This window comes from Burkholderia sp. IMCC1007 (genome assembly GCF_027257875.1).
Taxonomy (GTDB): Bacteria; Pseudomonadota; Gammaproteobacteria; order Burkholderiales; family Burkholderiaceae; genus Burkholderia.
The window spans coordinates 1-55522 of the sequence record NZ_JAPVQY010000027.1; the positions used below are offsets into that span (position 1 = coordinate 1).

Annotated in this window: 54 protein-coding genes and 2 pseudogenes; 26 read left to right on the plus strand and 30 right to left on the minus strand. The window is 68.0% G+C overall.

The annotated features are described in order from the left end of the window. Nucleotides 1-172 precede the first annotated feature (172 nt). Nucleotides 173-1351 carry a glycosyltransferase family 9 protein gene (locus O1Q03_RS22025; RefSeq protein ID WP_269506095.1) on the plus strand — a complete coding sequence of 393 codons (1179 nt, stop codon included), beginning with the start codon at nucleotides 173-175 and terminating at the stop codon, nucleotides 1349-1351. Nucleotides 1352-1394: 43 nt separating this feature from the next. On the opposite strand, the gene O1Q03_RS22030 is transcribed toward O1Q03_RS22025, so the two are convergent. The 3 genes from O1Q03_RS22030 to O1Q03_RS22040 form a co-directional block, all read right to left on the minus strand. Continuing rightward, complete coding sequence (locus tag O1Q03_RS22030; RefSeq protein ID WP_269506096.1) at nucleotides 1395-2675, minus strand: O-antigen ligase family protein; 1281 nt, start codon at nucleotides 2673-2675, stop codon at nucleotides 1395-1397. A gap of 131 nt (nucleotides 2676-2806) precedes the next feature. Further along, nucleotides 2807-3649, minus strand: coding sequence for a glycosyltransferase family 2 protein (locus O1Q03_RS22035; protein WP_269506097.1), 843 nt, complete (start codon nucleotides 3647-3649; stop codon nucleotides 2807-2809). 134 nt (nucleotides 3650-3783) lie between these two features. Further along, nucleotides 3784-4536 (minus strand): glycosyltransferase family 2 protein, encoded by a 753-nt coding sequence (locus O1Q03_RS22040; RefSeq protein WP_269506098.1) that lies wholly within the window; start codon nucleotides 4534-4536, stop codon nucleotides 3784-3786. 233 nt (nucleotides 4537-4769) lie between these two features. Here O1Q03_RS22040 and msbA point away from each other — a divergent pair, with 233 nt between their 5' ends. Next, nucleotides 4770-6521, plus strand: a complete 1752-nt coding sequence (gene msbA, locus O1Q03_RS22045) for a lipid A export permease/ATP-binding protein MsbA (RefSeq protein ID WP_269506100.1) — start codon at nucleotides 4770-4772, stop codon at nucleotides 6519-6521. A gap of 83 nt (nucleotides 6522-6604) precedes the next feature. Continuing rightward, the gene (locus O1Q03_RS22050; RefSeq protein ID WP_269506101.1) at nucleotides 6605-6997 is read left to right on the plus strand and encodes an RcnB family protein; all 393 of its coding nucleotides are present in this window, start codon (nucleotides 6605-6607) and stop codon (nucleotides 6995-6997) included. 51 nt (nucleotides 6998-7048) lie between these two features. On the opposite strand, the gene O1Q03_RS22055 is transcribed toward O1Q03_RS22050, so the two are convergent. From O1Q03_RS22055 to O1Q03_RS22075, 5 genes and pseudogenes are all read right to left on the minus strand, one after another. Next, nucleotides 7049-7615 (minus strand): FUSC family protein, encoded by a 567-nt coding sequence (locus tag O1Q03_RS22055; protein WP_269506102.1) that lies wholly within the window; start codon nucleotides 7613-7615, stop codon nucleotides 7049-7051. A 38-nt stretch (nucleotides 7616-7653) separates the two neighbouring features. Further along, a complete protein-coding gene (locus tag O1Q03_RS22060) occupies nucleotides 7654-8922 on the minus strand; it encodes an MFS transporter (protein WP_269506104.1) in 1269 nt (422 codons plus the stop codon). Beyond that, nucleotides 8919-9878: a PRC-barrel domain containing protein gene (locus O1Q03_RS22065; RefSeq protein ID WP_269506105.1), complete on the minus strand. Its 960-nt coding sequence runs from the start codon at nucleotides 9876-9878 to the stop codon at nucleotides 8919-8921. Before O1Q03_RS22065 ends, O1Q03_RS22060 begins: the two co-directional genes overlap by 4 nt. 277 nt (nucleotides 9879-10155) lie before the next feature. Continuing rightward, nucleotides 10156-11285, minus strand: a pseudogene (locus O1Q03_RS22070) (collagen-like triple helix repeat-containing protein). A 464-nt stretch (nucleotides 11286-11749) separates the two neighbouring features. Next, nucleotides 11750-12085, minus strand: a complete 336-nt coding sequence (locus O1Q03_RS22075) for a YggL family protein (protein WP_269506107.1) — start codon at nucleotides 12083-12085, stop codon at nucleotides 11750-11752. Between the two features lie 210 nt (nucleotides 12086-12295). On the opposite strand from O1Q03_RS22075, the gene O1Q03_RS22080 reads away from it, so the two are divergent. Together O1Q03_RS22080 and O1Q03_RS22085 are read left to right on the plus strand one after the other, a co-directional pair. After that, nucleotides 12296-12481 carry a hypothetical protein gene (locus O1Q03_RS22080; protein ID WP_269506108.1) on the plus strand — a complete coding sequence of 62 codons (186 nt, stop codon included), beginning with the start codon at nucleotides 12296-12298 and terminating at the stop codon, nucleotides 12479-12481. Nucleotides 12482-12553: 72 nt separating this feature from the next. Beyond that, on the plus strand, nucleotides 12554-12886 hold the full coding sequence (locus tag O1Q03_RS22085; protein ID WP_269506216.1) for a DUF1493 family protein: 333 nt from the start codon (nucleotides 12554-12556) through the stop codon (nucleotides 12884-12886). Nucleotides 12887-12965: 79 nt separating this feature from the next. Here the strand turns inward: O1Q03_RS22085 and rng are convergent, their stop codons facing one another. From rng to upp, 9 genes are all read right to left on the minus strand, one after another. Next, nucleotides 12966-14435, minus strand: a complete 1470-nt coding sequence (rng, locus tag O1Q03_RS22090; RefSeq protein WP_269506110.1) for a ribonuclease G — start codon at nucleotides 14433-14435, stop codon at nucleotides 12966-12968. An 8-nt stretch (nucleotides 14436-14443) separates the two neighbouring features. Continuing rightward, nucleotides 14444-15091 (minus strand): Maf family protein, encoded by a 648-nt coding sequence (locus tag O1Q03_RS22095; RefSeq protein ID WP_269506112.1) that lies wholly within the window; start codon nucleotides 15089-15091, stop codon nucleotides 14444-14446. A gap of 51 nt (nucleotides 15092-15142) precedes the next feature. Then, nucleotides 15143-15613 carry a 23S rRNA (pseudouridine(1915)-N(3))-methyltransferase RlmH gene (gene rlmH / locus O1Q03_RS22100; protein WP_059468149.1) on the minus strand — a complete coding sequence of 157 codons (471 nt, stop codon included), beginning with the start codon at nucleotides 15611-15613 and terminating at the stop codon, nucleotides 15143-15145. Nucleotides 15614-15630: 17 nt separating this feature from the next. Next, nucleotides 15631-16080, minus strand: coding sequence for a ribosome silencing factor (rsfS, locus tag O1Q03_RS22105; protein ID WP_269506114.1), 450 nt, complete (start codon nucleotides 16078-16080; stop codon nucleotides 15631-15633). Nucleotides 16081-16084: 4 nt separating this feature from the next. After that, nucleotides 16085-16798 carry a nicotinate-nucleotide adenylyltransferase gene (locus O1Q03_RS22110; protein WP_269506218.1) on the minus strand — a complete coding sequence of 238 codons (714 nt, stop codon included), beginning with the start codon at nucleotides 16796-16798 and terminating at the stop codon, nucleotides 16085-16087. A 41-nt stretch (nucleotides 16799-16839) separates the two neighbouring features. Continuing rightward, entirely contained in the window at nucleotides 16840-17760 is a 921-nt protein-coding gene (gene hemF / locus O1Q03_RS22115; RefSeq protein WP_269506115.1) for an oxygen-dependent coproporphyrinogen oxidase, read from the minus strand. A 128-nt stretch (nucleotides 17761-17888) separates the two neighbouring features. Next, nucleotides 17889-19169 (minus strand): phosphoribosylamine--glycine ligase, encoded by a 1281-nt coding sequence (purD, locus tag O1Q03_RS22120; RefSeq protein WP_269506116.1) that lies wholly within the window; start codon nucleotides 19167-19169, stop codon nucleotides 17889-17891. A 105-nt stretch (nucleotides 19170-19274) separates the two neighbouring features. Beyond that, a complete protein-coding gene (locus O1Q03_RS22125) occupies nucleotides 19275-20003 on the minus strand; it encodes a YebC/PmpR family DNA-binding transcriptional regulator (protein ID WP_044844700.1) in 729 nt (242 codons plus the stop codon). Nucleotides 20004-20222: 219 nt separating this feature from the next. Continuing rightward, complete coding sequence (upp, locus tag O1Q03_RS22130) at nucleotides 20223-20873, minus strand: uracil phosphoribosyltransferase (protein ID WP_269506117.1); 651 nt, start codon at nucleotides 20871-20873, stop codon at nucleotides 20223-20225. Nucleotides 20874-21082: 209 nt separating this feature from the next. On the opposite strand from upp, the gene O1Q03_RS22135 reads away from it, so the two are divergent. Together O1Q03_RS22135 and O1Q03_RS22140 are read left to right on the plus strand one after the other, a co-directional pair. Further along, nucleotides 21083-21862, plus strand: a complete 780-nt coding sequence (locus O1Q03_RS22135; protein WP_269506118.1) for an SDR family oxidoreductase — start codon at nucleotides 21083-21085, stop codon at nucleotides 21860-21862. Between the two features lie 58 nt (nucleotides 21863-21920). Next, nucleotides 21921-22313, plus strand: a complete 393-nt coding sequence (locus O1Q03_RS22140) for a methylglyoxal synthase (protein WP_096507658.1) — start codon at nucleotides 21921-21923, stop codon at nucleotides 22311-22313. A 302-nt stretch (nucleotides 22314-22615) separates the two neighbouring features. Here O1Q03_RS22140 and O1Q03_RS22145 read toward each other — a convergent pair whose 3' ends face one another. Further along, the gene (locus tag O1Q03_RS22145; protein WP_442865820.1) at nucleotides 22616-23056 is read right to left on the minus strand and encodes a WapI family immunity protein; all 441 of its coding nucleotides are present in this window, start codon (nucleotides 23054-23056) and stop codon (nucleotides 22616-22618) included. Between the two features lie 258 nt (nucleotides 23057-23314). Then, entirely contained in the window at nucleotides 23315-23566 is a 252-nt protein-coding gene (locus tag O1Q03_RS22150; protein ID WP_442865821.1) for a Rap1a/Tai family immunity protein, read from the minus strand. 628 nt (nucleotides 23567-24194) lie between these two features. On the opposite strand from O1Q03_RS22150, the gene O1Q03_RS22155 reads away from it, so the two are divergent. The 14 genes and pseudogenes from O1Q03_RS22155 (at nucleotide 24195) to O1Q03_RS22220 (ending at nucleotide 40176) form a co-directional block, all read left to right on the plus strand. After that, a complete protein-coding gene (locus O1Q03_RS22155) occupies nucleotides 24195-25169 on the plus strand; it encodes a quinone oxidoreductase family protein (RefSeq protein WP_269506125.1) in 975 nt (324 codons plus the stop codon). Nucleotides 25170-25498: 329 nt separating this feature from the next. Further along, entirely contained in the window at nucleotides 25499-25591 is a 93-nt protein-coding gene (gene kdpF / locus O1Q03_RS22160; protein ID WP_006752209.1) for a K(+)-transporting ATPase subunit F, read from the plus strand. Next, nucleotides 25588-27393, plus strand: coding sequence for a potassium-transporting ATPase subunit KdpA (kdpA, locus tag O1Q03_RS22165; protein WP_269506126.1), 1806 nt, complete (start codon nucleotides 25588-25590; stop codon nucleotides 27391-27393). The genes kdpF and kdpA overlap by 4 nt, the downstream gene beginning before the upstream one ends. A 54-nt stretch (nucleotides 27394-27447) precedes the next feature. After that, nucleotides 27448-29532, plus strand: coding sequence for a potassium-transporting ATPase subunit KdpB (gene kdpB, locus O1Q03_RS22170; protein ID WP_050016412.1), 2085 nt, complete (start codon nucleotides 27448-27450; stop codon nucleotides 29530-29532). 27 nt (nucleotides 29533-29559) lie between these two features. Continuing rightward, nucleotides 29560-30141: a potassium-transporting ATPase subunit KdpC gene (kdpC, locus tag O1Q03_RS22175; RefSeq protein WP_269506129.1), complete on the plus strand. Its 582-nt coding sequence runs from the start codon at nucleotides 29560-29562 to the stop codon at nucleotides 30139-30141. A gap of 163 nt (nucleotides 30142-30304) precedes the next feature. Continuing rightward, nucleotides 30305-33154 carry a sensor histidine kinase gene (locus O1Q03_RS22180; RefSeq protein WP_269506130.1) on the plus strand — a complete coding sequence of 950 codons (2850 nt, stop codon included), beginning with the start codon at nucleotides 30305-30307 and terminating at the stop codon, nucleotides 33152-33154. Continuing rightward, nucleotides 33147-33845, plus strand: a complete 699-nt coding sequence (gene kdpE, locus O1Q03_RS22185) for a two-component system response regulator KdpE (RefSeq protein ID WP_098551030.1) — start codon at nucleotides 33147-33149, stop codon at nucleotides 33843-33845. The genes O1Q03_RS22180 and kdpE overlap by 8 nt, the downstream gene beginning before the upstream one ends. Nucleotides 33846-33985: 140 nt before the next feature. Then, nucleotides 33986-34270 carry a putative hemolysin gene (locus tag O1Q03_RS22190; RefSeq protein ID WP_269506133.1) on the plus strand — a complete coding sequence of 95 codons (285 nt, stop codon included), beginning with the start codon at nucleotides 33986-33988 and terminating at the stop codon, nucleotides 34268-34270. A 233-nt stretch (nucleotides 34271-34503) separates the two neighbouring features. Further along, entirely contained in the window at nucleotides 34504-34824 is a 321-nt protein-coding gene (gene sugE, locus O1Q03_RS22195) for a quaternary ammonium compound efflux SMR transporter SugE (RefSeq protein WP_269506134.1), read from the plus strand. A gap of 221 nt (nucleotides 34825-35045) precedes the next feature. Further along, nucleotides 35046-35663, plus strand: a complete 618-nt coding sequence (locus O1Q03_RS22200; RefSeq protein WP_269506135.1) for a DUF4126 domain-containing protein — start codon at nucleotides 35046-35048, stop codon at nucleotides 35661-35663. A gap of 107 nt (nucleotides 35664-35770) precedes the next feature. Further along, nucleotides 35771-38272: an ABC transporter permease gene (locus O1Q03_RS22205; protein WP_269506219.1), complete on the plus strand. Its 2502-nt coding sequence runs from the start codon at nucleotides 35771-35773 to the stop codon at nucleotides 38270-38272. Nucleotides 38273-38314: 42 nt separating this feature from the next. Beyond that, nucleotides 38315-38725 carry a group II truncated hemoglobin gene (locus tag O1Q03_RS22210; protein ID WP_269506137.1) on the plus strand — a complete coding sequence of 137 codons (411 nt, stop codon included), beginning with the start codon at nucleotides 38315-38317 and terminating at the stop codon, nucleotides 38723-38725. 103 nt (nucleotides 38726-38828) lie between these two features. Continuing rightward, entirely contained in the window at nucleotides 38829-39560 is a 732-nt protein-coding gene (locus O1Q03_RS22215; protein ID WP_269506138.1) for an alanyl-tRNA editing protein, read from the plus strand. Further along, nucleotides 39557-40176: pseudogene (locus O1Q03_RS22220) on the plus strand (DUF924 family protein). The gene O1Q03_RS22215 and the pseudogene O1Q03_RS22220 overlap by 4 nt, the downstream one beginning before the upstream one ends. A gap of 102 nt (nucleotides 40177-40278) precedes the next feature. Here O1Q03_RS22220 and O1Q03_RS22225 read toward each other — a convergent pair. The 11 genes from O1Q03_RS22225 to O1Q03_RS22275 all read right to left on the minus strand — a co-directional run bounded on the left by O1Q03_RS22225 (nucleotide 40279) and on the right by O1Q03_RS22275 (nucleotide 49791). Next, on the minus strand, nucleotides 40279-42162 hold the full coding sequence (locus O1Q03_RS22225; protein ID WP_269506139.1) for an ArnT family glycosyltransferase: 1884 nt from the start codon (nucleotides 42160-42162) through the stop codon (nucleotides 40279-40281). A gap of 226 nt (nucleotides 42163-42388) precedes the next feature. Then, the gene (locus O1Q03_RS22230; RefSeq protein ID WP_269506140.1) at nucleotides 42389-43150 is read right to left on the minus strand and encodes an SDR family oxidoreductase; all 762 of its coding nucleotides are present in this window, start codon (nucleotides 43148-43150) and stop codon (nucleotides 42389-42391) included. 16 nt (nucleotides 43151-43166) lie between these two features. Beyond that, nucleotides 43167-43748: a TIGR00730 family Rossman fold protein gene (locus O1Q03_RS22235; protein WP_269506142.1), complete on the minus strand. Its 582-nt coding sequence runs from the start codon at nucleotides 43746-43748 to the stop codon at nucleotides 43167-43169. Then, entirely contained in the window at nucleotides 43745-44500 is a 756-nt protein-coding gene (locus O1Q03_RS22240; RefSeq protein ID WP_269506143.1) for a TetR/AcrR family transcriptional regulator, read from the minus strand. The genes O1Q03_RS22235 and O1Q03_RS22240 overlap by 4 nt, the downstream gene beginning before the upstream one ends. Before the next feature lie 186 nt (nucleotides 44501-44686). Next, entirely contained in the window at nucleotides 44687-45223 is a 537-nt protein-coding gene (locus O1Q03_RS22245; protein WP_269506144.1) for a diacylglycerol kinase, read from the minus strand. After that, nucleotides 45220-46254, minus strand: coding sequence for a glycosyltransferase family 4 protein (locus tag O1Q03_RS22250; protein ID WP_269506146.1), 1035 nt, complete (start codon nucleotides 46252-46254; stop codon nucleotides 45220-45222). The genes O1Q03_RS22245 and O1Q03_RS22250 overlap by 4 nt, the downstream gene beginning before the upstream one ends. Before the next feature lie 30 nt (nucleotides 46255-46284). After that, nucleotides 46285-47223 (minus strand): UDP-2,3-diacylglucosamine diphosphatase, encoded by a 939-nt coding sequence (locus O1Q03_RS22255; RefSeq protein WP_269506147.1) that lies wholly within the window; start codon nucleotides 47221-47223, stop codon nucleotides 46285-46287. A gap of 266 nt (nucleotides 47224-47489) precedes the next feature. Beyond that, nucleotides 47490-47999, minus strand: coding sequence for an RDD family protein (locus O1Q03_RS22260; protein WP_269506149.1), 510 nt, complete (start codon nucleotides 47997-47999; stop codon nucleotides 47490-47492). 6 nt (nucleotides 48000-48005) lie between these two features. Then, nucleotides 48006-48767, minus strand: coding sequence for a DUF3106 domain-containing protein (locus tag O1Q03_RS22265; RefSeq protein WP_269506151.1), 762 nt, complete (start codon nucleotides 48765-48767; stop codon nucleotides 48006-48008). A gap of 26 nt (nucleotides 48768-48793) precedes the next feature. Further along, nucleotides 48794-49231, minus strand: a complete 438-nt coding sequence (locus O1Q03_RS22270) for a DUF3619 family protein (RefSeq protein ID WP_269506152.1) — start codon at nucleotides 49229-49231, stop codon at nucleotides 48794-48796. After that, on the minus strand, nucleotides 49228-49791 hold the full coding sequence (locus O1Q03_RS22275; RefSeq protein WP_269506154.1) for an RNA polymerase sigma factor: 564 nt from the start codon (nucleotides 49789-49791) through the stop codon (nucleotides 49228-49230). Before O1Q03_RS22275 ends, O1Q03_RS22270 begins: the two co-directional genes overlap by 4 nt. A 354-nt stretch (nucleotides 49792-50145) precedes the next feature. On the opposite strand from O1Q03_RS22275, the gene O1Q03_RS22280 reads away from it, so the two are divergent. The 5 genes from O1Q03_RS22280 (at nucleotide 50146) to pssA (ending at nucleotide 55296) form a co-directional block, all read left to right on the plus strand. Further along, a complete protein-coding gene (locus O1Q03_RS22280; protein WP_269506155.1) occupies nucleotides 50146-51909 on the plus strand; it encodes an acetolactate synthase 3 catalytic subunit in 1764 nt (587 codons plus the stop codon). A gap of 111 nt (nucleotides 51910-52020) precedes the next feature. Further along, the gene (ilvN, locus tag O1Q03_RS22285) at nucleotides 52021-52512 is read left to right on the plus strand and encodes an acetolactate synthase small subunit (protein ID WP_006750445.1); all 492 of its coding nucleotides are present in this window, start codon (nucleotides 52021-52023) and stop codon (nucleotides 52510-52512) included. A gap of 95 nt (nucleotides 52513-52607) precedes the next feature. After that, the gene (ilvC, locus tag O1Q03_RS22290; RefSeq protein ID WP_040144685.1) at nucleotides 52608-53624 is read left to right on the plus strand and encodes a ketol-acid reductoisomerase; all 1017 of its coding nucleotides are present in this window, start codon (nucleotides 52608-52610) and stop codon (nucleotides 53622-53624) included. A gap of 139 nt (nucleotides 53625-53763) precedes the next feature. Then, nucleotides 53764-54408, plus strand: coding sequence for a phosphatidylserine decarboxylase (locus tag O1Q03_RS22295; protein WP_269506157.1), 645 nt, complete (start codon nucleotides 53764-53766; stop codon nucleotides 54406-54408). 15 nt (nucleotides 54409-54423) lie between these two features. Next, the gene (gene pssA / locus O1Q03_RS22300) at nucleotides 54424-55296 is read left to right on the plus strand and encodes a CDP-diacylglycerol--serine O-phosphatidyltransferase (RefSeq protein WP_269506158.1); all 873 of its coding nucleotides are present in this window, start codon (nucleotides 54424-54426) and stop codon (nucleotides 55294-55296) included. Nucleotides 55297-55522: the final 226 nt, after the last annotated feature.

A 55522-nucleotide genomic window follows, 5' to 3' on the forward strand; every position in this document is an offset into this window, starting at 1 on the left:
GGCCGCGCCGGCACGGCGAGCGCACGCGCCGCGGGCCGACGCGGCGGGCCTGCCCGGCGATCCCGTGCCGCCGGCCGGCGAAGCCCGCTAGCAACGTGCCGCTGCCGCGCCGGCCGCCGCAAAATCCTGTACATTGCGAGCCTTGTCCAGCCAGCTAGACGGAACGATTGCCGTGGCCCTGTTTTCTTCCGCCCGCCCGCCCAGAACCATCCTCGTCGCCGCCCCGCGCCGTATCGGCGACGTGCTGCTGACGACGCCGCTCGTGCGTTCGCTGAAGGCGCGCTGGCCCGACGCGCAGATCGACATGCTGGTATTCCGCGGCACCGAAGGCGTGCTGGAGCACAACCCGGACGTGCGGCGCGTGATCGTCGTCGCGCAGCGCGCGGGGTTCGGCGAGCGGCTGCGCGATGCGATGTCGATGTGGCGCCGCTACGATCTCGCGTGCGCGGCGCTGAGCTCCGACCGTCCGCGCTTCTACAGCTGGTTTGCCGGTCGCAAGCGCGTCGGCCTCGTCGATCCGAATCGCGTCACGTGGCTTACGCGGATGATGCTCGACGGAATCGCGATCAATCACCACGAATCCGCGCATACGGTCGTCAGCACGCTGGCGCTCGCGCCCGTGATCGGCATCGAACCGGTGTCGGAGGTCGTCGCGCCGGGCATCGGCAACGATCCCGCGCGACGCGCGCGCTTCGACGCGTGGCTCGCGGAATCGCCGGCGATCCGCGACGGCAAGCCGCTCGTCGTGCTGCACCCGTATCCGATGTTCCGCTACAAGCAATGGCGGCTCGAAGGCTGGGTCGAGATGATCGAATGGTTGCGCGCGCAAGGGTTTGCGATCGCGTTGTCGGGCGGCCCGGCCGATCGCGAGCGCGAGTACGCGGAGCAGGTCGCGACGATGGCGGGCGGCGACGTGCTGAACCTGGTCGGCCGCCTCACGTTCGGCGAAAGCGCGGAGCTCGTGCGGCGCGCGAAGCTGTTCATCGGGCCCGATACGGGCGCGACGCACGTCGCGGCCGCAACCGGCACCGACACGATCGCGCTGTTCGGTCCGTCCGATCCGGTGCGCTGGGGGCCGTGGCCGCAGCACTGGCCGGCGACCGAGAACCCGTGGGCGCTGCGCGGCTCCGGGCGGCATGGCAACGTGTGGCTGCTGCAGGGCGAGGGCGACTGCGTGCCGTGCCGGCACGAGGGCTGCGAGCGTCATGTCGAGAGCCGCAGCGACTGCCTCGTCAATCTCGGTACGCAGCGCGTGAAGGCCGCGGCCGCCGAGATGCTCGGGCTGAATCCGCCGGGCGCGGCCGCCACGGTCGTCGACACGTCGCGGCTGCATCGCGCGCGGCCGGACTGACCGCGCCCGCGCGTCGCATCGTCTTGCGCGGACGCGTGACGCGTTACGCGCTGCGCCGGATCGCCGACGTCTCGCGCGGCAGCGCTTCGCCGCGCTCGCCGCAGCCGAGCAGGATGCCGGTGAGCAGCACCAGCAGATGTCCTTCCGCGAAATCGAGCAGCAGCGAATTCGCGAGACTGCCGATCGCGAAGATCGCGAGCCAGCCGAGCAGCAAATGCCGGGAGCGCGGATCGAGCGCGCGGCTGCCGCGCGCGATCTGCACGATCAGGTTCACGAACAGCACGAGGCCGAGCGCGCCGAGCTGCACGGCCATCAGCAAGTACTCGTTATGCGGATTCGACGTGAGCTGGCCTTCCGCCGCCGTCTTGCCTGCCGCGAGCTTCTGGAACTCGAACTCGAGGCCGCCCGCGCCATAGCCGAACACCGGGCGCGCGCGATACAGCTCGAGCCCCTTCTTGTACCACTCGAGACGCAGCCCGGTCGACGTGGCCGCATCGCTCTGCCGATACTGCTGCACTTCGGAGACGACCTTCACGAGCCGGCCGTCGTGCACCGTGCACGCGGCCGCGACGAGCGCGACGCCGGCCAGCACCAGCGCGCCGGCGGCGAGCCCTGCGCGCAGCGCGGACTGGCGGCGCAGCAGCAGCACGAAACGCACGGCGACGACGAGGATCAGCAGCAGCGCGATGACCTGCCCGGTGCGCCCCTGCAGCATCACGAACACGTTGACCAGCGACCACGCGGCGACGCCGGCATACGCGGCACGCGCGCGCACGGTGCTGGCCGACAGCGCGAGGTCGGCTGCCTGGTAGAACAGCAGCGCGCCGAACATGCCGGCCGCGATGTGGTTCTTGAACACCCACGCGCGTGACAACGGCAGCTCGGTCGAATGCGCGGGCCCGATCGCGGTCAGCCCGAGATAGTTGGTGGTCGACAGCAGCAGGATCACGCACAGCGTGCCGAACCACGCGCGCCGCACGATCGGCGCCCAGTTCGAATGGCGGAACGCGAGGACGGCAAACGGCACCAGCAGCAGCTTGTCGTACTTGGCGACCCAGTTCCATGCCTTCGGGGGCGGTGCGACCGTGTACGCGACGCTCGCGGCCAGCGCCGCGAGGATCAGCAGCGCCGCGAGCGACACCGGTTCGGTGACGAACGTGCGCAGGTTGCGCCAGAATTCGGGGGAAATCACCAGCGCGGCCGCGAACAGCGCGCAGAACACGTTGGTCAGCGCGGTCGAGACGGGCACCATGCAGAGCGCGATGACGGCGAAGGTGCGGGCCGCAGTGAGGCGCCGCGTGGCGTGAGACGAAAACGAAAGCATCGGGACCTGTCGAATGGACGAATGCGGCATGCGGGCACCGTGCCGCGCGCCGCGCGCCCCGGCGGCACCCGGAGCGAAGCGCGCAGTATACGCGAAGCAGCGTGCGTTTCCGTGTCGTTTCCGGGGCCCGATCAGCCGAATGCGCGCTTGATCCGCGAGCGCAGCAGCGCACGCTTGAGCGGCCCTTCGACGGCCGGTGTGTCGAGCGCGATGCGCGAGCCGGCCGGCTCGCCGCGGTGCAGGTAATAGCGGTCGAACGTGGCCTGCGTCATGCCCCATTTGTTGAGAAACTGGCGGCGGCCGTCGTTCTTGACGATCTTGCCCGTGCTCTTCTGCTGGAAGTGGTAGACGAGGCTGTCGCCGACGCCGAGGAAGATCCGGCAGCCGGCATCCCAGAATTTCATCGAGAAATCGTTGTCGCTGCTCATCCCGGGCGACAGCTCGCTGCTATAGCCGCCGATGCGGTTCCACCAGTCGCGATGCACGAGCGTCGGCGGCCAGGTCGAGCCGAGCCAGTCCGCGCGCGCAAGCTTCGGCGTGGCCGCGACGAGGCCCGCGGCGTCGAACTGTTCGGCGTCGCGGCCGAAATTGCTGACGACGACGCACGGGTTGCGCGTGTCGACCGGCTCGACCATCGTGCCGGACAGCATGAAGAGATCGGTCGGCATTTGCTCGATGCGCCGCACGAGCGCCGCGTCCCAGCCGGGGCAGCAGTACATGTCATCGTTCATGTAGACGACGTAGTCGCGCGTCGCGCGCGCGGCGGCCAGGTTCACCGCGTGACAGATGCCGATGTTGGCCGGCGACGCGGTGTGCTCGATGCCTTCGTGGCGCACCCAGTCGAGCGTGCCGTCCGAGCCGTCGTTCACGTGCACGATGATCTGGTGGTCGTATGCGGAATGGCGGCGCAGGCTGTCGACGACGAGCTTGAGGTACGGCAGGTTGTTCCAGGTCGGGATGATGATGGAGAACATGGCGGTCGAATTCGGTGGTCGTCGTGGCGGCGGCGCGTGGCGCGCCGCCTCGGGCGGGCGCGGAGGGTGCGCGGGCAGCTCGGCATTGTAACGCCGGGCCGGGCGCATGCCGGCGGTGCGAGCGCGGCGCGCGCTCAGCGGGCCGGTTGGTGGCCGAGCTTCAGGAACCGGTAGTAGACGGTCTCCGCGTTGAACACGGCGATCATGAAGCCCGCGCGGCCGTCGAGAAACCCGCGCCGCAGCACGTAGGTCCGCACGAACGCCCACGCGCCGCGCGCGAGCGCCTTGCCGAAGCCGCCGCGCTGGCCGGCCGCGCGGCGCTGGCGCGCGCCGGCGGTCGAATACGCATCGAGCTTGCGCACGACCGTTTCGAAATCCTCGTACGAATAGTGCATCAGCTTGCCGGAGAGCCGCTGCGCGGGCGTGTCGAACACGAGGCGTTCGTGCACCAGATCGTCGGAGAAGCGGGCCGCGCCGCGCCGGAACAGGCGCGGGATCCAGTCCGGATACCAGCCGCTGTGGTGGATCCACTGGCCGCAGAAGCTCGACAGCCGGTCGATCGCGTAGACCTGCGCGGCCGGCGCGCGGATCGCGTCGCGGATCGATTGCGCGAGTTCCGGGCTGACCACCTCGTCGGTATCGAGCGACAGGATCCAGTCGGTGTCGAGCGCGTCGAGCGCGCGATTCTTCTGCGGGCCGAAGCCCGGCCAGTCGCGTTCCACGATCACGCGGGCGCCGTGCGCGCGGGCGATCGCGACGGTATCGTCGGTGCTGCCGCCGTCGATCACGACGACGTCGTCGGCGAAGGCCAGCGCATCGAGGCACTGCGCGAGCCGCGCGGCCGCATTGAGGGCGATGAGGGCGACGCCGAGAGTGGGTTCTGCCATGAAAATCGTCGAAAAGGCGGAGAAAACGGTGAGCGGCAGTATACCCGCGCGCCGGCCGGCGGCCGCCGGCCGCTTCGGCGGCGGCCGTGCCGGCGCAGGCGGTACGGCTATAATGTTGGGCCTTTTTCGGCACCCGCCGGACGGGGGCGAACCCCCGGACACCCATGCTCCGGGCGCCGCGTCGCGGCTCAAGAAGGATTGCCTTGGAAACCCAGAACACTCTTCGCAAACCGATGGACGGCACGAGTACGTCGCCCGTCACGGTCCTCAAGCGCCTGTGGCCGTACATCCGGCCGCTCATCGGCATCGTGGTGCTCGCCGTGATGACGATGGGCGTCGTCGCGGCCACGGAAGCCGGGATTCCGGCGCTGCTCAAGCCGCTGCTCGATCACGGGTTCGGCTCGCACGGCAGCGACCGCGCGAAATGGTTCGTGCCGATCGCGGTGATCGGCCTCGCGCTCGTGCGCGGCGTATCGCAGTACGCGTCGAATTACCTGCTCAACTACGTGTCGAACCGCATCCTGCTGCAGCTGCGGCTCGAGATGTTCCAGCGGATGCTCCACACGGGCGCGTCGTTCTTCCAGCGCGAAACCGCGAGCACCGTGATCAACGCGATCGTGTTCGAGGTCAACCAGATCCTGTCGGTGCTGACCGGCGTGATGGTCACGCTCGTGCGCGACTCGCTGACGGTGGTGTTCCTGCTCGGCTACCTGTTCTACCTGAACTGGCGGCTCACGCTGATCGTCGCGGTGATCCTGCCGGGCATCGGCTGGCTCGTCAGCAAGATCAACCGCCGGCTGCGCCGCCTGAACCGCGAGCACCAGACGCTGACCAACGAGCTGTCGTACATCGTCGAGGAGACGGTCGGCGGCTACAAGGTCGTCAAGGTGCACAACGGCGAAGCGTACGAGATGGACCGCTTCACGACGATGAGCAAGCGCCTGCGCGGCTACGCGATGCGCATGACGATCTCGGGCGGGCTCGCGCAGCCGCTCACGCAGTTCCTCGCGTCGATCGCGCTCGCGGTCGTGATCACGATCGCGGTCGTGCAGTCGAGCAACGACCAGACGACGGTCGGCGGCTTCGTCGCGTTCGTCACGTCGATGCTGCTGGTGATTTCTCCGCTCAAGCACCTGATCGACGTGAACCAGCCGCTGCAGCGCGGGATGACGGCCGCCGAGCTGATCTTCGGGCTCATCGACGAGCCGGCCGAGCCGCAGGGCGGCGGCCGCGCGTTGCCGCACGCGCGCGGCGAGATCGAGTTCCGCGACGTGACGTTCGATTACGGCGCGGCCGAGCGGCCGACGCTCGACCGCATTTCGTTCAAGGTCGCGCCCGGCGAGATGATCGCGCTCGCGGGGCCGTCCGGCAGCGGCAAGACGACGCTCGTGAACCTGCTGCCGCGCTTCTTCGACCCGACCGGCGGCGCGATCCTCGTCGACGGCGTGCCGGTGGCCGACTACGACCTCCACGCGCTGCGCGGCCAGATGGCGATGGTCAGCCAGGACGTCGTGCTGTTCAACGACACGATCGCCGCGAACGTCGCGTACGGGCAGACGCCCGACCGCGCGCGCGTGCAGGCCGCGCTCGAGGCCGCGAACCTCGCCGATGCGGTCGCCGCGATGCCCGACGGGCTCGACACGCTGGTCGGCGGCAATGGGATGCGCTTGTCGGGCGGCCAGCGGCAGCGGCTCGCGATTGCGCGTGCGATCTACAAGGACGCGCCGATCCTGATTCTCGACGAGGCAACCTCGGCGCTCGATTCGGAATCGGAGCGCCATGTGCAGGCGGCGCTCGAACGGTTGATGGAAGGCCGTACGACGCTCGTGATCGCGCACCGGCTGTCGACCATCGAGCGCGCGGACCGGATCCTCGTGCTCGAGTCCGGCAAGATCGTCGAGGAGGGCAGCCACGACGAACTGCTGCGCCACGGCGGGCTGTACGCGCACCTGCACCGGATCCAGTACCAGCAGCAGGCCGCGTGACGCCGGTGTGCGCGCGTGTGCTAGTCTTCATCGGGCAGGTGCAGTCGTTTCTGGTTCGACGTGACAACCCGGAGGGACGAACGATGAAGAAGACGCACGCAATGATGCTGGCCGCACTGATCGCTGCGGGCTTCGCAGCGCCGGTCGCGCTGGCGCAGGATCACGGCAACGACGACAGGCACGACAATCACGGCGGCCGCGGCATGCACCGCGGCCATGGCCCGCAGCACATGTCGCACGGCGACGCGATGCATCGCGACGACGACGTCCCGCAGCGCTGGGCCGACCAGCCGCATCGCGACTGGCACCGGGGCGACCGGCTTCCCTACGAATTCCGCGATCGCCAGTACGTGGTCGACGACTGGCGCGGCTACCACCTAAGCCCGCCGCCGCGCGGCTATCACTGGGTCGGCGTCGGCGGCGACTACCTGCTCGTGCAGATCGGCTCGGGCGTCGTGTTGCGCGTCGGCCCGTAACGCGTCGTTCGATCCTTCATCCGGCGGCCGGGCAGGTGCCCGGCCGTCGCGTCATTTGGCCGCCGTCCGGCGGACCCAGCGTCGCTCGATCCGCGACATCGCCCAGCACACGGCCAGCGCGCAGACGGTACCGAGCGCGACCTCGCCGAGCCGCATCAGCGGAATGTCCCAGAGCGGGCCGTTGCCCGGAAACAGCAGCACGATCGTCGCGGTCACGCCGCCGAGTCGTGCCGCGCTGCCGACGTTCAGGCACCAGCAGCTGACGATCACGATCGCGACGGTGATTGCGTAGGCAACGAGGCGATCGCCGCCGAGCGCCGCGCCGGCGAAGCCGAGCAAGCCGCCGACCATCGCGCCGATGAACTGGTCGCGCGACAGCGACATCGTGTCCGAGTAGTTGTGCTGCGTGACGGCGATCGCGGTGATGGCCGCCCATACGGCCTGCTCGGTGTGCAGCGCGCGGCCGATCGCATACGCGAGGCACGCGCCGCAGACGGCCTGCACCGCCATCAGCGCGCCTTGCGCGAGCCGTTCGCTGAACGAGAGCCCCTTGAACAGATCGAAGATCGACTGCTGGATCTGCTGGCGCGCTTCGTTGAGGGTCCTGATCGTATCCATCGTTCGTCGGTCGGGAAGCGGTTGTCGGTGCGACTGCGTCAGCGTGCCCGTTCGGGCGATGCGGCGGCCGGCTCGTCCGTGGGCGCGTCGCCGTTCTCGACGCGCGTTTCCGGCATCACGAGCCAGACCAGCAGCACCGCGAGCGCGCCGGCACCGGCGAGCCCGAAGAAGCTAGTCGCATTGCCGAAGTGATCGGCGACATAGCCGGCCACGGCCGTGCTGAGCGTCGCGCCGATCCCGGCCGCGAGCCCGAACAGCCCGATGCACAGGTTGTAGCGCCCCTTGCCGCCCGCGACGTCGGCCGCGATCAGCGGCAGCATCACGCCGAACACCGCCGCGCTGATGCCGTCGAGCATCTGCACCGGCACCAGCAGGTACGGGCTGCTCACGCCCGCGAACAGCAATGCGCGTACCGGCAGCGCCGAGAAGCCGAGCAGCAGGATCGGCCGGCGCCCCCAGCGTTGCGCGGAGCGGCCGACCCACGGCGACAGCATCGCGACGATCGCCTGCGGCACGATGATGCAGGCCGCGATCACGAGCTGCACGTTCTCGCCCATCCCGGCCGTCACTTCGCCGGCCGCGAGGTTGAGCATCGCCGCGTTCGACAGGTGGAACAGCACCACGCACGCCGCGAAGATCAGCATCCGGCGATCGCGCAGCAGTTCGAGCAGCGTTTCGCGTTGCTCGCCTTCGTCGCGATGGTCGTGATCGTCGGGCTTCGACTTGTGCGGGATCACTTCGTGCGTCGGCTGGATCATCGCGAGCGCGAACAGCGCCGGCAACGCGAGTACGGCAGTCAGCCAGAACACCGCGCGTGCGGAGAAATACTCGCCGGTGAGCCCCATCAGGCCCGCGGCGACCGCGCTGCCGATCGATGCCCAGCGCGCGTTGCGGCCGAGCCGGTCGCCGAGATCCGCGCGCCCGACCAGCGAGAACGAGATCGCGGCCATCGCCGGCACGAGCATGCAGCTCGCGAAGCCGTGGAACACTTCGGCCGCGATCACCGGCACGATCGTCGGGCTTGACGCGAGCAGCACCGCGGACAGGATGATCGCCGCGATCGCCCACGCGGCCGCGGCTTTCTTGTTCTTCAGCGCATCGACGGCCGCGCCGCCGGGCACCTGGCTGACCATCGCGCTGATCGTGCCGATCGACAGCACCATGCCGATTTCGCCCTGCGTCCATTTGTGCGATGCGAGGTAGGACGCAATGAACGGACCGAATCCGGTTTGAACGTTTGCGACGAAGAAGTTGAGCCAGTCGAGGGACCGCAGACTGCGAGCGGTGACGGAATGCTTGATCGTCATCGGGTCGTACTCGCAGAGGAAGCCGGTGCGGGGGCAACGGGCGGGAAGACCGCGACGATCGGCTTGTCGGCCGCGTACGGCGGCGATGCCTTGATCTGTGCGTCGTTCAGGTCGAGCTGCGGATGCAGCGCCTTGTCGCGCGTGACGAAGCGCAACGCGCCCCAGCTAGCGGCGATCGAGCGGCGATCGGTATTGACGAGGCCGCCGAGATCGAGCACGACAGCCTGCGGCTGCGCGGCGCGATCGATCAGGACGTCGACGACGCGGCCGATCTTCGTGCCGTTCGGGCGCTCGACGTCGCTGTCGAGCAGCGGCAGTCGCGTCGCGGGCGACGCCGCGGCCGAACCCGACAGCGGCACGGCCTTGGGCCGCGCGGCCGGCGGCAGCTCGCCCGACGGCACGTCGAGCACGATCGGCTCCTGTTTGCCGCCCGGCGTGAAGCGGAACACATTCCACGGGAAGATGACCTTGCGGTCGCCGACGCCCATGAAACCCTGCAGGTTGACGATCATCTCGCGCGGCTTGCCGCTCGCGTCGGTCACCATGTCGACCGCGCGGCCGATCACCTTACCGTTGCGGCGCGCGACTTCGCTGTCGAGCAGCGCGTGGATCTGGGTGCGGTCGAGCGAGCGGGTCGCGACGAGCGGGGGCGGCGGCGGGGGCGCCGGCGTCGGCGATTCGGGGCGCTGCACCGGCTTCGGGCGCGTGACCTCGCGGTGCGGCTTTTTCGGCGCCTCCGGCTCCTCCGGGTGCACGAGCGGCGGCACGGGCGGCATCGTGAGCGGCTCGCCGGCGGTTTCCTCGACGGGCTCGACGAGCGCCTCGCTGATCGGCGCGGGCGGATTCTGCGTCGGCAGCAGCCCGCAGCCGGACAGCAGCGCGGCGGCGAGAATCAGCAGGACCGTCGAAGACGGGGGCGACATGCGGGATGCGGGAAACGGAAGTCCGCCGCTCATTGACACTCACTCCATGGGTCGGTGGCGCGCACGAAAGCACGCGGCTGGCGATGGATGGCGGGTGCGGGCGGCGCACCACGCGAGGTGAGAGTTTAACGTGTCTTCCTTTCAGGACCCGATTTCTGCGGCTTTTTGCAGCAGCGTGCGGAGCGGGATGGTGGAGCGGGGCGCCGGTGGTGGAAGAAGGTGCGACCCGAAAGATGACGGGCAAGCGGGCCGCCGCGACGGCAGCGGCGCCCGACCGTCGACGACGGTACGGGCGCCGCGCGCGGTGCCGTTACTTGGCCAGTGCGCCGAGCGCCGTCGTCACCGGCGCGAGCAAGCCGCCGCCCGTCTTCGACAGCGCGCCGGCGCCGCTGCCGCCCGTCAGGCCGCCTGCGGGCGTGCTGCCGGTGGCGTTCGTCACGGTGCCGACCGCCGACGTCAGTGCGCCGATCGGATTGCTGCCGCCGGACGCGCCGCCGAGTGCCCCCGTCGACAGGAGCCCCGTCACCGGGGAGAGCGGGCTCGTCGCCGCGCCGCCGCCGAGCAGCGCCGTGCCCGCGGTTGCCACCGTGTTGCCGGTGGCCGTCACGACGTTGCCGACGCCGGTCGTGAGCGGATTGTTGCCCGTCTTCGCGATCGTCGTGCCGGCGTTCGCGACGCCGTTGCCGACGGTCGTCACGAGGTTCGTGACCGGTACGCCGAGCGGCGTGCTTGCCGCGACCGTCTGCGTGAGCGAGCCGACCGTCGACGTGATCGGCGTGATCGCCGAGCTGGCAGCGCCCGTGACCTGGGCGACCGGGCCGCTCGACAGTTGCGTGCCGAGCGTCGCGCCGCCGCCGGCGATCGTGTTGCCGAGCGTGGTGACGGCGCCGCCGACCGGCGACGTAACGGGCGCGAGCGGCGCCAGCGCCGAACCGCTCGCGCCGAGGCTCGAGACGACACCGCCCGTGGCGGCGACCGCGTCGCCGAGATGCGTGACCACGCCGCCCGTGCTCGCGACCGTCGTGCCGACCGGATTCGACGATGCACCCAGCTGGCCGAGACCCGAGCCGATGCCGGTGCCGAGCGTCGAGACCGCCGCGCCCGCATCCTGCACGACGGTGCCGAGCCCCTGCGTCGTCGCTGCGTTCGTGCCGGGCAGCGACTGGGCCGCGATCGTCGTGCCGACGCCCGAGACGGCGCCGCCCGCGGCCGTCACGATGTTGCTCGACGCGTCGGCCGTCTGGCCGACGTGCCGCCGGAACCGCTGCCGTTGCTGGTGCCGCCCGTCGACGCAGTCGTGTCGCCCGAGCCCGATCCGGAGCCGCCGGTGCCCTGGCTCAGCGTGCCGGAGCCGCCGCAGGCGGACAGCGACATCAGCGCCGCGGCGCCGGCCGCGATCATGATCGTTCGGAATCCTGCTTGATTGATGGGCGTGTTCATGTCGTCCTCGTCTCTGTTCTGGAAATGGTCAGGCGGCCTTCGTGCGCGCCGATGTGTCGTCGTCGCGGAAATGAAGCGTCGGGTGCATCGTTGTTGTCTCCCTGATCGACCTGTCGCCGTGTCGCGTTTTCGCCTGTATCGGAACCCGAATTGCGTGCAGGACGAGCGATTTGCATTCTTTCGTCTTGCTTGCGGATCGTGCCGTGATCAGCGGATTCCTTGCGAGCAGAGTAGGCGTGTCGACGGAAGACGTCTTTTAATGATCGTTAAATTGAAGTAAGCGTCCGATTCACTGCCGAACTCGGGGTAATCACGGTCGACGCGATGCGAATCGTGTGGGCGGCGCGGCGCGGCGGGTGCTCGGGACGGGGCGGAACGGTGGGGGCGTGCAGGCGGGAGAGGGGCGCGGCCCGCCATCATGGCGGGCCGGCGCGTACTGCTCGTGATACGCGGAAGCCGGGCGCTCAGGCCTCCGGATACCACGCGTCGGTGAATTCGCTGACCTGGACGTCGGTCAGCTCGGGGCGTGCGGCGAGCCATGCACGCACGCTCTCGCGGTCGGCGTCGGTCGTGGTGCCGCGCGGCGCGGCGGAGATCACGTACGCGCCGATCCCTTCGTCCGCGGACGCGACGGTGAGCAGACCGTTCGCTTCGACGAAATCGATGAACGAATCGATCAGCTGGCCGCGCTCGAGGTCGGACAGCTCGTTGCGGTATTGCGCGGTCGCGTTGAACGCGAGTTCCTGGAATTCGGCGATGTGGAGTTTCTTGCGCTGGCGGCGGTTATGGCGTTGGCTCATGGTGTGTGGTGAATGAACAAGAGGTGAGAAAGGATAGCGCGGCGGATGGCGCGGGCACCCTGTCGACGTGCGGCATGGGCGAGGCTGGAGGTGGAAGAGGGCGTATCGCGGGACCGTTCCCGAAACTGTTCTTGAACAATTGCGCGATGCGCTCTTCGCCGTGCGGCCTGGTCAAGCGGCCTATTGCGCGCTTGACCGAATGATACAGGGATGGCGAGCGCGTTCGGCTTTGCTAAGGTCTGCGGTCATGCGAACCACCACGAGGGCCGTATGTCGGACAATCGCTATTCGTACGAGGGGCGTGAGGATCTCACGCCGCGGGATCTGTTTTTCTGGGTTGCAGTCGGCGAGATCCATGCCCGCTTCGGGTTCGATGATCTCGTGGGCCGTCGCTAAACCAGAAGACAGGGTGTTCTGATCGTGCCGACCGATATGTGGGAAAAGCTGGCCTGATTCACGCGTGAAGAGCTGGGTCGACCGTTATTCGGCGGTCAGCTGAGGATCGAACCATTGTCGCGCCTCGAAGAGGATCTGGGCGTGACGGGAGTCGACGCAGTCGAGTTCATCGACAAATGGGCAGAAACGTTCGGCGTGCATGCCGCTGAATTCCCCTACGACCGCTACTTCGGTCCTGAGGGCCAAGACATGGTGACGACGTTTCTCGCGCTGTTTTCGGAGCGTTACCGTAAGCCGCCGCGCGTACCGCTTACGCTCGGCATGCTGGAAGAAGCGATGCGTCTCGGCCGATGGGATACCGACGCAATCGAGCGCTTCGCACGGAAAGCAACGCGCGACGAATAGCCGTTCGGCGATGCATGCGGGTTGCGCGAAAGCCGTGCCGCACCGGGCAGGAATCGCGCAACCGCACAAGGACGCACCGTTACATCAGCACGATGTCGTACTGTTCCTGGCTCAGGTTCGACTCGACCTGCAGCGACACCGGCTTGCCGATGAAGTCGATCAGCATCGCGAGATGCTGCGATTCCTCGTCGAGGAACAGGTCGATCACCTGCTGCGCGGCGATCACGCGGAACTCGCGCGGGTTGAACTGCCGCGACTCGCGCAGGATCTCGCGCAGGATGTCGTAGCACACCGTGCGCGATGTCTTCACCTGGCCCTTGCCCTGGCACGTCGGGCACGGCTCGCACAGCACGTGCGCGAGCGACTCGCGCGTGCGCTTGCGCGTCATCTCGACGAGCCCGAGCTGCGAGAAGCCGTTGACCGTCACGCGCGTACGATCGCGCGACAGCGCCTTCTTCAGCTCGGACAGCACCGCGTCGCGATGCTCGGCGTTCTCCATGTCGATGAAGTCGATGATGATGATCCCGCCGAGGTTGCGCAGCCGCAGCTGCCGCGCGATCGTATGCGCGGCCTCGAGGTTGGTCTTGAAGATCGTGTCGTCGAAGTTGCGCGCACCGACGTAGCCGCCGGTGTTCACGTCGATGGTGGTCATCGCCTCGGTCTGGTCGATCATCAGGTAGCCGCCCGACTTCAGGTCGACGCGGCGCGACAGCGCGCGCTGGATCTCCGTCTCGATGTTGTACAGGTCGAACAGCGGCCGCTCGCCGGTGTAGTGATGCAGCTTCGGGCTCACGGCCGGCGTGAACTCGCCCGCGAATTCCGACAGGCGCTGGTACGTCTCGCGCGAGTCGACCTGGATGCGCGTCGTGTCGTCGTTCGCGAAATCGCGCAGCACGCGCTGCGCGAGATCGAGATCCTGGTACAGCAGGCTCGTCGCCGGCAGCCGCTGCGCCTGAGCGACGATCGTCGCCCAGGTCTTGCGCAGGTAGGTGACGTCGCCGGCCAGTTCGTCGGAGGTCGCGTCCTCGGCGATCGTGCGCACGATGTAGCCGCCTTTCTCGTCCGGCGGGATCACGGCGGTCAGCCGCGCACGCACCGCCTCGCGCTCGGCCTCGCTCTCGATCTTCTGCGAGATGCCGATGTGCGGCTCCTGCGGCAGGTAGACGAGCGTGCGGCCCGCGATGCTGACTTGCGTCGACAGCCGCGCGCCCTTGGTGCCGATCGGGTCCTTGATCACCTGGACCATCAGCGTCTGGCCTTCGAACACGGTCTTCTCGATCGGCTGGTGCGGCGCGCTCGACTGCGGCTCGCCCGCGAGACGCGGATGCCAGATGTCGGCGACGTGCAGGAACGCCGCGCGCTCGAGGCCGATGTCGATGAACGCCGACTGCATGCCGGGCAGCACGCGCACGACCTTGCCGAGATAGATGTTGCCGACCCGTCCGCGCGACAGCGTGCGCTCGACGTGAAGCTCCTGCACCGCGCCTTGCTGCACGAGTGCGACGCGTGTTTCCTGCGGCGTGAGGTTGATCAGGATTTCTTCGTTCATGGTGCGATTCAGAAGGCGACGCGCGCGGTGCGCAGCAACGCGGCAGTCTCAAAAAGGGGCAGACCCATGATACCCGAATGGGACCCGTCGATTCGCTCGATGAATTCGGCCGCGCGCCCCTGGATCGCGTACGCGCCCGCCTTGCCGAACGGCTCGCGGGTTTCGACGTAACGCTCGAATGCGTCGCGCGGCGCGGCGGCGAAGCGGACCGACGAGCGCGACAGCGCGGGCGGCAGCAGTTCTCCGTCGGCGCCGATCACGGCGACGGCGGTCAGCACTTCGTGGTCGCGACCGGCGAGCCGGGTCAGCATCGCGAGCGCGTCGTCGGCGTCGGCCGGCTTGCCGAGGATCGCGCCGTCGATCGTCACGGTGGTGTCCGCCACCAGCACGGGCGCGGCGGGCTTGCCGCTCACGACGAGACGCGCGCGCGCGGCTTCCGCCTTCGCGACGGTCACGCGCTGCACGTACGCAGCGGCGGCTTCACCGGGCAGTTCGGCTTCGAGCGCTTCGGCGTCTTCGTCGGGGCGCGGCAGCAGCAATTCGAAGCGCACGCCGATCTGCTGCAGCAGCTCCTGGCGGCGCGGGCTTTGCGAAGCGAGGTAAAGCGTCTGGAAAAGCGGGGTCGGAAAAAGCTGGGAGGGCGTGCTGGACGGCATGGTGTCGTTATCTCGTTGAGCGCGCGCGGCGCGCGTCCCGAGGACGACGCGTCATGCGCGGTGATAAGGGTGATTCTGCGTGATGCTCCACGCCCGGTAAAGCTGTTCGGCGAGCAGCACGCGCACCATCCCGTGCGGCAGCGTCATGCTCGAGATGCGCAGCAGCACGTCGGCGCGCGCCTTCAGCTCCGGATCGAGCCCGTCGGCGCCGCCAATCACGAACGCGACGTCGCGGCCGTCCTGCTGCCAGCCGGGCAGCGCCTGCGCGAGCTGCATCGTGGTCCAGTCGCGGCCGCGCTCGTCGAGCGCGACGATGCGCGCGCCCTTCGGCAGCGCAGCCTCGATCTTCTGCCGCTCGGCGGCCATCACGCTTTCCGCGCTACGGCCGCCCGAACGCAGCTCGGGCTTGATCTCGCGCAGCTCGATGCGCAGCTCGGGCGGCATCCGCTTCGTGTATTCGTCGAAGCCGGATGCGATCCAGCCGGGCATCTTGTGGCCGACCGCGAGGATGAAAAGCTTCATCTGGACGTCACGACGCGTCAGCGGCGGCGGGCCGCCGTCTTGCGCGCCGGGCGTGCGGGCGCGGCTTCCTCGTCGTCGTCTTCTTCGTCGCTGGCCGTCGCGAAGCCGTTCGGGGCCTTGCCGCCGCCGAGCTTCATCCGCACGGGCTTGTCGCCCCAGATTTCCTCGAGGTTGTAGTACTGGCGCAGCGCCGGCTGCAGGATGTGCACGACTGCGTCGCCGCAGTCGACCAGCACCCATTCGCCGGTGTCTTCGCCCTCGGAGCTGACGATGTCGCCGCCGGCTTCCTTGACCTTGTCGCGCACGCTCGACGCGAGCGCCTTGGTCTGGCGGTTCGACGTGCCGGACGCGACGATCACGCGGTCGAACAGTTCGGTCAGGTGGCTGGTGTTGAACACCTTGATGTCTTGCGCCTTGATGTCTTCGAGAGCGTCGACGATCACGCGCTGCAGTTTGCGGATATCCATGGAATCAGGAATGGTAGAGACGATGTTGAAGAATATAGGCCCAGACGGCGGCCGGCACATGCTCGGCCGACGCATCGGGCATTTGCGCATGACGCGCGATGCATTCGCGCAGGTGCGCACGGATGTCGGTTGCGGCGATATCGAACGCCAGCGTCCTGTCGATCAGCAGATGGCCGCTCGGCGTGGCTTGCAGCACGTCGGCGCCGGCCTGCCGCCGCGCGATTTCTAGTGCGACGTCGGGCGGTGCCGCGTCGAGCTCGAAGCCCGGGCGCGTCGCCGCGCAGATGTGCGCGTAGTCGAACAGCTTGCGCCAGTCGCGCCACGTGTCGAGGCGTACCAGCTGGTCCGCGCCGATCAGCAGCGACAGCGACGCGTCGGGGCCGACGCGCTCGCGCCAGCGCGCGAGCGTCTCGACCGTATAGGTCGGGCCCGCGTGCTCGATCTCGTCGGTCGCGACGGTGACCGTCACGCCCGGCAGGGTCAGCGCGCCGGCCGCGGCGCGCGTCATCGCGAGCCGATGCTCGGCGGCCGACACGTCGCGCTTCTGGTACGGCTGGCCGGCGGGCAGCAGCGCGAGCTCGGTCAGGCCGAGCACGCTGGCGAAACGGCGCGCGAGCGCGAGGTGGCCGTCGTGGATCGGGTCGAACGTGCCGCCCAGCAGGCCGATGCGATGTGACAGCGGGCGCGGCAGCGGGGCGGAGCGGGCGGTAGTGTCCAGAAAAACGTGTCCTGTTCGTGAGACGGCGGTGCGCGGTGGGCTCAGACCCAGTCGCGCGGCACGAGGAAGTCGGTCAGGCGCGCTTCCGGCGAGCCGGCCTCGGGCTGCCAGTTGTAGCGCCAGTTCGCGACCGGCGGCATCGACATCAGGATCGACTCGGTCCGGCCGCCACTTTGCAGGCCGAATAGCGTGCCGCGGTCGAATACCAGGTTGAATTCGACGTAGCGGCCGCGCCGGTACGCCTGGAAGTCGCGTTCGCGCTCGCCGTACGGCAGCGCGACACGGCGCTCGACGATCGGCAGGTACGCGTTCAGGAACGCGTCGCCGACGCTTTGCATCATCTCAAACGAGCGTTCGAAACCGGGCTCGGAGAAATCGTCGAAGAAGATCCCGCCGATGCCGCGCGTCTCGTTGCGGTGCTTCAGGAAGAAATACTCGTCGCACCACGTCTTGAAACGCGGGTACAGCTCGGCGCCGAACGGATCGAGCGCATCTTTGCAGGTCTGGTGGAAATGCCGCGCGTCTTCCTCGAACGGATAAACCGGTGTCAGATCCATCCCGCCGCCGAACCAGAAGATCGGCGCTTCACCCGGCTTCGTCGCGATCAGCATCCGCACGTTCATGTGCACCGTCGGGCAGTACGGATTGCGCGGGTGCAGCACGAGCGACACGCCGAGCGCCTCGAAGCCGCGGCCCGCGAGCTGCGGGCGTGCCGCGCTCGCCGACGGCGGCAGCGCGTCGCCCGCGACGTCGGAAAAACCGATCCCCGCACGCTCGAATACACGGCCGCCTTCGAGAATCCGCGTGCAGCCGCCGCCGCGCAGGCGCTCTTCGGGCCCGCGCTGCCACGCGTCGGTCGCGAGCGGCGTGCCGTCGAGCGCGCCGAGCGCGTCGGCGATGCGTGTCTGCAGGCCCTGGAGGTACGTGCGCACGCGTGCCACGTCGTAGGTCGAATCGGTCATGTCTGGACTGGGTGCCCCCGCGCGAAGCGGGGGCCGTAAAAAAGGCGTCTGCCGGCATTCTATCGAACCCGGCAGAGGAGGCCGCCGCCCGTGCGGGCAGGGCGGCGGTCAGGGCAGCGATCGGGGCTTCAGGTGCTCTTGCGGTTCAGTGCACGAAAGCCGATGTCGCGGCGGTACTGCATCCCTTCGAAGTTGATCTGGTTGATCGTGTCGTACGCATGCTGCTGCGCTTCGCGCACCGAATCGGCGAGGCCGACCACGCACAGCACGCGGCCGCCCGACGTGACGAGCTTGTCGCCTTCGGCGAGCGTCGTGCCAGCATGGAACGTCACCGCCTGTTCGGTCTCGGCCGGGATCCCGTTGATGCGGTCGCCCTTGCGCGGCGCGTCCGGATAGCCGTGTGCGGCCAGCACGACGCCGAGCGCGGTGCGGCGGTCCCAGTCGAGCTCGACGGTGTCGAGCGTGCCCGCGATCGCCTGCTCGACGACCTTCGAGAAATCGCTCTTCAGGCGCGCCATGATCGGCTGCGTTTCCGGGTCGCCCATCCGGCAGTTGAATTCCAGCGTGCGCGGATTGCCTTCCTTGTCGATCATCAGGCCCGCATACAGGAAGCCCGTGAAGCGGATGCCGTCCTTCTCCATCCCGCGCACCGTCGGCATGATGATTTCGCGCATCACGCGTGCGTGCATCTGCGGCGTGACGATCGGCGCGGGCGAGTACGCGCCCATGCCGCCCGTGTTCGGGCCGCGATCCTCGTCGAGCAGGCGCTTGTGGTCCTGGCTCGAAGCCAGTGCCAGCGCATGCTTGCCGTCGACCATCACGATGAAGCTCGCTTCCTCGCCGTCGAGGAACTCCTCGATCACGACCCGCGCGCCGGCGTCGCCGAGCTTGTTGCCCGACAGCATCATGTCGACCGCGGCATGCGCTTCTTCCAGCGTCATCGCGACGACGACGCCCTTGCCGGCCGCGAGGCCGTCGGCCTTCACGACGATCGGCGCGCCCTTCGCGTCGATGTACGCGTGGGCGGCCGCCGCATCGGAGAAGGTTTCGTAGTCGGCCGTCGGAATGTTGTGGCGCTTCATGAACGCCTTCGCGAAATCCTTCGAGCTTTCGAGCTGCGCGGCTTCGCGGGTCGGGCCGAACACCTTCAGGCCGCGTGCGCGGAACAGGTTGACGATGCCGGCCGCGAGCGGCGCTTCCGGCCCGACGAGGGTGAACGCGACGCCTTCGCTTTCCGCGAAATCGGCGAGCGCGTCGAGCGACGTGATGTCGACGTTCTTCAGACGCGCGTCCTGCGCCGTGCCGCCATTGCCCGGCGCGACGTAGATCATCTGGACGCGCGGCGACTGCGCGAGCTTCCACGCCAGCGCATGTTCGCGGCCGCCGGAACCGACGACGAGTAGTTTCATGGGATTCCCCGCAGACTAGAAAACAGGGCGGCCGGCACGCTCAGGCGCGCCGGCCGCGAAATCGGGCGGGCCGCCGTCGCAACGCTGCGTACGGCGGCCGGCATCTCATTCCTCGACGATGACGGCGTTCGTATACACCTCCTGCACGTCGTCGAGGTTCTCGAGCGCGTCCAGGAGCTTCTGCATCTTCGCCGCATCGTCGCCGGTGAATTCGACTTCGTTCTGCGGCTTCATCGTCACTTCGGCGAGCTCGGCCTTGAAGCCCGCGGCTTCGAGCGCGTCCTTCACCGCCGAGAATGCCTGCCAGTCGCACAGCACTTCGATCGAGCCGTCGTCGTTGGTGCTGACGTCGTCCGCGCCGGCTTCGAGCGCGGCTTCCATCAGCGCGTCTTCCGACGTGCCGGGCGCGAACAGGAACTGGCCGACGTGATCGAACATGAACGCGACCGAACCGTCGGTGCCCATGTTGCCGCCGAACTTCGAGAACGCGTGGCGGACTTCCGCGACCGTGCGCGTGCGGTTGTCCGTCAGCGTGTCGACGATGATCGCCGCGCCGCTGATGCCGTAGCCTTCGTAACGGATTTCCTCGTAGTTCGCGCCGTCGGCGCCGCCGACGCCGCGATCGATCGCGCGCTTGACGTTGTCCTTCGGCATGTTGGCGTCGGCTGCCTTGTCGACTGCCAGGCGCAGGCGCGGGTTCGAGCTCGCGTCGCCGCCACCGAGGCGCGCCGCGACCTGGATTTCCTTGATCAGACGAGTCCAGATCTTGCCGCGCTTCGCGTCAGCTGCTGCCTTCTTGTGCTTGATGTTGGCCCATTTCGAATGACCAGCCATACCTTTCTCCGTGCCCGGGCGCGCTTGCGCGGGCGATTGTGCCAATGTGTCGTTGAATCGGCGGCCGTGTTGGCGGGCGTGATGCCGCGGGGCCGCGCGTGTCGAGTGGAACGAGATTTTATCACGCGGCGACCGTCGTTTCGGGGCCGCCGCGCATGGCCGAACGGCCAGGCGGCCGTCGTGGCGTGCCGGGCCCGCGAGGCCCGGCCGTGCGGTGCGTCAGTTCTTGGTGCCGAACAGGCGGTCGCCCGCGTCGCCCAGGCCCGGCACGATGTACGCGTGCACGTTCAGGTGCGAGTCGAGCGACGCGACGAACAGTTTCACGTCCGGGTGCGCGTCCTGGAACACCTGCACGCCTTCGGGCGCGGCGACCAGCGCGACGAACATGATGTTCGCGGCCGGCACGTTGCGGCGCTTGAGCACGTCGACCGCGTGCACGGCCGAATAGCCGGTCGCGACCATCGGGTCGCACAGGATGAAGATGCGATCCTCGAGATCGGGCAGCCGCACCAGGTATTCGACCGGGCGGTGGTCGTCGGCGCGGTAGACGCCGATGTGGCCGACGCGCGCGGACGGCACCAGGTCGAGCAGGCCGTCCGACATCCCGATGCCCGCGCGCAGCACGGGCACGATCGCGAGCTTCTTGCCCGCGATCACCGGCGCGTCCACCGCGACCAGCGGGGTTTCGACCCGTTTGGTCGTGATCGGCAGGTTGCGGGTGATCTCGTAGCCCATCAGCAGCGTGATCTCGCGCAGCAGCTCGCGGAACGTGCGCGTCGACGTGTCCTTGTCGCGCATGTGCGTGAGCTTGTGCTGGATCAGCGGATGATCGGTGATGAAGAGATTCGGGAAACGGCTGTCCTGTTTCATGACGGGGTGCCTTGGCGGCGAAAGGGGATCGGGGAGCGGCGGCGGGCGCGGGGCCGGCTGGCGCTGATGGCCGCAATTTTACCAAGGCGCGTCACGCGATCCGGATAATATCGACGTCTCACGACAATCCGCGCGCCGCGCATGTCCGTTGCTGCCCGTTCGGCGGCAACGGGGCCGCGCCGGCGCGCGTCGCCATAAAGGAATCGACGATGGATCTCGGCATCGAAGGAAAGACCGCGCTCGTGTGCGCGGCGAGCAAGGGGCTCGGGCGCGGCTGCGCGGAAGCGCTGGCCGCCGAGGGTGTGAACCTCGTGATCGTCGCGCGCACGCGCGACACGCTGGAGGAAACCGCCGAGGAGATTCGCGCCGCGTCGAACGTGTCGGTCACCGCGGTCGCGTGCGACATCACGAAACCGGACGGGCGGGCGGCCGCGCTCGCCGCGTGCCCGCAGCCCGACATTCTCGTGACGAATGCCGGCGGCCCGCCGCCCGGCGACTTCCGCGATTTCTCGCACGACGACTGGATCCGCGCGCTCGAGTCGAACATGCTGACGCCGATCGAGCTGATCCGCGCGACCATCGACGGGATGATCGGCCGCGGCTTCGGCCGGATCGTCAACATCACGAGTTCGGCCGTGAAGGCGCCGATCGACGTGCTCGCGCTGTCCAACGGCGCGCGTTCGGGGCTGACCGGCTTTGTCGCCGGGCTGTCGCGCAAGGTGGCCGGCCAGGGCGTGACGATCAACAACCTGCTGCCGGGGCTGTTCGACACCGACCGGATCGCGACGACGCTCGCCGCGTCGGCGAAAGCGCAGGGCGTGACCGTCGACGAGATGCGCGCGCGGCGCGCGAAGGAGATTCCGGCCGGGCGTCTCGGCACGCGCGCCGAATTCGGCGCGGCGTGCGCGTTCCTCTGCAGCGTGCATGCCGGCTACATCACCGGGCAGAACTGGCTGCTCGACGGCGGCGCGTATCCGGGCACGTTCTGACGGGCGCTCCCGCCCTATTCACCCCCACGACAACAATCGAAACACGAAGGAACCGGAGATGAGCAAACCCCGCATCGCATTGATTGCGCACGACGCGAAGAAGGACGAGATCGTCGCACTCGCGGGCCAGTACCGCACGACGCTCGCGCAGTGCCGGCTGGTGGCGACCGGCACGACCGGCGGGCGCATCGCCGCCGCGCACGGGCTCGAGGTCGAGCGCAAGCTGTCGGGGCCGCTTGGCGGCGACCTGCAGATCGGTGCGGAGCTGGCCGACGGCCGCGTCGACATCGTCGTGTTCCTGCGCGACCCGATGACCGCGCAGCCGCACGATCCGGACATCACCGCGCTGGTGCGTGCATGCGACGTGCACGACGTGCCGGTGGCGACCAACGTCGCGACCGCGCGGATGCTGCTCGACGATCTGGCGCGGAACATGCAGGACGTTTGCTAGCAAGCAGGTGAAGAACGCCCCGCTTCAACGGTCGAGGTGTTGATTAAGTGTGTTTCGTGTGCGATCGGCCACGGAGTTTCGGACGGGGCGCGCCGGGTGCTGCGCTGTCGAGTCAGGCGGTCGGTGCGCTGCCACGCAACGGCCCGGGGGCCGTTGCTTCAGCGCGCCGCTCCTGGCGGCACCGCTGCTTGGCGTGATGGCCGGCACGCAATCGAGCACGGCGAGCGCGCGTGCGCGTTCGGCGAACCGTCGGCTGGCCAGCTACACCGTCGACCAACGCGCGTGCGCGCGCGAGGTCTTGATCACGGTGAATTGCTTGTTCCGGCGAACGATAGAAGGGATTCAATTCCTTGTAGCAGTTCAGACAAGAAGGACTGATCCAGCCCACAATGCCCTTTAATGTATGCTCCATCGGGTGGTCTTGGCTGAAAACGCCAGTCGCCTATGATCGTGCCTCGATCAAGTGTTTCCAATATCAGTTCAAACCCCGGCTCAACGCCTGCCAACTCCGCTCGTTGACCGGATTGAAGCTGCGTTTGCATGGATTGAATCTGTTGCCGGAATTGTCGCAACTCGTCGGGCATAACACGCCATTGCCCTTCCGCCTGAATACCCGGTACCGTCAATTGGATTCGTACGTCGATCCATTCAAGATACGGGCCTCCCGGTTCCTCGCGTCGCGCAGCAACGGGCTCCATTCGAAGTCGAAAGTCATCTGTGTCAATGATTAGCATGTGCGCCATGTGGGAGCGATGGGGCAACCACAGCAAAAGCTGTATCGGTCATGCGTAGCGGAGAGAGTGAGAGAGACTTTCCAGCGTCCGTGCCGGAATAAGCAAGAGTATTCATAGGGTAGCGAAGCAACACCTGTCATGAACAAATGTGCGAACACTGATGCAAATTGTCGCTTCAATGTCAAAACGCCGCTTTCCGAAACGTTACGATCGGTTTACCACTCAACCCGCTAGTTCAGGTGAGGGGCTATGGTGTTTCCGGGACCGCTAACGGCAGGGGTATTTTTGTCGCAAGACACCGGTGACCAAGACTGCGGCACTTGCCTTCAGCGCGTCTCTTCGCTGTTTCCGGAGATCGCCGAGCACGTCCGAATCGATTTCCCCCGGTTTGACACGACCGCTGTCGCACCAGTCCTTCCCTTCCGTCGCATCGACGACGCCGGCCAGATACCCGGCCATTGCGTGGCGCTCGGCGTCGGCGTACGGACCGTTGTCGGAACGGCTCATGCCGTCGAGCAAACGGGCGCCGTCGACACGCGGTACCGGATCTGCGATTGCACTACCGATACTTGCCGATAACGACGCGATAACAAAACATGTTCCGAAAAAGAGGGCGGTTCATTGCTTGTACTTGGCGAATTGGGCAACGGGCAAAATAGCACGGTCGTCGTCTCACAAATGAGTACGGCGAGAGCCGGAATTGCTGGGGCGATCGGCGTCGATGGTCCCCGACGGCGCCGAGTGTGCCGACGTGGCACGGGAGATCCCTTGCGCAACGGGCGCAACGCCAAAACTCGCGGGGCGGCCCCGTTCGGTCATCGCGGACCGGAACGGAACGCCGCACAACCGGAAGGCCAGGATTCGAACGTGGCGAAGTGTGACGGACGTCGTTGATTGCGCGAACGACATGACCAAGCGCGGGGCGATTCGCCCGACACCGTGCCGTCCCGCGGCTTGCACGCCGGTGCCATCCATTTCCCGCGAAAACCCTATCAATGTGAAGGGATTGCGACGACGCGCTGCGTGACCGCGCACGACGCGCGAGAATCGTCTGCTACGACCCGTGTTCACACGCATCGCTGTAGCGGCAATGTCGATGCATTCGCCGAACCGGATTTCCAGAATCCAGACAGAAGAGGAGCAAACAATGCCGAAAGCAATCCGATACGACCAGCCGGGCGGCCCGGACGTGATGAAGTGGGTCGATGTCGAGGTCGGCGAGCCGAAGGCGGGCGAAGTCCGCATCCGGCAGCACGCGGTCGGGCTCAACTACATCGACGTGTATTTCCGCACGGGCCTCTATCCGCAACAACTGCCCGGCGGCCTCGGGATGGAAGCGGCGGGCGAGGTGACGGCCGTCGGCGAAGGCGTGACCGCGGTGAAGGCGGGCGATCGCGTCGCATACGTCGGGCAGCCGCCGGGCGCCTACGCGCAGGAGCGCGTAATGCCGGCCGAGCGGCTCGTGAAGCTGCCGGACGGGATCAGCTACGACGACGCGGCATCGGTGATGCTGCAGGGCCTGACCGCGCATTACCTGCTGCGCCGCACGTACCCGGTGAAGGCCGGCGACACGATCCTGATCCACGCGGCGGCCGGCGGCGTCGGCCTGCTCGTGTGCCAGTGGGCGAAGGCGCTCGGCGCGACCGTGATCGGGACGGTCGGCTCGGACGAGAAGGCCGAACTCGCGAAGGCGCACGGCTGCGATTATCCGATCGTTTATACGCGCGAGAACTTCACGCAGCGCGTGAAGGAGATCACGAACGGCGCGGGCGTGCCGGTCGTCTACGATTCGATCGGCAAGGACACCTACATCGGCTCGCTCGACTGCCTCGCGCCGCTAGGCTACTTCGTGAGCTTCGGCAATGCGTCCGGTCCGCTGCCGGCGATCGACTCGAAGGAATTCTCGTCGCGCGGCTCGCTGTTCTTCACGCGCCCGACGCTGTTCTCGTACATCGCGAAGCGCGCCGATCTCGAATCGGCTGCCGCCGAGCTGTTCGACGTGATCCTGTCGGGCAAGGTGAAGACGAGCATCAACCAGCGTTATCCGCTCGCCGAAGTCGGCCGCGCGCACGCCGACCTCGAATCGCGCAAGACGACCGGCTCGACTATCCTCGTTCCCTGACGCCTCTCATCGTGCCGGCGCCCCGCCGGCACATCGCGGGCAGCACCGGCGTGCTGCCCGTCCTGTCTGCTGTCCCGCCCGACACCCCGCCCCACGTCCCGCCCGCTGTCCCCCGCTTCCCGCGTTTACACGTTTTTTATACCCGCCCGAGCACCTTTGACCCGTCCTTTACGCGCGTTCCCATAAGGTTCTAGTCGTCCGATTTCGACGACGGAGAACACAAAAATGGATGGGGTTTTTGTCGGCGCACTGGTGGTCTTCACCGCGCTGATCCTCGGTTTGCTTGCCGGTTGCGAGAAGCTTTCGCAATACGGCCGCGGGGGGCGCGCATGACCTGGATGCTTTGGCTGGCGGGTGCCTCGACGGCCCTGCTGTTCGCGTATCTCGTCTTTGCGCTGCTGCGCGCGGAGGACATCGAATGAACGCGAACAACCTGTTGCAGACGCTGCTGTTCATCGTCGTGCTGCTCGCGGCCGCCGTGCCGGTCGCGCGCTACCTGACCGCGGTGATGGACGGCAGCTCGCGCGTCGTGCGCGTGTTCGGGCCGCTCGAACGCGCGCTGTACCGCGTCGCCGGCGTCGATGCCGGCACCGAGATGAACTGGAAGCAGTACACGATCGCGACGATCGCGTTCAACGCGCTCGGCGTGCTGTTCCTGTACGGGCTGCTGCGCCTGCAGGGCTTCCTGCCCGGCAACCCGCAGCAGTTCGGCGCGATGACGCCAGATGGCGCGTTCAACACGGCCGTCAGCTTCGTCGCCAACACGAACTGGCAGGACTACACGCCCGAGCAGACGGTCAGCTACCTGACGCAGATGCTCGGCCTGACCGTGCAGAACTTCCTGTCGGCGGCGACCGGCATCGTCGTCGTGATCGCGCTGATCCGCGGCTTCGCGCGCCATACAGCACAGACGATCGGCAACTTCTGGGTCGACCTCACGCGCGTGACGATGTATGTGCTCGTGCCGATGTCGGTGGTGATCGCCGCGCTGCTGATGAGCCAGGGCGTGCTGCAGAACATGAAGGCGTACCAGGACGTGCCGGTGCTGCAGACGAGCACCTACGCGGCGCCGAAGCTCGACGCGCAGGGCAACCCGGTGAAGGACGACAAGGGCAACGCGGTCACGGTGCCGACGCCGCTCACGAAGCAGACGCTCGCGATGGGGCCGGTCGCATCGCAGGAAGCGATCAAGATGCTCGGCACCAACGGTGGCGGCTTCTTCAACGCGAACTCCGCGCACCCGTACGAGAACCCGACGCCGTTCGCGAACTTCATCGAGATCTTCGCGATCCTGATCATCCCGGCCGCGCTGTGCCTCGTGTTCGGCCGCATGATCGGCGATCGCCGGCAGGGCATCGCGGTGCTCGCGGCGATGACGGTCGCGTTTGCGGTCGCGACCGTCATCGAGGTGAACGCCGAGCAGGGCGGCAACCCGACGCTCGCCGCGCTGCACGTCGACCAGTCGGCCGGCGCGCTGCAGCCGGGCGGCAACATGGAAGGCAAGGAAACGCGCTTCGGGATCGCACAGACCGGCATCTTCACGGTCGCGACCACAGCCGCGTCGTGCGGCGCGGTCGACGCGATGCACGATTCGCTGACGCCGATCGGCGGCCTCGTGCCGATGCTGCTGATGCAACTGGGCGAAGTGGTCTTCGGCGGCGTCGGCTCCGGTCTCTACGGGATGCTCGTGTTCGCGCTGCTCGCGGTGTTCGTCGCCGGCCTGATGATCGGCCGCACGCCCGAATACGTCGGCAAGAAGATCGAGTCGTACGAGATGAAGATGGTGTCGATCGTCGTGCTGCTCACGCCGCTGCTCGTGCTGGTCGGTACGTCGATCGCGGTGCTGGCGGACGCGGGCAAGGCCGGCATCGCGAACCCGGGCCCGCACGGTTTCTCGGAAATCCTCTATGCGTTCAGCTCGGCCGCGAACAACAACGGCAGCGCGTTCGCGGGCCTGACGGTCGGCACGCCGTTCTACAACTGGATGACCGCGATCGCGATGTGGTTCGGCCGCTTCGGCACGATCGTGCCGGTGCTGGCGATCGCAGGCTCGCTCGCCGCGAAGAAGCGCATCGCGGTGACGAGCGGCACGCTGCCGACCCACGGCCCGCTGTTCGTCGTGCTGCTGCTCGGCACCGTGCTGCTGGTGGGCGCGCTGACCTACGTGCCGGCGCTCGCGCTCGGCCCGGGCGTCGAGCACCTGATGATGTGGCTGGGCGCGTGATGCGCGCCCGCATCGCGACACACTGAAAAGACTGAAGAGCTTGAAGAGATCGCAATGACTCAACATTCCGCAACACGGTCCATGTTCGATCCGGCGCTGCTGCGCCCGGCGATCGTGGATTCGTTCAAGAAACTCACGCCGCGCACGCAGTTCCGCAACCCGGTGATGTTCTGCGTGTACGTGGGCAGCATCCTGACCACGATCCTGTGGATCGCGGCGCTCTCCGGCCAGGCCGAGGCGCCAGCGGGCTTCATCCTCGCGATCGCGCTGTGGCTGTGGTTCACGGTGCTGTTCGCGAACTTCGCCGAAGCGCTCGCCGAAGGGCGCTCGAAGGCGCAGGCCGCATCGCTGCGCAGCGCGAAGAAGGATGTGATGGCGAAGAAGCTCAACGAGCCGCATCCGAAGTCGCCGATCCGCATCACGACCGCGTCCGACCTGCGCAAGGGCGACGTCGTGCTGGTCGAGACCGGCGACGTGATCCCGGCCGACGGCGAGGTCGTCGACGGCGTCGCGTCGGTCGACGAATCGGCGATCACCGGCGAATCCGCGCCGGTGATCCGCGAATCGGGCGGCGACTTCTCGTCGGTGACGGGCGGCACGCGCGTGCTGTCGGACTGGATCGTCGTGAAGGTCACCGCGAACCCCGGCGAGGCGTTCCTCGACCGGATGATCGCGATGGTCGAAGGCGCGAAGCGCAAGAAGACGCCGAACGAGGTCGCGCTGACGATCCTGCTCGTCGCGCTGACGATCGTGATGCTGCTCGCGACCGCGACGCTGCTGCCGTTCTCGATGTTCTCGGTCGAAGCGATGAAGGCCGGCCACGTGGTGACGATCACCGCGCTCGTCGCGCTGCTCGTGTGCCTGATCCCGACGACGATCGGCGGCTTGCTGTCCGCGATCGGCGTGGCCGGGATGAGCCGGATGATGCAGGCGAACGTGATCGCGACGTCGGGTCGCGCGGTCGAAGCGGCCGGCGACGTCGACGTGCTGCTGCTCGACAAGACCGGCACGATCACGCTCGGCAACCGCCAGGCATCGACGTTCGTGCCGGCGCCGGGCGTGACCGAGGAAGCGCTGGCCGATGCCGCGCAACTGTCGTCGCTCGCCGACGAAACGCCGGAAGGGCGCAGCATCGTCGTGCTCGCGAAGGAACGCTTCAACATCCGCCAGCGCGACATGGCGCAACTGCATGCGACGTTCCTCGGCTTTTCCGCGCAGACGCGGATGAGCGGCGTCGATCTGCCGGGCCGCGAGATCCGCAAGGGCGCGGCCGACGCGATCCGCCGCTACGTCGAAACCCACGGCAGCCGCTTTCCGGAAGAAGTGCGCCGCGCGGTGGACGACGTCGCGCGCCGCGGCAGCACGCCGCTCGTCGTGGCCGACCTGCAGGACGGCGCGGCGCGCGTGCTCGGCGTGATCGAGCTGAAGGACATCGTGAAGGGCGGCATCAAGGAACGCTTTGCTGAGTTGCGCAAGATGGGCATCAAGACCGTGATGGTGACGGGCGACAACCGGCTGACGGCCGCGGCGATCGCGGCGGAAGCGGGCGTCGACGATTTCCTCGCGGAAGCGACGCCGGAAACCAAGCTCGCGACGATCCGCGAGCACCAGGCGGCGGGGCGCCTCGTCGCGATGACGGGCGACGGCACCAACGATGCGCCGGCGCTCGCCCAGGCCGACGTGGCAGTGGCGATGAACACCGGCACGCAGGCGGCGAAGGAAGCCGGCAACATGGTCGACCTCGACTCGAACCCGACGAAGCTGATCGAGATCGTCGAGATCGGCAAGCAGATGCTGATGACGCGCGGGTCGCTCACGACGTTCTCGATCGCGAACGACATCGCGAAGTACTTCGCGATCATCCCGGCTGCGTTCGTGACGACCTATCCGCAACTGCGCGTGCTCGACATCATGCATCTGACGTCGCCGGCGTCCGCGATCCTGTCCGCGGTGATCTTCAACGCGCTGATCATCGTCGCGCTGATTCCGCTCGCGCTGAAGGGCGTCACGTACCGGCCGCTCGGCGCGGCGTCGCTGCTGCGCCGCAACCTGCTGGTGTACGGCCTCGGCGGCGTGCTGCTGCCGTTCCCGTTCATCAAGCTGATCGACATGACGCTCGCCGCGCTCGGCTGGGCCTGATGCGCCGCCTTTGAAGGAAGATCCATCATGAAAACGTTGATTCGCCCGCTCGTCGTGATCTTTGTCGTGCTGACGGCCGTGACAGGGCTCGCCTACCCGGCCGTGATGACCGTGTTTGGGCAGGCCGTGTTTCCGTCGCAGGCCAACGGCAGCCTGATCGAGCAGAACGGCAAGGTCGTCGGCTCCGCGCTGATCGGCCAGTCGTTCGATGCGCCGAAGTATTTCTGGGGCCGGCTGTCGGCCACCACGCCGATGCCGTACAACGCGGGCGGCTCGGGCGGCTCGAACCTCGGCCCGCTGAACCCGTCCCTTACCGACCAGGTGAAGGGCCGCATCGCCGCGCTGCGCGACGCGGGCACCGACATGTCGAAGCCGGTGCCGGTCGACCTCGTGACGGCGTCCGCCAGCGGTCTCGATCCGGAGATCACGCCGGCCGCCGCCGCGTACCAGGTCGAGCGCGTCGCGAAGGCGCGCAACCTGACGCCGGACGCGGTCGCGCAGCTCGTCGCCGCGAACACGACGGGCCGCCAGTTCGGCGTGCTCGGCGAGCCGCGCGTGAACGTGCTGAAGCTGAACCTCGCGCTCGACGCGGCGCAGGCCGCGCACTGAGCACACGGCAACCGGCATGCGCGCGGTGTGCGGCCGGCTGCCGGCCGGCTGCGCGCCGGCCCCGATTTCCCCGACGGCGCATGCGCCGTCTTTGCCTTTTGCCGCGATTTGGAACAACAATGCCCGTACTCGCGCGCCATCCGGCGCATGGTTTTCCCGACGCATGAACCGCCCCGATCCCGACCAACTCCTCGACAAGCTGCAGCGCGATGAAGAAAAGCAGCGGCGCGGCCAGCTCAAGATCTTCTTCGGCGCGTCGGCCGGCGTCGGCAAGACCTACGCGATGCTGCAGGCCGCGCGCCAGCGCGTGCAGGAAGGCGTCGACGTCGTCGTCGGCATCGTCGAGACCCACGGCCGTGCCGAGACCGCCGCGCTGCTCGACGGCCTCGACGTGCTGCCGCCTGCCCGCATCGAGTATCGCGGCCGCACGCTCGCCGAATTCGATCTCGACGGCGCGCTCGCGCGTGCGCCGCAACTGATCCTCGTCGACGAACTCGCGCATTCGAACGTGCAGGGCGCGCGGCACCTGAAGCGCTGGCAGGACGTCTACGAGCTGCTCGACGCGGGCATCGACGTGTACACGACCGTCAACGTCCAGCATCTCGAAAGCCTGAACGACGTGGTCGGCGCGATCACCGGCATCCGCGTGTGGGAGACCGTGCCCGATCGCGTGTTCGACGCGGCCGACGAGGTCACGCTCGTCGACCTGCCGGCCGAGGAATTGCTCGAGCGGATGCGCGACGGCAAGGTCTATCTCGCGCAGCAGGCCGAGCGGGCGGTGCGCAACTTCTTCCGCAAGGGCAACCTGATCGCGCTGCGCGAGCTGGCGCTGCGGCGCACGGCCGACCGCGTCGACGCGCAGATGCGCGAGTACCGGGCCGACCGCTCGATCCAGCGTATCTGGCAGGCGCGCGAGCGGCTGCTCGTGTGCGTCGGCCCGGGCCCCGAAGCGCCGACGCTCGTGCGCGCGGCCGCACGGCTCGCCGCGAGCGTGAAGGCCGACTGGATCGCCGTGTATGTCGAGACGCCGCGGCTGCAGCGGCTGCCCGACGCGCAGCGGCAACGCACGCTCGATGCGCTGAAGCTCGCGGCCGAGCTCGGCGCGGAGACGGCCACGCTTGCCGGCGACGATGCGGTCGCCGCGCTGATCGGTTATGCGAAGGTGCGCAACGTGTCGAAGGTCGTCGCGGGCGGCTCGCCGAAGGTCGGGCTCGCGCGCCGCTTCGCGCGGCCGTTCGGCGAGAAGCTGGCCGAGCGTGCCGGCGACGTCGACCTGATGCTGATCCGCGCGTCGGCGAGCGACGACGCGCGCGCCGCGCCGCTCGACCCGCGCGTGCGCGACTGGCGCAACGCGTTCGCGCAGTTCGCCACGCACCGTTCGCCGCCGCGCCACTACGCGTACGCGGCCGCGATCTGCGCGGCGATCACCGTCATCGCGAGCGTCGTGTCCGAGCGGCTCGACCTCACGAACCTCGTGATGCTGTACCTGCTCGGCGTCGTGTTCTCGGCCGTGCGGCTCGGGCGCGGCCCGGGCGTGCTGCAGTCGTTCCTGTCGGTCGCCGCGTTCGACTTCTTCTTCGTGCCGCCGCGCATGTCGTTCTCGGTCAGCGACACGCAATACCTGCTGACCTTCTTCGGGATGCTGCTGACGTCGCTCGTGATCAGCCACCTGACGTCGACGCTCACGCGCCAGGCCAGCGTCGCGCAGCACCGCGAGCGCCGCACCGGCGCGATCTATGCGATGGCGCGCGAACTGGGCGCCGCGCTGACGACCGAGCAGATCGTCGAGATCGGCAGCCGCCACGTCGGCGAGGTGTTCCGCGCGCGCGTGGCGATCCTGCTGCCCGACAGCGCGGACCAGGTGCGGCAGAAGATCGAGGATCCCGACGCGGCCGTCACGCTGACGGGCGCGGACCTCGACAGCGACGTCGGCCAGTGGGTGTACGACCAGCAGAAGCCGGCCGGCCGCGGCACCGACACGCTGCCCGCGACCGCCGCGCTGTATCTGCCGCTGAAGGCGCCGATGCGTACGCGCGGCGTGCTCGCGGTGGCGTCGCGCGAGCCGCGCGAACTCGAGGTGCCCGAGCAGCAGCGAATGCTCGACGCGTTCGCCGCGCAGATCGCGCTCGCGCTGGAGCGCGTGCACTACGTCGAGATCGCGCGCGATGCGCTCGTCAACATGGAGTCCGAACGGCTGCGCAACTCGCTGCTGTCGGCGATCTCGCACGACCTGCGCACGCCGCTCACGACGATCGTCGGCTTCTCGTCGATGCTCGCGAACGGGCGCGCGGCGGCGGCGCCCGCGCACGTCGACGCCGCCGCGGCCGAGCGCGGCGCGCAGCGCGAAGGCGAGCTCGTCGATGCGATCCACGACGAGGCACTGCGCATGACCGGCATCGTCACGAACCTGCTCGACATGGCGCGGCTGCAGGCCGGCAGCCTGCAGCTCAAGCGCCAGTGGTCGCTGCTCGAGGAAACCGTCGGCGCGGCGCTCGCCGCATGCAAGCGCGTGCTCGCGCACCATCCCGCGCGCGTGTCGCTGCCGGCCGACCTGCCGCTGTTGCGGATGGACGCGGTGCTGATGGAGCGGCTCTTCACGAACCTGTTCGAGAACGCGGCGAAGTACACGCCGCCCGGCGCGCCGCTCGACATCGGCGCGGAGCGCGTGACCGACGACGGGCAACCGTTCGTGCGCGTGCACGTCGACGATCACGGCCCGGGCCTGCCGGCCGGGATGGAGACACGGATCTTCGACAAGTTCACGCGCGGCGAGAAGGAATCGGCGACGCCGGGCATCGGGCTCGGCCTCGCGATCTGCCGCGCGATCGTCGAGGCCCACGGCGGTAAAATCGGCGCACTCAACCGCACGGGGCCCGACGGCCGCGTGACGGGGGCGCGTTTCTGGTTCACGCTGCCGGTCGATACGCCGCCTGCCGTGCCCGCCGTACCCGAAGACGATATCGAAGCGCCCGCCGCATCGTCCCCATCCGAGCCCTTGCCAGACCATGAGTGAACCGAGCCTGACCGTCGTCCTGATCGAGGACGAAAAACAGATCCGCCGCTTCGTGCGCGCCGCGCTCGAAGAGGAGGACATCGCCGTATTCGAGGCGGAGACGGGCAAGCAGGGGCTGATCGACGCGGCGACGCGCAAGCCCGACCTGGTGATCGTCGATCTCGGCCTGCCCGACACCGACGGCCTCGACGTGATCCGCGAGCTGCGCGGCTGGTCCGAGGTGCCCGTGATCGTGCTGTCGGCGCGCACGCAGGAAGAGGAGAAGGTGGCCGCGCTCGACGCGGGGGCCGACGACTACCTGACCAAGCCGTTCGGCGTGTCCGAGTTGCGTGCACGGATGCGCGCGCAACTGCGCCGGCGCAACCAGGGCGGCGCGAGCGAGTCGCCGAAGGTGAGTTTCGGCACCGTGACCGTCGATCTCGCGCTGCGCCAGGTGTGGCGCGACGGCGAGATCGTGCACCTGACGCCGCTCGAATACCGGCTGCTCGCGACGCTCGTGCGGCACGCCGGGCGCGTGCTCACGCACCGCCAGTTGCTGCGCGACGTGTGGGGGCCGTCGCACGTCGAAAGCCATCACTATCTGCGCATCTACATGGCGCATCTGCGCCAGAAACTCGAACGCGATCCCGCACAGCCCGAGCACATCGTGACCGAGACGGGCGTCGGCTACCGGCTCGTCGGCGCTGCATGACGTTTGCGGCCGAAATGCAAGTACGCTCGGTGTCGAAGTTGCATCGGCGCGACATTGACCGCGCGCGAGCCGGCCGCGCACACCGGTCGCGGATTCCCCGCTATGCTGACCGTTCCGAGAACGACATCGAGGAGCGTGCAATGTCCGTCCGTCTGGTCGTCATCTGTGCGCTGGCGCTCGCCGCGCCCGGCGCGTTCGCGCAGCCGCTTCCACCCGGCCAGCAGCCTTCGTCGTCGCAGGCCGCGCTCCCCAATCCGGCATCGCTCAACTGCGAGAAACTCGGCGGTCGCCACGTGGTCCGCAGCCTGCCGAGCGGGCAGGCCGGGATGTGCGCGTTCAAGGACGGCCGCGTATGCGACGAATGGGCGCTGTATCGCGACGACCGCTGCGTCGGCGGCAATGCAGCCAAGCGCGTGTCGAACTGAACGGTTGAACGGTTGAACGGCCGAACGGCCGAACGTCCGAATAGCCGGACAGCCCGCCCCGGCAGGCAGATCGATGCCTGCCGGGCCCTGCCGCGCCCGGATTCTCCATGCGATGCGGGCCGGCAGCCTCCGGCGTCCCCGTAAGCATTTTGTTATACTCGGCGCCGCCCGGGGACGACCCCGGGTCATTCGCTTCAACGGGGACGGCCCCATCCGATCCGGAGTACGTCGAGATGGCGTGGGTATTGTTGTTGATCGCCGGTTTGCTGGAAGTGGCCTGGGCGGCCGGCATGAAATCGTCCGAGGGTTTCACGCGGCTCGGACCGTCGGTGTTTACGATCGTGACGGCGCTGGCCAGCTTCGGCCTGCTCGCGGTCGCGATGCGCCAGTTGCCGCTCGGCACGGCGTATGCGGTGTGGACGGGCATCGGCGCGGTCGGCGCGTTCGTGTTCGGCATCGTGATGATGGGCGAGGCGCTGACCGTCGCGCGCGTCGCGAGCGCAGCGCTGATCGTGCTCGGGCTGATCGGTCTGAAGCTGTCGTCGGCCGCCTGAGGGCGGCATGCCGCGCGCGTTCGCGCCGGGTCGCCCGGCCGTGACGCACTGCGGAATTGCGCCGGCCATCCTGATAGCCTGTCTATAATGGAACGCATTCGGGCCTGAATGCCGTTGCGCCTTTTCCGGCGGGCGGCGCCGGTCGCCACGCGCCACGCGGCTGGTCATGCGATCCGATCCGATCAATCGGCAAAGCGCACGGAAAGTGCAAGGAGAGGGCCATGATCGAAGCCATTTCGCTTGGCGCGGGGCTCGCATGGGCGAGCGGGCTACGCCTTTACCTGACGGTACTGATCGCCGGCCTGCTCGCGCGTGCCGGCTGGCTCCATCTGCCCGATACGCTCGCCGTCCTCACGTCGCCATGGGTCATCGGCGCCGCAGCCGTGCTCGCCATCACCGAATTCCTCGCCGACAAGATTCCCGCGTTCGATTCGCTGTGGGACGCCGTGCACACGTTCATCCGCATTCCGGCCGGCGCGGTGCTGGCCGCCGGTGCGCTCGGCCATACTGACCCGGCCGTGCTCGCGATCGCCGGGCTGGCCGGCGGTTCGCTCGCCGGTGCCGCGCACATCACGAAGGCCGGCACGCGCGCACTGATCAACCTGTCTCCCGAACCGGTGTCGAACTGGATCGCCTCGTCGACCGAGGACGGTCTCGTGTTCGGCGGCCTCGCGCTCGCGTTTTTCGTCCCGCTGGTGTTCCTCGTGCTGCTCGCCGCGTTCATCGTCGCGTCGGTGTGGGCGCTGCCGCGTCTGTGGCGCGGCGTGTCGGGCGGGTTCCGCGGGATGGCGAACCATATGGTGTCGCGGCTCAATTCGATCGGGGGCAAGCGCGATTGAAGGCGCAGTCGTCCGTCGACCGGCAGCATGCTGACCCGTCCCCCACCAGCGCGCGCGGCCACGCGGGCCGCTTCGGCTGGCACGACCTGATCCGCCAGGCCGCGCGGATGACCGCGCGCGACTGGCGCGCCGGCGAGCTGACGCTGCTCGTGCTGGCGCTGGTGCTCGCGGTCGCGGCGCTGACGAGCGTCGGCTTTCTCGCCGACCGGCTGCGTCAGGGGCTCGAGCGCGACGCGCGCCAGATGCTCGGCGCCGACTTCGTCGTGCGTGCCGATCGTCCCGTCGATCCGTCGTTCGATCGCGAGGCGCATGCACTCGGGCTGCGTACCGCGACGACCGCGATTTTCCCGAGCATGATCGCGGCGGCCGGTGGGCAGGCGAGCGATGCCGCGCCCACCCGCCTCGCGGCCGTGAAGGCCGTGTCGCCCGGGTATCCGCTGCGCGGTGCGGTCGAGATCGTGCCCGCCGGCGCCGCCGCCGCGCACAAGGCGACCGCGATTCCGGCGCCCGGCACCGTGTGGGCCGATCCCGCGCTGCTCGACGCGCTGCATCTGCGAGCGGGCGACACCGTGCGCGTCGGGCTGCGCACGTTCACGGTCGCGGCAGCGATTTCCCGCGAGCTCGATCGCGGTTTCTCGTTCGTCAATTTCTCGCCGCGGCTGATGATGCGCGCGGACGAACTCGCGGCGACCGGGCTCGTCGGCTATGGCAGCCGCGTCACGTACCGGCTGCTCGTCGCCGGCGACCCGCAGGCCGTTGCGCGCTTCGACGCGTATGCGCGCGGGCGCGTCGACGGCGGCAAGCTGCGCGGCGTCGGGCTCGAATCGCTGCAGGAGGGGCAGCCGCAGGTGCGGCAGACGCTCGATCGCGCGCGCCATTTCCTGACGCTCGTTGCGCTGCTGACCGCGCTGCTCGCGGCGGTCGCGATCGCGATGGCCGCGCAGCGCTACATGCGGCGCCATCTCGACGGCTGCGCGACGATGCGCTGCCTCGGCGTGAGCCGCCGCACGCTCGGCGCGCTGTTCGCACTCGAATTCGCCGGCATCGGTGTCGTCTCGGGCGTCGCCGGCGCGCTGCTCGGCTACGGCGGCCACTGGGCGCTGCTGGCCGCGCTCGGCAGCCTGATCGAGGTCGTGCTGCCGGCGCCGACGCTGTGGCCCGCGCTCATCGGCATCGGCGCCGCGCTCGTGCTGCTGCTCGGCTTCGCGCTGCCGCCGCTCGCGCCGCTCACGCGCGTGCCGCCGGTGCGCGTGCTGCGGCGCGACTGGGGCGACGCGTCGCGCACCGCGTGGGCCGCGTATGCGCTCGGCGTCGTGCTGTTCGCCGGGCTGCTGATCGTCGCCGCGGGCAACCTGAAGCTCGGGCTGATCGTCGCGGGCGGGTTCGCCGGCGCGCTGGTCGGTTTCGCGCTGATCGCCCGGCTCGTGCTGTACGTGGCGGCGCGTGCGGTGCGCAACGCGCGCGTGGCCGCGGGCATCGGCTGGCGCTATGCGCTCGCGTCGCTGCACCGGCGCGGCACGGCGAGCGCGCTGCAGATTACCGCGCTCGCGCTGGGCCTGATGTGCCTGCTGCTGATCGCGATTACCCGCAACGACCTCATCGCCGGATGGCGGGAGTCGACGCCGCCCGACGCGCCGAATCAATTCCTGATCGACATCCAGCCCGAGCAGCGCGACGACGTCGCGGCGTGGCTGGTCGCGCACGGCGTGCGCGATGCGGTGCCTGCGCCGATGGTGCGCGGCCGGCTCGTCGCGATCAACGGCAAGCCCGTGAATCCGGATGCGTATCCGTCCGACGAAGCGCGCCGGCTCGTCGACCGCGAATTCAACCTGTCGTACACGACCGAGCTGCCGTCCGACAATCGGATCGTCGCCGGCGACTGGTTCGGCGCGTCGGCCACGCCGCAGATCTCGATCGAGGCGGGGCTCGCGAACACGCTGAAGGTGAAGCCGGGCGACGTGCTGCGCTTCGACGTGACCGGGCTGACGGTCGATGCGCCGATCACCAGCGTGCGCAAGCTCGACTGGGGCACGTTCCGCGTCAACTTCTTCGTGCTGATGCCGCCGCCCGTGCTGAAGGATTTTCCGGCCGTCTACCTGACGAGCTTCCATCTGCCGGCCGAGCGCGCGGCGCTGCTCGACCCGCTGATCGCGCGCTACCCGAACCTGACCGCGATCGACGTCGCGCCGATCCTCGCGCAACTGCAGCGGATGATGCTGCAGGTGGTGGGCGCCGTGCAGTTCCTGTTCGCGTTCACGCTCGCAGCCGGCGTGCTCGTGCTGTACACGGCGCTTGCCGGCTCGCGCGACGAGCGCGTGCGCGAGGCCGCGCTGCTGCGCGCGCTCGGTGCGTCGCGCGCGCAGGTCAACGCGGTGCAGCGTGCGGAGTTCATCGTCGTCGGCACGCTGGCTGGCGCGCTGGCGTCGGCGGGCGCTATCGCGGTCGGCTGGGTGCTCGCGTCGCGCGTGTTCGATTTCCGGCTCGCGGTCGATCCGTGGCTCGTGCCGGCCGGGATCGCGGCCGGCGTCGCATGCGCCGCTGCGGCCGGCTGGCTGAGCCTGCATAATGTGTTGCGGCGCCCCGCGCTGCAGTCGCTGCGCGACGCCTGAGCGTTGCCGGCGGCCCCGACCATCCCGTTTCCGATTATCCGTATGACCGATGTGAATGATGATGCGCCGTCGCAGCCGACGGCGTTCGAGCTCGTGGGCGGCGAAGCCCGCGTGCGCGAAATGGTGGACCGCTTCTACGACCTGATGGACCTCGAGCCCGAGTTCGCGGAGATTCGCGCGCTGCATCCGGCGTCGCTCGACGGCTCGCGCGACAAGCTGTTCTGGTTCCTGTGCGGCTGGCTCGGCGGCCCCGACCACTACATCGACCGCTTCGGCCATCCGCGGCTGCGCGCCCGGCACCTGCCGTTTCCGATCGCGTCGGTCGAGCGCGACCAGTGGCTGCGCTGCATGGCGTGGGCGATGGACGACATCGGGTTGCCCGAGCCGCTGCGCGAGCGGCTCATGCATTCGTTTTACGACACGGCCGACTGGATGCGCAACCGGCCCGGTTGATCGACCGGTACGCTGCTGTCCGGGCGCTGGACGATCTGCGTCTGGGCGCCTGTGCGGTGTGACGCGACACTGATCGTTTCCCCATCGATACGAGGCTCGCCCGATGACGACCCACGCACTGTTTCGCGAAGACGCCTACCTCACGCAATGCGACGCCGTCGTCGCGGCCATCGACGATGACGGCATCCGGCTCGACCGCACCGTGTTCTATCCGCTCGGCGGCGGGCAGGCCGGCGACAGCGGCACGCTGACGCTGTCCGACGGCAGCACGATCGCGATCGCCGACACGCGCAAGGCGAAGTTCGACGGCGCGACGCCCGACGATGCCGTGCACGTGCCCGCGGCGGGGCAGGACGCGCGCCTGGCGGCGCTCGCGCCCGGCGCGCGCGTGGTCGCGGACATCGACTGGCTGCGCCGCTACCGGCACATGCGATTGCACACGGCCGCACACCTGATGTGCGCGGTGCTGCCGTACCCGGTCGACGGCTGCAGCGTGACGGCCGACTACGTGCGGCTCGATTTCGCGACGTCCGACGCGATCGACCGGCAGGACGTCGAACGCCGGCTCGCGGCGCTGGTCCGCGGCGCGCATCCGGTCACGATCGAATGGATCACCGATGCGGAGATGGCCGAGCGGCCCGAACTGGTGCGCACGATGAGCGTGAAGCCGCCGACGGGGCTGGGCCGCGTGCGGCTGCTGCGCATCGCCGGCGTCGACCTGCAGCCGTGCGGCGGCACGCATGTGCGCAATACGTCGGAAATCGGCGAGCTGCGGGTCGCCAAAGTGGAAAAGAAGAGCGCGCGCACACGGCGCCTCGTACTGGAGTTTGCATGACGATCGACAACCCGACGGGTCGCGCGGCGGCGCTCGATCCGCAAGCACGCGAGATTCTCGATTTCTGGTTCGGTGCGCCGGATTCGGCCGAGTTCGGGCGGGCGCGCAAGGTATGGTTCAACGGCGGCGCGGCGTTCGACGACGTGCTGCGCACGCGCTACGGCGCATTGCTCGACGCCGCATGCGACGGTGCCTGCGACCGCTGGGCCGACTCGCCGTCGGGCGCACTCGCGCTGATCGTGGTTCTCGACCAGTTTTCCCGCAACATTCATCGCGGCACGCCGCGCGCGTTCGCTGCCGACCCGAAGGCGCTGGCGCTTGCTCGCCGCGTCGTCGCAGCCGGCTGGGACGCGCTATTGCCGAGCGGCCATCACCGCGCGTTCGCGTATCTGCCGTTCGAACATGACGAATCGCCCGAGAGCCAGCGCGAGGCCGTGCGCTTATGTGCGGGCATTCGTGATGAAGCGGGGTGCGAAAGCTATCACGACTTCGCATTGCGGCACGCGGCCGTGGTCGCGCGCTTCGGGCGCGCTTTCCGCACCGGAACGCGATTCTCGGCCGTGCGTCGACCGACGAGGAAACGGCATTTCTGCGCGAGCCGGGTTCGTCGTTCTGACGAGTGGGGGCAGCGGCGGGGCGGGCATGAAGCCGCGTTCGCGCGGCCGATGCGGGCCTTCTGCCGAAAATGACGACGGCGCCCCGGGGGCGCCGTCTCGCGTTACGGTTTCACGTGCTCTTCGGGCGTGCGCACGTATACGCGCAGCAGTTCCTCGTTGTCGCCGGGCCGCGCGCCAGTCCAGAACAGTTTCCATTCGCTGCCGGGTGCGGGATCGACTGCCCGCACACCCTGGACGATCATCCACGTGCAGCGCGTCGCCTTCGCGTCGTCGATCGGCGTGTGCTGGATGCCCGAGAAGTAGTACAGCATCGGCGCCTCCGACTCGCCGAGCCCGTGCAAGCTGGCCATGCAGTCGCCGTCGTTCCATTCGAGCGCGAGATGCGCGTTCAGGTCTTCGAACACCGAGCGGTAGCTCTTCGCGACGTCGAGCCACGGCAGCAGCAGCGTGTACACGAGCCCCCACGCGACCAGCGCGCCCGCGCCCCACGACAGCGCGCCGCGCCACCGGCCGGTCGTGCGCAGCTTCGGCAGCAGCCACAGCCAGCCCACGGTCAGCACGAGCGCGCCGATCACGAAGCCGGGCACGATCGGCATCGTCCAGTCGAGCGGCAGCCAGCGGCCGAGCGGCGCGAGATCCGCGTGCGATGCGCCCGGATCGGCCATGACCGCCCAGATCACCCACGCGAGTGCGACGACGGTGCCGAACAGCAGGCGGCTCAGGTAGTCCCACGCGAGATGCAGGCCGCGCGGCAGCCGCTCGATCGCCTGTGCGGCGACCAGCGCGAGCGGTGCGAAGAACGGCAGGATGTAGAGTTGGCGCGAGGTCGCGGACACTTGCAGCACCGCGAGGCCGATGCCGGTGAACAGCACGGGCAGGGCGATGCGCGGCGTGCGCCAGTCGCGCCAGGCGCCGCGCGCCAGTGCCGCGATCGCGAGCGGCGCGACCGGGAAACCGACCAGCAGGAACGCACGCAGGATGAAGAACGGCTTGTCGTTTTCCGCGCCGAGCTCCGGCACGGAGAAGCCGAAGAAGCGACCGACGTTGTTGTCCCAGAACCACGTCATGAACAGCGTCTCGGAGCGCAGGAACAGTGCGGTCGGCCAGATGAGTGCGAACGGCGCGAACACGAGCGCGGCGACGCCGAGCGAGCGCGCGAACGCGCGGGTGCGGCAGGCCGGGTAGAGCATGAGCGCGCCCGCGAGCGTGGCCGCGAACACGAGCGGCACGAACAGGCCTTTCGTCATCAGCGCGATGCCGACGCCGGCGCCGAAGATCGGCGCGGCCCAACTGTCCGACGGCCGCACCGGCAGCCCGTGCCGCATGTGCTGCGCGCGCGTGACGTGCTGCTTCACGAGTTCGAGCATGCCGCAGAAACCCATCGCGGTGCCGGCGAACAGCGCGACGTCCGTCATCATGTCGTGCACGTGCTTGATCACGACGAGCGTGCCTGCGCTCAGCACGACGGGGCCGATCACGCGCAGATCGAGCCAGCTGTCCGCGCGGCTTGCGCTGCGTGCCGCGCGCGCGATGAAACCGAACCCGAGCGCGGCGAACAGCGCGCTCGCGAGCCGTGCCGCGTCGTGCAGCGGCATCACGCGCTGCAGCAGCCACGCGAGGCTCGTCGCGACCCACGCGTAGAGCGGCGGCTTTTCCATGAACGGCAGGCCGGCATTGGTTGGTACGACGAAATCGCCGGTCTCGAGCATGTGCTGGATGATGCCGAACGTATAGGTCTCGTCCTGTTTCCACGGATCGTGGCCGAGCACGCCCGGCAGCGTGTACGCGCAGACCAGCGCGGCGACCAGCAGCCACGCCTGCCAGCCGAGCCGGGCGACGCGCTCACGTGCCGCGTGGGTTGCGCCGACGCCCGCGCCGGCCGCATCGAGCGTCGCGCCGAAGTCGGAATCGGGGGCTGATCGGGCATGATGGGCCGGAGCCGGCACGGACGTGCGTCGCCGGCCGGGCGCTGCGGAACCTGGCATGGAAAAGATCTCGGTCGGGTCAAGCCGGTCCGGCGACATGGGCCGGCACCGATAAGGGGCGCGTCGAGGCGAATGACAGCCGGATGACGTGGCTGTTTGACTTGGCGCTAGTAGAGCACGGAATTGTTACTGACGTTTACTGAAAATGTCACGATATTGTGGAGATTTGTGGTGTCGCGACGACGAATCGCTTGAGTAGGCGATTTTTTACCGCGCGGCGGCACGGCTAGCGGCCACCGCCGACGTCGAGCAGCGCGCCCGTGGTATAGGACGCCGCGTCGCTGAGTAGCCAGACGACGGCTTCGGCGATTTCCGGCGCCTCGCCCGCGCGGCCGAGCGGCGTCTGGGCGCCGAGGCGGGCTGCTCGGCCCGGCTGGCCGCCGCTCGCATGGATTTCGGTCTCGATCAGGCCGGGGCGCACCGCGTTGACGCGCACGCCGTGCGGGCCGAGTTCCTTCGCGAGGCCGATCGTCAGCGAGTCGACCGCGCCCTTCGAGCCGGCGTAGTCGACGTATTCGTTCGGCGAACCGAGCCGGGACGCGATCGACGACACGTTGACGATCGCGCCGCCGCGGCCGCCGCGGTCGGTGGACAACCGGCGGGCGGCTTCGCGCGCGCACAGATACGCGCCGAGCACGTTGGTGTCGAACATCCGCCGCAGCCGGTCGACCGGCATGTCGGCGAGCGGCATCGACGGCGCGACGATACCCGCGTTGTTGACGAGTGCGTCGAGGCGCCCGAACGCTGCCGTCACGGTGTCGAACATCGCGATGACGTCGGCTTCGTTCGCGACGTCGCCGGCGACGATGCAGGCGCGGGCGCCCGCGTCGCGAACGGCCTGTGCGGTCAGTTCGGCCGCGGCGGCGTCGCGCGCATAGTTGATGCCGACGTCCCAGCCGCGCTCGGCGGCGAGCACGGCGGTCGCGCGGCCGATGCCGCGGCTTGCGCTGGTGATGAGGACGGCCTTGCGATCGGACGGTGCGGTCATGGGCTGCCGGGGAGCGTTACTTGGCTGCGTCGGGCGCCCACTTGTCGAGGGCGGGCGGCTGATAGTGGCGCAGCCGGTCGATCAGCGCGACGGGTTCGGACGCCACGCACAGCGCGTCGAAATAGGTCGCGCGCATGAAGCCTTCGTCGACCGTATGGCGCAGCAGCGCGATCAGCGGATCGTAGAAGCCATCGATGTTGTACAGCGCGACCGGCTTGCGGTGATAGCCGAGCTGCGCCCACGTATAGACCTCGAACAGTTCCTCGAGCGTGCCGGCGCCGCCGGGCATCGCGACGAACGCATCCGACAGGTCGGCCATCATCTTCTTGCGGTGGTGCATGTCGGGCACGACGTGCAGCTCGGACAGCCCCGTATGGCCGACTTCCTTGTCGACGAGCAGTTCGGGGATCACGCCCACGGCACGGCCGCCGGCCGCCATCACTTCATCGGCGATCACGCCCATCAGCCCGACGCGGCCGCCGCCGTACACGAGCGTGAGGCCCGCCTCGACGAGTGCGCGGCCGAACGCGCGCGCGGCGTCCGCATAGACCGGCCGCACGCCGGATGACGAGCCGCAATAAACGCAGACGGCCTTCATTGTTTCGTGTCCTTCGTCGCGGATCGGGCCGCGACCGGGCTGCCCGCGGCGCGCGGCGAACCGTCGCGCGGCGGCAGGTAGTCGGTGAATTCGCGCTTGGGCAGCTTGCCGGACACGAGATCGTCGAACAGCTGCCGCGAGCGGCCGCGCAGGTAGGGCGCCATCACGGAGATCACGTGCATGCTCACCTGGTGCAGCTCTTCGCGGATCGCATCCTGGTCGTTGTATTTGCGCGGATGCATCACGTACTGATACGACAGCCAGTACGTGGAGATCACCGCCATGTTGGTGGCGATGACTTCGATCTCGGCGGGCGTGGCGACCATTTCGGCGTCGGAGACGAGCAGCTCGCACATGTCGTGCGCGAAGCGCACCTTGTGGCTGATGATCTGCTTGAAGTGCGTCTCGAGCGTGCGGTTGCGCGCGAGCAGGTCGTTGAGGTCGCGATACAGGAACCGGTAGGTCCACATGAAGTCGGCCATGTACTGCAGGTACGACCAGGTTTCGTCGATCGTCGGACGGTGATCTTCGGGAAAGCGCAGCCGCCGTTCGATCTGCTGCTCGAACTGCGCGAAGATGCTGTTGATGATGTCGTCCTTGTTGCGGAAATGGTAGTACAGGTTGCCTGGACTGATTTCCATTTCCTCGGCGATCGTCGTGGTCGTGACGTTCGGTTCGCCGATCTCGTTGAAGAGTTTCAACGACAACTCGAGAATCCGTTCGCGCGTGCGGCGGGGAGGTTTCGCTTCCATGTCGTCCGGCCCTGTGTATGCCGGACTGGCGGGCGCTGCAATCGATGCTGCGGGATTCGTCCGGCGCGGGTTGCTGTTCTAAGATCCAGCGGACGATTATAAACCGCGGTTTCCGTGCATCGGGCGCATTTCGTCATTGCAATGCGTGCGGCCCATGGTGCGCCGCCGCATGCGGGCGGGCGGGCGCTAGAAGCCGAGCCAGTGCGCGACCGTCGGGCCGAGCACGAAGCCCCACGTCGTCACGCATGCGAACAGCGCGACCGTCACCGCCGCGCTGCCGAGATCCTTCGCGCGCTTCGACAACTCGTGGCGCTCGAGCGAGATGCGGTCGATCGCGGCCTCGACGCTCGAGTTCAGCAGCTCGACGATCAGCACGAGCAGCACCGAGCCGATCAAGAGCGCGCGCGACGCGGCCGGGACCGGCGAGAACGCGCCGATCGGCAGCATCACCGCGGCGAGCGTCAGCTCCTGGCGAAACGCGCTCTCCTCGCGGATCGCGACGCGAAAGCCGTTCAGCGAATGCTTGAGCGCGTACCACGCGCGGGTGATGCCGCGGTGGCGCTTGTACGGGTTCGGTGCGAGCGGCGCCAGACGATCGTCGGGGCCGAGCGGCTCGTGCGGATGCACGTCTGCATCGGCGTGCGGCTCTTCTTCGTCGAACGGACGATGCAGTTGCGCCGCGATGGCAGGGGGTGGGATCTTGTCGTTCAGGTCTCGTTTCAAACGGCGGCACCTTCGGTGGGCGAGTACGCAGTCTTCGGCAGCGGCTTCAGATGCGACGCGAACTGCTCGGACGCCGCGCGCCACGAGAAGCGTTCCGCCCATGCGCGCGCGGCTTCGCGTTCGATCTTCAGCGCCTCGAGGCAGGCTTCCTGCAGGTCCTCGTGCATCGCGCCGGCGGCGCCGCCGCCGAGCACGTCGATCGGGCCCGTCACGGGGTATGCGGCAACCGGCGTGCCGCATGCGAGGGCCTCCAGCAGCACGAGGCCGAACGTGTCGGTGCGACTCGGAAACACGAACACGTCGGCCGCAGCATACACCTTGGCGAGTTCGGCTTGCGACAGCACGCCGAGATAGTTTGCTTCCGGGTAGCGCGACTTCAGTTCCGCGAGCGCGGGGCCTTCGCCCGCAACCCATTTCGAGCCGGGCAGGTCCAGCCGCAGGAACGCCTCGACGTTCTTCTCGATCGCGACGCGGCCGACGTACAGGAAGATCGGCCGCGCGGTATTGAGCACCTTCGACTCCATCGGCCGGAAGATGTCGAGGTCGACGCCGCGCGTCCACAGCACGACGTTCGTGAAGCCGAATTTCTCGAGGTCCTGCTTCACGACCGGGGTCGGCGCCATCACCGCGAGCGACGGCCCGTGGAACCAGTGCAGGAACTTGTAGGTCGCCGACAGCGGGATCCCGAAGCGCGCCTGCACGTATTCCGGAAAGCGCGTGTGGTAGGCGGTCGTGTACGGCAGCTTGCGGGCGCGCGCATAGCGCCGCGCGGCGAGGCCGAGCGGGCCTTCGGTCGCGATGTGCAGCGCGTCCGGCCCGAACGCGTCGATCCGCGCGCGCAGCTTGCGGTACGGCAGGATCGACAGGCGGATCTCCGGATAGGTCGGGCAGGGCAGCGTGCGGAATTCCAGCGGCGTCAGCATTTCGACCCGGTGGCCGAGCGCGGTGAGTTCGTGGGTCGTGCTCTTCAGCGTGCGCACGACGCCGTTGACCTGCGGTTCCCACGCGTCGGTGACGATCATGATCTTCATCGCGGCATGTGTCCTGTAAGTGGGGTTGTGTCAGGCGGTGGCCTTGGCTTTGCGCGACGGCGCCGCGGTCGGCGCGGTGTGCATCGCCGTCCAGTAGACGATCTTCAGCTCGCCTTCCATCGTTTCGACGAGCGCGGACAGGCTTTCGACCCAGTCGCCGTCGTTGCAGTACAGCACGCCGTCGATGTCGCGGATCTCCGCCTTGTGGATGTGTCCGCACACGACGCCGTCGCAGCCGCGGCGGCGCGCTTCGTCGGTCATCACGGTCTCGAACTGCGAGATGAAGTTGACCGCGTTCTTCACCTGGTGCTTCAGGTACTGCGACAGCGACCAGTACTGGAAGCCCAGGCGGCTGCGGATCCGGTTGAACCAGCGGTTCAGCACGAGGATCAGCGTATAGAGCGTGTCGCCGAGGTACGCGAGCCATTTGGCATGCTGGATCACGCCGTCGAACAGGTCGCCGTGCACGATCCACAAACGTTTGCCGGCGAGCGTCGTGTGAAATGCCTCGCCGCGCACCTGGATGTCGCCGAACGCGAGGTCGCAGAACTGGCGCGCGCCTTCGTCGTGATTGCCGGGGATGTAGACGACCTGGGTGCCCTTGCGCGCCTTGCGCAGGATCTTCTGCACGACGTCGTTGTGCGCCTGCGGCCAGTACCAGCCCTTCTTCAGTTGCCAGCCGTCGATGATGTCGCCCACCAGGTACAGGTATTCCGAATCGTTGTGGCGCAGGAAATCGAGCAGGTACGGCGCCTGGCACCCGCTCGAGCCGAGATGGATATCGGACAGCCAGATGGTGCGGTAGCGATGAGTGGACGCGTCGGGATCGTCGTGCCGCGCGGCATGCGCGGCAGGCGGCTCATCCGACGACAGCACGTCGGTTGCGGCCGATCCGGACAGGAAGGCGGTAGCGGCGCGGGCGCCGAGCGGTTGACGGAACAGGGAGGTCGCGGACGTTTTCTGGCCCATGCATGACTCGCGCCGGTTGAGAGTACACGCATTGCGCCATGCGGCCGTGACTGTGCCGTGACAGTCACGAGACGTTCTTATTACCGCCGTAGCGGCGTGTTTAGCAGTGAATGCTGCGAGGTTGCGTAAGCTGCCGAACCGACGGGTTTTTCGTCGGCGGGCAAGGCGTGGTGGCACGGCCGTGCAGGCGTTTTGGCGAGGTTTTTGTCTGATAAAAACGGGCGGGCGGCGGCGCGGCCCGCGCGACGCGTCGGCGCGTGAGCAGCTCAGCGCGGAATGGCGACGATGCGCGTACGGGCGATACGGTCGTGCGGGAACTGGCGATCGCCGTGCAGCCGGGCCGCAGCGGCCCACGCCGCGATCCAGATGCCGGTGAGCGCGAGCGTGACCGGCACCGACAGGCCGAGCAGTGGATGCAGCGCGAGCGGCGGCAGGAACCACAGCCAGCCGAGCGCATAGCGGACGAGCGCGTGCACGGCATTCAGCGGCCGGCCGCTCGACGATTCGAGCCGCAGCCGCCACGTCTTCATCGGCAGCGTCTGGCCGCCGTGGGTCCAGAACCAGACGAAATACGCGCCGACGACGAGCGCGATCCAGGCGGCGAGCAGGTTGTGATGCACGAGGCCGTTGCGCTGCTGCGTCGCGAGACTGAACGCGAGCCCCGCGAAGAACACGACGCCGAACAGCAGCACGGCCTCGTACAGCAGCGCCGCGAGGCGCCGCCGCACGGACGGCGTGGCGATGGCGATGGACTGGGGCGCGGGGGCGTTCGCCACGGCCGCTCAGGACCCCTTGAAGAGCGACGGCGCGTCGGCGGGCGACACGGGCGTGACGGCAGCCGGCGCCGGGGCAGTCCCCGACGTGGACGACGCGGCGACCGGCGACGCGCCGGCGCCGGCCGACGCGGGTACGGACGCCGGTGCAGGATTGCCGGCCGGATGCTCGTGCGCATTGACGAGGCGGCGCACGTCGCGGTCGGCGACGGTGGGCGGCGCACTGACGACGCTCGGCCGGCGGCGGCGCTCGGCCGCCGCGAGGCGTTCCTTCTGTTCTTCGGGCAACTGCTGGTAGGCCTTCCACGCGCGCTCGCGCGCCTGCGCGGACAGCTCCTTCGCGCTCTGGTAGTTCTCGCGCGCGACGCGGCGCTGCTCGGGCGTCATCCGCACCCACTCGGACATCCGATCCTGCAGGCGCTTTTGTGCATCAGGCGTCAATTTCGCGAAACGCGATGCGATCTTCAGCCATTTTCGCTTGCGTGCGTCGCTGAAGCCGTCCCATTGATCGGCGAACGGCGCGAGCGCCTCGTGCTGCGCGGGCGTCAGGCGCGCCCACGACAGCGGGCCGTTGGCGGCCGGCAGCGGCAGCGGCAGCGGCGGGAGTTCGGTGGTCAGCCCGGCGGCGGCCGAGGTCGGCGCGGGCGCGCTGCTGGCCGCGGAGGAGACCGTCGCGGGGGGCGGGTTGAATCGCGAATAGGTGGCGACGTAGCAAACGGCGATCGCGATCACGCATCCGAAAAATACGGCCAGGCCGCGCTTCTGACTCACCCGTGCGATCCCCTCGTTATTGTCTGTTAGCGTGTGTGCGAAAGATACGCGTTGAACCCGTGATCGAGATACGCGTTCAGCGGCAGGTTGTCGCTGAGCATCGCCGCGTCGATGTCGGCGAGTTCCGCGGTCCGCTGCATGTCTTCCCAGTACGCGATGCCGACGAGCCCCGCGAGCAGCAGCGCGAGCGGCCATGCGCGCAGCAGGCGGCGCGCGAACGACGCGTGCGGGCGGCCGGCCTGCGGGCCGCTCGCGGGTGTCGTGCCGTATGCGCCGGCCGCGCCGGCGAAGGCGGGCACGAACACCGGCGCGGTCGCGGCTTCGGGTTTCTTGCGCGCGAGCGCGGCCCGGCGCGCGACGGCCAGGCGGTCGGTGGTCGCGGCAGGCAGCGCCGCGGCACGTTCGTCCAGCGCGCGGCGGACCTTCAGCGCGAATTCATGTTCTCGATTTACGGGAGAGCTCATAGCGTGATTCCTTTGGCCTTGAGCGCTTGCGCCAGGGTGTGGGTAGCTCGCGAGCAGTGCGTCTTGACGCTGCCTTCGGAGCACCCCATTGCGGCGGCAGTCTCGGCGACATCCATATCTTCCCAATAACGCATCAGGAACGCTTCCCGTTGACGTGCCGGAAGTTTCTGGATTTCTTCGTCGATCAGGGCCAGAACCTGCTCGCGTTCGAGGCGGTGCTCGCTGCTCTCGACGCCTATATTGTCGTCCGCCGATTCGAGCGTTTCCAGTGGATCGAAGTCGTCGTCGTCGGTGTTGTTCAGCGACGAGAAGAGCGTGACCCAGGTATTGCGGACCTTCTGCCGGCGGAACCAGTCGTGAATCGCGTTCTGCAGGATCCGCTGGAACAGCAGCGGCAGCTCGGCCGCCGGCCGGTCGCCGTATTTCTCCGCCAGCTTGATCATCGCGTCCTGGACGATGTCGAGCGACGCGTCGTCGTCACGCACGGCGTATGCAGCCTGCTTGAACGCGCGCCTTTCGACGCCCGCCAGAAAGTCGGCGAGTTCCTTGTCTGATGCCATTCCGTAAAGGTATGCGCTGCGGACCGCGGCGGCGTGTGAAAGGTCGAAAAATTTCGTAAAACCCGCGGATGCTAACAAATTTTCGCGTGACTTGGCACCGGTTGCAGCGCGCCACGTTGCGCGCGAGCCGCGTCCGCGGGCCGCCGGGCGGGGCGCATGATGCGCTGCGGGATATTTTGCTTGACGACCCAATCATGACCCGCTATCGTCAGCGATTCGCAACATGAAGTGATGGTCTCATTTGAGGCTGGCCCAAGAAGCCCGCCCTTCAACTGGACGCGCCGCTTGAACCCGAGCCACAAGCCCGGCAGAGAGCACCCGATCAATTTTTTGCCGAAAATTCGAAAGGTCAAAATGAACATGCCCAGCGCGGAATTCTCCACGTCGGAACCCCTTTCCCCTCCCGATAGCGACTCCATTGGCGGCACCGTGCTCATGAAGGCACTCGCCGACGAGAACGTCGAATTCATCTGGGGCTACCCCGGCGGCTCGGTACTCTACATCTACGACGAGCTTTACAAGCAGGACAAGATTCAGCACGTGCTGGTGCGCCACGAACAGGCGGCCGTGCACGCAGCCGATGCGTATGCGCGCTCCACCGGCAACGTCGGCGTCTGTCTCGTGACGTCCGGCCCCGGTGTCACCAATGCGGTGACCGGCATCGCAACGGCCTACATGGATTCGATCCCGATGGTCGTGATCAGCGGCCAGGTGCCGACTGCCGCGATCGGCCAGGACGCTTTCCAGGAATGCGACACCGTCGGCATCACGCGTCCGTGCGTGAAGCACAACTTCCTCGTGAAGGACGTGCGCGACCTCGCGGAAACCGTCAAGAAAGCGTTCTACATCGCCCGTACCGGCCGTCCCGGCCCGGTGCTGATCGACATCCCGAAGGACGTCTCCAAGACGCCGTGCCAGTACGAGCCCGTCAAGAGCGTGTCGCTGCGTTCGTACAACCCGGTCACGAAGGGGCATTCGGGCCAGATCCGCAAGGCCGTGTCGCTGCTGCTGTCGGCGAAGCGTCCGTACATCTACACGGGCGGCGGCATCATCCTCGCCGATGCGGCGCGCGAACTGAACCAGTTCGCCGACCTGCTCGGCTACCCGGTCACGAACACGCTGATGGGCCTCGGCGGCTATCGCGCGTCGGACAAGAAATTCCTCGGCATGCTCGGCATGCACGGCACCTACGAAGCGAACATGGCGATGCAGCACTGCGACGTGCTGATCGCGATCGGCGCCCGCTTCGACGACCGCGTGATCGGCGACCCGGCGCACTTCGCGTCGCGCCCGCGCAAGATCATCCACATCGACATCGACCCGTCGTCGATCTCGAAGCGCGTGAAGGTCGACATCCCGATCGTCGGCGACGTGAAGGAAGTGCTGAAGGAGCTGATCGAGCAGCTGCAGACGGCCGAGCATGGCCCCGACACCGAGGCGCTCGCGCAATGGTGGAAGGACATCGAAGGCTGGCGCGCGAAGGACTGCCTGAAATACGACCGCGAAAGCGAGATCATCAAGCCGCAATACGTGGTCGAGAAGGCGTGGGAGCTGACGGACGGCAACGCGTTCGTGTGCTCGGACGTCGGCCAGCACCAGATGTGGGCGGCGCAGTTCTACCGTTTCAACAAGCCGCGTCGCTGGATCAACTCCGGTGGCCTCGGCACGATGGGCTTCGGCCTGCCGGCAGCGATGGGCGTCAAGATGGCGCACCCGGACGACGACGTGCTGTGCATCACGGGCGAAGGCTCGATCCAGATGTGCATCCAGGAACTGTCGACCTGCCTGCAGTACGACACGCCCGTGAAGATCATTTCGCTGAACAACCGCTACCTCGGCATGGTCCGCCAGTGGCAGCAGATCGAATACAGCAAGCGCTATTCGCATTCGTACATGGATGCGCTGCCTGACTTCGTGAAGCTCGCCGAAGCGTACGGCCACGTCGGCATGCGGATCGAAAAGACTTCCGATGTGGAGCCGGCGCTGAAGGAAGCGCTGCGCTTGAAGGACCGCACCGTGTTTCTCGACTTCCAGACCGATCCGACCGAAAACGTCTGGCCGATGGTACAGGCCGGCAAGGGCATCACCGAGATGCTGCTCGGATCGGAAGATCTGTAACGGCGCGACGCGCGCGCAGGCCCGCAGCGGCCGCCTTCACGAAGGGCGGTGCGGCACCGGGCGGCGCGCGGCGCGAGTGAATCGACACGGCACATTCTGGAAGAAGCGAACATGAGACACATCATTTCCGTCCTGCTGGAGAACGAACCGGGCGCGCTGTCGCGCGTGGTCGGCCTGTTTTCCGCACGCGGCTACAACATCGAAACCTTGACGGTGGCGCCGACCGAAGACCAATCGCTGTCGCGGCTCACCATCGTTTCCATTGGCTCGGACGACGTGATCGAACAGATCACGAAGCATCTGAACCGCCTGATCGAGGTGGTGAAAGTGGTGGACCTGACCGACGGTGCACACATCGAACGCGAGCTGATGCTGATCAAGGTACGTGCAGTGGGCAAGGAGCGCGAAGAAATGAAGCGGATGTCGGATATTTTCCGCGGCCGCATCATCGACGTGACTGAAAAGACCTACACGATCGAATTGACGGGCGCGAGCGACAAGCTCGACGCATTCATCCAGGGGCTGGACGCGAGCGCGATCCTAGAGACCGTGCGTACCGGCAGCTCCGGCATCGGACGCGGCGAGCGCATCCTGAAGGTGTGATGCCGAAGAGGCACGCCGGGTGCGCCGTCATGTCCCGGCCCGCAGTACCCAATCCGAACGAATTGTTGAATTTTTGAATTAGCGAAGGAACCATCATGAACGTTTTCTACGACAAAGACGCTGACCTCTCCCTCATCAAGGGCAAGCAAGTCACGATCATCGGCTACGGCTCGCAAGGCCATGCACACGCACTGAACCTGAAGGACAGCGGCGTGAACGTCACGGTCGGCCTTCGCAAGGGCGGCGCGTCGTGGAGCAAGGCCGAGAACGCAGGCCTGTCGGTCAAGGAAGTCGCGGAAGCGGTGAAGAACGCGGACGTCGTCATGATGCTGCTGCCGGACGAGCAGATCGCCGACGTGTACGCGAAGGAAGTGCACGCGAACATCAAGCAGGGCGCCGCACTGGCGTTCGCACACGGCTTCAACGTCCACTACGGCGCGGTGATCCCGCGCGCGGACCTCGACGTGATCATGATCGCGCCGAAGGCACCGGGCCACACCGTGCGCGGCACGTACTCGCAAGGTGGCGGCGTGCCGCACCTGATCGCGGTTGCGCAGAACAAGTCGGGCGCGGCACGCGACATCGCGCTGTCGTACGCGGCAGCGAACGGCGGCGGTCGTGCCGGCATCATCGAGACGAACTTCCGCGAAGAGACCGAAACCGACCTGTTCGGCGAGCAGGCCGTGCTGTGCGGCGGTACCGTCGAGCTGATCAAGGCCGGTTTCGAGACGCTGGTCGAAGCGGGCTACGCGCCGGAAATGGCGTACTTCGAGTGCCTGCACGAACTGAAGCTGATCGTCGACCTGATCTACGAAGGCGGCATCGCGAACATGAACTACTCGATCTCGAACAACGCCGAGTACGGCGAGTACGTGACGGGCCCGCGCATCGTCACGGAAGAGACGAAGAAGGCGATGAAGCAGTGCCTGACCGACATCCAGACGGGCGAGTACGCGAAGAGCTTCATCCTCGAGAACAAGGCAGGCGCGCCGACGCTGCAGTCGCGCCGCCGCCTGACGGCCGAGCACCAGATCGAGCAGGTCGGTGCGAAGCTGCGCGCGATGATGCCGTGGATCGCGAAGAACAAGCTCGTCGACCAGACGAAGAACTAAGCACCGATAGCAGCAAAACGTGCTGTTCCGGCCCTTCGAGTGGAGGGTCGGTATCAAAAAGCCGCCCGAAGGCAGCAGTGCCCCGGGCGGCTTTTGCTATGCTACGGGCTTTGCAATTCACCGAACACCGAACGAATCCATGAACTATCCTCATCCGATCATCGCGCGCGAAGGCTGGCCGTTCATCGCGATCGCAGCCGTCCTCGCGTTGTTGATCCACGCCGTCGGGGGCTTCGGCTTCGCGTGGCCGTTCTGGCTGCTGCTCGTCTTCGTCGTCCAGTTCTTCCGCGATCCGCAGCGCCCGATCCCGGCGCAGCCGAACGCCGTGCTGTGCCCGGCGGACGGCCGCATCGTCGCGGTCGAGACCACACAGGACCCGTACGCGAACCGCGAAGCGCTGAAGATCAGCGTGTTCATGAATGTCTTCAATGTCCATTCGCAGCGTTCGCCGGTCGATGGCGCGATCTCCAAGGTCGAATACTTCCCCGGCGCGTTCCTGAATGCGGCGATCGACAAGGCGTCGACCGAGAACGAGCGCAATGCGGTCGTGATCCAGACGGCGAGCGGCAAGACCGTCACGTCCGTGCAGATCGCCGGCCTGATCGCCCGCCGGATCCTCTGCTACGTGCGCGCGGGCGAGCCGCTGTCGCGCGGTCAGCGCTACGGTTTCATCCGCTTCGGTTCGCGCGTCGACGTGTACCTGCCGCTCGGCAGCCGCGCAAAGGTGTCGATCGGCGAGAAGGTCTACGCGTCGTCGACGATCCTCGCCGAGCTCGAACAGTAAGCGGCGGGACGCACGATGGCCGCATTCAAACCGCGCCGGCCGCGTAACGGCGCCAACCAGACCCCGCGCCCGTTCCGCCGCAACAAGGTGATGGCGTCCGATTCGGTGCCCACCGAAAGCCGCCGTGCCGCGCGCCAGCGGTTCCTGAAGACGCGCGGCATCTACCTGCTGCCGAACGCATTCACGACCGCTGCGCTGTTCTGCGGCTTCTTCGCGGTCGTGCAGGCGATGAACGTGCGTTTCGAGATCGCCGCCATTGCGATCTTCGTCGCGATGGTGCTCGACGGGATGGACGGGCGCGTCGCGCGAATGACCCATACGCAAAGCGCATTCGGCGAGCAGTTCGACAGCCTGTCGGACATGGTGTCGTTCGGCGTCGCACCCGCGCTCGTGATGTACGAGTGGGTGCTGAAGGATCTCGGCCGCTGGGGCTGGCTCGCCGCATTCGTCTATTGCTCGGGCGCCGCGTTGCGCCTCGCGCGCTTCAACACGAACATCGGCAGCGTCGACAAGCGCTTCTTCCAGGGGCTGCCGAGCCCGGCCGCCGCCGCGCTGATCGCCGGCTTCGTCTGGCTCGCGACCGACAACCGCGTGCCGATGAAGCTCGGCTGGCTGCCGTGGGTCGCGTTCGCACTGACGATCTACGCGGGCGTAACGATGGTGTCGAACGCGCCGTTCTACAGCGGCAAGGCGCTCGACGTGCGGCACCGCGTGCCGTTCGCGGCGATCCTGCTGGTCGTCGTCGCGTTCGTGCTCGTGTCGTCGGATCCGCCGTTGATGCTGTTCTGCCTGTTCGTGCTGTACGGGCTGTCCGGCTACGTGTTCTGGGCCTACATGGCCGTGCGCGGGCGCGCGAATCCCGCGCGATCGTCGCAGCGCGAGCACTGACGCGCAACTTGCTCCGCAACGGCGGCCCCCGGTTTCGAGGCCGCCGTTTTCATTTGCCCCTTTTTCGGATCGAGCAGCCAGGCATCCCGGGTGCCGTCCGATTGCGCACCCAGCGGAATGCCGCTATAGTCGTCGGCATGACTGCATTTCCCCGCCTTTCCCTCCTTCTAGCCGGTGCGCCGCTACGCGCGCTAGCTTTGGCGCGCCTGCCGCGCTGACCATTCTC

Excerpts from the sequence above, each read along its gene's own strand:
- O1Q03_RS22030 (WP_269506096.1), bottom strand. The coding sequence starts at position 2,675 with ATGCTTTCGTTTTCGTCTCACGCCACGCGGCGCCTCACTGCGGCCCGC.
- O1Q03_RS22035 (WP_269506097.1), bottom strand. The coding sequence starts at position 3,649 with ATGTTCTCCATCATCATCCCGACCTGGAACAACCTGCCGTACCTCAAG.
- O1Q03_RS22040 (WP_269506098.1), bottom strand. The coding sequence starts at position 4,536 with ATGGCAGAACCCACTCTCGGCGTCGCCCTCATCGCCCTCAATGCGGCC.
- msbA (WP_269506100.1), top strand. The coding sequence starts at position 4,770 with ATGGACGGCACGAGTACGTCGCCCGTCACGGTCCTCAAGCGCCTGTGG.
- O1Q03_RS22050 (WP_269506101.1), top strand. The coding sequence starts at position 6,605 with ATGAAGAAGACGCACGCAATGATGCTGGCCGCACTGATCGCTGCGGGC.
- O1Q03_RS22055 (WP_269506102.1), bottom strand. The coding sequence starts at position 7,615 with ATGGATACGATCAGGACCCTCAACGAAGCGCGCCAGCAGATCCAGCAG.
- O1Q03_RS22060 (WP_269506104.1), bottom strand. The coding sequence starts at position 8,922 with ATGACGATCAAGCATTCCGTCACCGCTCGCAGTCTGCGGTCCCTCGAC.
- O1Q03_RS22065 (WP_269506105.1), bottom strand. The coding sequence starts at position 9,878 with ATGAGCGGCGGACTTCCGTTTCCCGCATCCCGCATGTCGCCCCCGTCT.
- O1Q03_RS22075 (WP_269506107.1), bottom strand. The coding sequence starts at position 12,085 with ATGAGCCAACGCCATAACCGCCGCCAGCGCAAGAAACTCCACATCGCC.
- O1Q03_RS22080 (WP_269506108.1), top strand. The coding sequence starts at position 12,296 with ATGGCGAGCGCGTTCGGCTTTGCTAAGGTCTGCGGTCATGCGAACCAC.
- rng (WP_269506110.1), bottom strand. The coding sequence starts at position 14,435 with ATGAACGAAGAAATCCTGATCAACCTCACGCCGCAGGAAACACGCGTC.
- O1Q03_RS22095 (WP_269506112.1), bottom strand. The coding sequence starts at position 15,091 with ATGCCGTCCAGCACGCCCTCCCAGCTTTTTCCGACCCCGCTTTTCCAG.
- rlmH (WP_059468149.1), bottom strand. The coding sequence starts at position 15,613 with ATGAAGCTTTTCATCCTCGCGGTCGGCCACAAGATGCCCGGCTGGATC.
- rsfS (WP_269506114.1), bottom strand. The coding sequence starts at position 16,080 with ATGGATATCCGCAAACTGCAGCGCGTGATCGTCGACGCTCTCGAAGAC.
- hemF (WP_269506115.1), bottom strand. The coding sequence starts at position 17,760 with ATGACCGATTCGACCTACGACGTGGCACGCGTGCGCACGTACCTCCAG.
- purD (WP_269506116.1), bottom strand. The coding sequence starts at position 19,169 with ATGAAACTACTCGTCGTCGGTTCCGGCGGCCGCGAACATGCGCTGGCG.
- O1Q03_RS22125 (WP_044844700.1), bottom strand. The coding sequence starts at position 20,003 with ATGGCTGGTCATTCGAAATGGGCCAACATCAAGCACAAGAAGGCAGCA.
- upp (WP_269506117.1), bottom strand. The coding sequence starts at position 20,873 with ATGAAACAGGACAGCCGTTTCCCGAATCTCTTCATCACCGATCATCCG.
- O1Q03_RS22135 (WP_269506118.1), top strand. The coding sequence starts at position 21,083 with ATGGATCTCGGCATCGAAGGAAAGACCGCGCTCGTGTGCGCGGCGAGC.
- O1Q03_RS22140 (WP_096507658.1), top strand. The coding sequence starts at position 21,921 with ATGAGCAAACCCCGCATCGCATTGATTGCGCACGACGCGAAGAAGGAC.
- O1Q03_RS22145 (WP_442865820.1), bottom strand. The coding sequence starts at position 23,056 with ATGGCGCACATGCTAATCATTGACACAGATGACTTTCGACTTCGAATG.
- O1Q03_RS22155 (WP_269506125.1), top strand. The coding sequence starts at position 24,195 with ATGCCGAAAGCAATCCGATACGACCAGCCGGGCGGCCCGGACGTGATG.
- kdpF (WP_006752209.1), top strand. The coding sequence starts at position 25,499 with ATGACCTGGATGCTTTGGCTGGCGGGTGCCTCGACGGCCCTGCTGTTC.
- kdpA (WP_269506126.1), top strand. The coding sequence starts at position 25,588 with ATGAACGCGAACAACCTGTTGCAGACGCTGCTGTTCATCGTCGTGCTG.
- kdpB (WP_050016412.1), top strand. The coding sequence starts at position 27,448 with ATGACTCAACATTCCGCAACACGGTCCATGTTCGATCCGGCGCTGCTG.
- kdpC (WP_269506129.1), top strand. The coding sequence starts at position 29,560 with ATGAAAACGTTGATTCGCCCGCTCGTCGTGATCTTTGTCGTGCTGACG.
- O1Q03_RS22180 (WP_269506130.1), top strand. The coding sequence starts at position 30,305 with ATGAACCGCCCCGATCCCGACCAACTCCTCGACAAGCTGCAGCGCGAT.
- kdpE (WP_098551030.1), top strand. The coding sequence starts at position 33,147 with ATGAGTGAACCGAGCCTGACCGTCGTCCTGATCGAGGACGAAAAACAG.
- O1Q03_RS22190 (WP_269506133.1), top strand. The coding sequence starts at position 33,986 with ATGTCCGTCCGTCTGGTCGTCATCTGTGCGCTGGCGCTCGCCGCGCCC.
- sugE (WP_269506134.1), top strand. The coding sequence starts at position 34,504 with ATGGCGTGGGTATTGTTGTTGATCGCCGGTTTGCTGGAAGTGGCCTGG.
- O1Q03_RS22200 (WP_269506135.1), top strand. The coding sequence starts at position 35,046 with ATGATCGAAGCCATTTCGCTTGGCGCGGGGCTCGCATGGGCGAGCGGG.
- O1Q03_RS22205 (WP_269506219.1), top strand. The coding sequence starts at position 35,771 with ATGACCGCGCGCGACTGGCGCGCCGGCGAGCTGACGCTGCTCGTGCTG.
- O1Q03_RS22210 (WP_269506137.1), top strand. The coding sequence starts at position 38,315 with ATGACCGATGTGAATGATGATGCGCCGTCGCAGCCGACGGCGTTCGAG.
- O1Q03_RS22215 (WP_269506138.1), top strand. The coding sequence starts at position 38,829 with ATGACGACCCACGCACTGTTTCGCGAAGACGCCTACCTCACGCAATGC.
- O1Q03_RS22225 (WP_269506139.1), bottom strand. The coding sequence starts at position 42,162 with ATGCCAGGTTCCGCAGCGCCCGGCCGGCGACGCACGTCCGTGCCGGCT.
- O1Q03_RS22230 (WP_269506140.1), bottom strand. The coding sequence starts at position 43,150 with ATGACCGCACCGTCCGATCGCAAGGCCGTCCTCATCACCAGCGCAAGC.
- O1Q03_RS22235 (WP_269506142.1), bottom strand. The coding sequence starts at position 43,748 with ATGAAGGCCGTCTGCGTTTATTGCGGCTCGTCATCCGGCGTGCGGCCG.
- O1Q03_RS22240 (WP_269506143.1), bottom strand. The coding sequence starts at position 44,500 with ATGGAAGCGAAACCTCCCCGCCGCACGCGCGAACGGATTCTCGAGTTG.
- O1Q03_RS22250 (WP_269506146.1), bottom strand. The coding sequence starts at position 46,254 with ATGAAGATCATGATCGTCACCGACGCGTGGGAACCGCAGGTCAACGGC.
- O1Q03_RS22255 (WP_269506147.1), bottom strand. The coding sequence starts at position 47,223 with ATGGGCCAGAAAACGTCCGCGACCTCCCTGTTCCGTCAACCGCTCGGC.
- O1Q03_RS22270 (WP_269506152.1), bottom strand. The coding sequence starts at position 49,231 with ATGAGCTCTCCCGTAAATCGAGAACATGAATTCGCGCTGAAGGTCCGC.
- O1Q03_RS22275 (WP_269506154.1), bottom strand. The coding sequence starts at position 49,791 with ATGGCATCAGACAAGGAACTCGCCGACTTTCTGGCGGGCGTCGAAAGG.
- O1Q03_RS22280 (WP_269506155.1), top strand. The coding sequence starts at position 50,146 with ATGAACATGCCCAGCGCGGAATTCTCCACGTCGGAACCCCTTTCCCCT.
- ilvN (WP_006750445.1), top strand. The coding sequence starts at position 52,021 with ATGAGACACATCATTTCCGTCCTGCTGGAGAACGAACCGGGCGCGCTG.
- ilvC (WP_040144685.1), top strand. The coding sequence starts at position 52,608 with ATGAACGTTTTCTACGACAAAGACGCTGACCTCTCCCTCATCAAGGGC.
- O1Q03_RS22295 (WP_269506157.1), top strand. The coding sequence starts at position 53,764 with ATGAACTATCCTCATCCGATCATCGCGCGCGAAGGCTGGCCGTTCATC.
- pssA (WP_269506158.1), top strand. The coding sequence starts at position 54,424 with ATGGCCGCATTCAAACCGCGCCGGCCGCGTAACGGCGCCAACCAGACC.